We start from the raw sequence: 56504 nt of genomic DNA, 5'->3' as shown, positions 1-56504 counted from the left end.
TCCATAATCCCGCAACCGTTTATATAACGTGGTGCGGCTGATGCCCAGCATCCGGGCTGCCGTGGATTTGTTCCAGTGGTTTTTTTTCAAGGTGTCGAGGATGCGTCGTCTTTCCCGGGCATTGTCCCGGGGCGTGTGGTCCGAAAGGGGCGCTTTGCCCGAAAGAATATCCTGTGGCAGGTCTCCGGCCCGGAGCGTGGATTCCGTGCAAAGGGCGCAGGCGTGCTCCAGGGCGTGGCGCAGTTCGCGAACGTTGCCGGGCCAGGAATGGCCTTGCAGAGCGCGCAGGGCGCCGTCGTCCAGGCCGTGAACGTGTTTTTGGAACCTGTGGGAAAAGCGTTGCGCAAAGGTGTGGGCCAGGGTCGGGATGTCCTCGGTGCGTTCCCGTAACGGGGGCAGCCGCAGTTCCATGACTTTGAGCCGGTAGTAGAGATCAGCCCGAAACAGCCCCTGGCTTACACGGGCGGCAAGGTCCGTGTTTGTGGCGGCCACCACGCGAACATCGGCGCGACGCGTGCGCGATTCTCCGAGGCGCTCGTATTCCCGGCTTTCGAGAAAGCGCAGCAGATGGCGCTGTGTGCCGGGAGAAATGTCGCCGATTTCATCCAGAAACAGGGTGCCGTTTCGGGCGGTTTCGATGCGTCCCGCCCTGTGGCGTATCGCGCCGGTGAAGGCACCTCGGACATGGCCGAACAGTTCCGCATTGAGCAGATTTTCCGAGAGGGCGGCGCAGTTCACCTTGACCAGCGGACCGTGGTGCCGGGGGCTTTGCGCGTGGATGGCCTCGGCCACCAATTCCTTGCCCGTGCCGGATTCTCCGGTGATCAGTACGGTGGAGTCCACCGGACCAACCTGTTGCACGGCGTCAAAGATTCGGCGCATGGCCGGACCTGACCCCACCATGCCGTGAAACTCCCCGCGTTCGCCCAGGCGTTGTTCCAGCTGCGTGATCCGGGTGATGTCGCGCAGCACAAGCACCGCCCCCAGGTTTTGACCGGCTTCGTCCAGCAGGGGGGAGGCGTTGATCGTGACCACTCGGCCCTGTCCGCCCTCCCGTTCCCTCCGGGACAGTTCCCGTCGGTGGTCCCGCACCGGGCCGGACGTGGCCAGCACCGTGCGGGCGAGCTGGACGCAGATGCGGGCCAGGGGATGGTCCGAGGTTGTAAGGTCGCGACCCCGACGGAATCCTGGGCCGCCGGGCCACTGGAGGGCCGCCTCATTCACCCGCCGAACCTTGAGGTCGCGGTCCAGGGTGACGATGGCTTCCGAGATGCTCCGAAAGGCCGCTTTGAGGTCGCCGAGCACCCGTTCCTTTTCCTGCACCGCGCTGTGGGTTTTGGTTATGTCCTGGGCGTAGACGGCCAGGCGGTCGTACGATCCGTCGGCCCGCGCCAGAGGGTAATAGCTGATGGCAAAGCGTCGGCCCCGGTGTTCGTCCTCAAAACGCACGGCTTGTCCCGAGGCGTAGGCCTGGTCAGCCTGTTTCCGGCGGTACGCCGTGATTTCCGGGTTCATGCCCAGGTCGTCCACATTCGTATCCTTCAGCTCTGCCAGGGGCAGCCCCAGGCGGTCCGCCAAGACCTGGTTGGCATAAAGGATGGTTCCGCCCCGTCGAACCAGCAGCAGGGATTCCGTGACCGCTTCCAGCAGTCCGTGCAGGTTGTGCTCCTGCTCCTGCCGTTCTTCCAGCAGACGTTCCCGCTCGCGCAGCACCGCGGCGTGGTTTTGGGCGAGTTGCAGCAGGGGCGGCAGGGTCTCGGGCGGCGCGGGCCAGGGCAGCACATGAAACGCACCGGCCCGCATGGCCTGCTCCGTGTATTTCGTGCCGGGCGTGGCCGTGGTGAGCAGCAGAGGGACCGTGGGAAAGGCCGCGGTGAAGCGCGATATGTGTTGGAGCCGCTCCAGGGGGAGGGCAGGACAGAAGACCAGGTCCGGAGTCCGCGGGCCGCAGTGGGCCGCCGTGTCCAGCCGGGGCGCGGTCCGGACGCGCTGTCCGCATTGCGTCAGGGCGCGGGCAAGTTGCGCCCCGGTGTCGGCGTGGTAGTCGGTCAGCACAATTTGCGCGCCCATGCGTCTCCTCTTTGCCGTGCGTGTTTGTGCCTCGCAGGGCAGCGTTCGGGGGTGTGTCCGTGCCATGCGGGGGTCGGGAAAATCCTACCGTAAAGCCCGCACAAGGAAAAGCCGGGACCAGCAGGTTGTCCGAAAACGGGAAACCGCGTGGCCGCGTTGAACAATGTCAATTATTGCATGCCTGGAGTCCGCAGCAGGCGTGGGCCGCCGCACGCCTGGGCGTTTCCCGTCTTTGCACGGCGGCGGGTTGACTTTTTTATCGGGCGGCCGCGAAATATTGCCAGGTTTCGCGCCTTGGGGTAGAGCAGAACCTTTCTTCCGCAACCACAGCAAGGACGGGACACCGCCATGCATTCCACCGTGACCATTCCCATCATCAACCGGCAGCTCGGCGTCACAGAACTCACCGAACGCGAAGCCGGGCGCATCCGTACCGCCCTGGACACCCCGGACCACAGGCTCGTGGAGATCGTGGGCGCGCTCATCAATATCCACAAAAAGGATTACAACGATACCCGCGCGGTGCGGGTGAAGTTCCGCGACATGCAGGTTCGCGTGGAACGCAAGAACGGGGATTACGTCCTGGTCTGCACGGGCGTGCCGCGTGACTGCCTCTACGACGGGGAACACGTCATTGAACAGTCCGTGGAGCAGGTGTCCTCGGCCCTGCGGGACATCGTGTTTCCGCCGCCCGGGTCGGGAAGCGCCACCTCTGAGGAGCGCTCCGCCTACGTGAAGAAGTTTGTGGAGCATGCGGGATTGCTTTATCGCGGGGAACGCGGCCTGGTTGCCTTCACCTGGGGCGGACATCGCGTCTCCCGCGAGGAGTATGATTTCGCCAAGTCCGTGGCCTACTGGCTGGGGCTGTTTTTGCCGGACATGGAAAACATCACCGGTTGCGGTGAAGGCATCATGAAGGCGCCCTTCAAGGGCGTGCAGGTGGCCTACGGCAAGCAGCGGACTTTCCGGCGCTTCGGGCTTCGGGACTACATCGGATTTACCGAGCAGGGCATCCTGGCGGCCGAGGCGCCCAACGAGCTGGTGAACCGGCTGCTGGTCTTTCCTACCATTGAACAGCGCATGGAGGCGTTTATCCGCGCCTCGCACCGGGGGCGCGCCCATCCCGGCGGTCCCGGCACCATTGAGGAGATCATGACCATGCTGGCCGTGCTCTCCACGCCCGGCAACGAAAAGATTCCCTTTTCCTTCGAGCTGGTGGAGGAGTCGGGCGGCCGGTACTTCAAGCAGTTGGATGAATACCTGACCCTCTGCTTCAAGGACTCCCTGGACGGATTGTACGAGGTGTTCTGCTGCGATCCCCAGACCTACGCCCGCCACGTGGCCGAAACCACGCGCAAGCTGTCCATGCGCTACCTCTGGAACGACAATTTCTTTTTTGAGGAACGGCTCCAGCATCCCTTTGAGGTAACCTTTGAGAGCATGGAGGCGCTGGACCTCTCCCGGGACCAGGAGGCGTTCTCCCTGCTCATCAACCTGCGCCGGTTCTTTTCCGCTGTGGTGCATCTCAGCGTCAAGGATCCGGACATGCTCGACGCCTGGGGGGATGAGCGTCCGTTGATCCGCGGGGACAAGGACATCCTGCGGGCCACGGACGAACTGGTGCGCAAGCTGGAGCGGCAGGGCCGCATTCATGAGGATGTGAAATACGCCCGGCCCTACCGTGTGGAATAACGGTCCGACCGGGCGCTGACGAATCATTCTGGCGGGGCGAGGCTCCGTGTGGCGGCTGGTTCGGGATCAGCCCTGGTCCGCGAGGTGCAGCTCCATGTTCACGAGCTGGCTGTCTTCGGGATCCGTGCTGATCTCAAAGCCGAACTTGCGGGCCAGCCCCTGCATGCCCTGGTTTTCCATCATGGTTTGGCCCACCAGTTTGCTGGTACCGCGTTCGCGGGTGTAATCGATGGATTTTTTGAAGAGCATGGAACCCAGACCCATGCGCTTGAGATCCGAGCGGACCACGATGGCGAATTCCGCCTCGCTGTTGTCGGAGCGGGTGATGGTGCGCGAAACGCCGATGGTTTCAGCTTCGCCCTGTTCCTTTTGCTGCTGGGCGATGAAGGCCATTTCCCGGTCGTAGTCGATCTGGGTGAACCCGGCCAGATCCTTGTGGTCGAACTCCCGGCGCACCACGCCGAAAAAGCGCAGCCTGAGGTCGTCGTCGGACAGGCTGGCCAGGAATTCCCGGTGGGCTGGTTCGTCTTCGGGCCGGATGGGGCGGATCGTGATTTTTGTCCCGTCGTTGAGTACCACGCATTCTTCCAATTCCCGCGGATAGGGGCGGATGGCCAGTCGGCGTGCACCGTCCCCCTCGTATGGGACGATGGTGATGCGGGCCGTGAGCGCGAGCACGCCGAGTTCGTCGGCATAGAGCGGGTTGATGTCCAAACGCAGAATCTGTGGCAGGTCGATGAGCAGCTGGGAAACCTGGATCAGGGTCAGGCAGATATCGTCCAGATCCGCGGCCACCATGCCGGGCGTGCCCTTGAGCAGCCGGGAAATACGGGTTCGGGAGATCAGCTCCCGGGCCAGGCTCATGGACAGGGGTGGCAGGGCCACGGCGCGGTCCATGATGATTTCCCGCGACATGCCGCCATGCCCGAAATACATGATCGGCCCGAAGACCGGGTCCGTGCTGGAGGAGACGAACAATTCGTGGGCTCCGGGGCGGCGGCCCATTTTCTGTACGGTAAAGCCCTCGATGTAGGCGTCCGGCCGTTCTCGGGAGACTCTTCCCAGGATGTTGGCCGCGCCTTCCCAGACCTGTTCCGGGGTTTCCAGATCCAGGAGCACGCCGCCCACGTCGTAGGGCTGGGCGATCTGCGGGGAGCGCAGCTTCAGGGCCACGGGGTAGCCCAGCTCGTCCGCGGCAATGACCGCGTCGCGGGCCGAGACCGCGAGCCGGGTTTCCACCACCGGAATGCCGTAGGCCGCGAGAACATTCTTGGCTTCTGGTTCCGAGAGCGTGTCCCGGCCGTCCGCCAGTGCGTGTTCAACAATGTCCCGTGCGGCCATGGTATCCGGGAAAAAGTCCGTGGGCAGGGAGTCCGGCGTCTCCATGAGCATTTCCTGGTTGCGCCGGAATTCCACCATGTAGAGGTAGGCGCGGATGGCCTTGTCCGGGGTATCGTAGGTGGGAACACCCGCATTGCGGAAAATATCCCGCGCGCGTTCGGCCTTGCCCAGGCCGAGCCAGCAGGCAAAGACCATGCGCCGCACCCGTTTCAGGGAGTCGGCCAGCGCCTGGGCCACTTCCTCCTCGTCCAGCCCGGCAAAGGGAACATGCATGGTCAGCACCGCGTCCACGCCCTTGTCCTTGAGCAGCACGCGCACCAGGTCCGCGTATTCCTTGCCCGAGGCGTTGAAGGGGATGTCCACGGGGTTGGAGCGCGACCATTTGCCGCCCAGGATGTCGTCCACTTTGGCCTTGGTGTCGTCCGAGAGCCGTGCCAGGGAGCCGCCGCCCATGAGCAGGGCGTCCGCCGCCAGGATTCCGGCGGAAACCCCGTTGGTCACAATGGCCAGCCGGTTGCCGCGCACGGGTTTGATGTCCGCCAGAGTACGCGCCGCGTCAAACAGGCCGTCGATGGTGTCCACGCGGAGCATGCCTGCGCGCCGGAAGGCCACGTCGTAAATTTCATCGGAAAGTTTCATCCCCTCCAGGCCCACGTCCCGGCATTCGCGCAGCACGGTCTCCATGGCCTGCCCGGGCCGGATCACGAGCACGGGCTTGTTGCGCGAGGCGGCTCGCGCCGCGGACATGAAGTCCCGCGCATCGCAGACGCTTTCCACGTAGAGCAGGATGGAGCGGGTCAGCGGATCACCGGCCAGATAGTCGAGCACGTCCGAAATATTCACGTCCACGCGTGCGCCCAGGGCCACCATGTGCGAAAAGCCGATGCCCTGGCCTCTGGCCCAGTCCAGCACCGCGGTGAACAGGCTGTCGGATTGGGAGATGAATGCGGTTTTTCCGGGCGGAATCGTGGCGTGGGCGAGGCTGGCGTTGAGGTTGATGCCCGGGGCCATGAAGCCCAGGCATTTCGGGCCGAGCACGCGCATGGACGGACTTTCCGCCGCCTCCAGAATTTCGTTGCGCAGTTTCATGCGCTCGTCCATGTCCATGCCCTGGAATCCGCCGATGAGCATGACGGCGCGGGCGCCGATGGCCCGCAACTGGGCGATGATGTCCGGAGCTTCGGTCACGGGCCGCGACACAATGGCCAGGTCCGGCGCTTTGGGCAGCTTGGCAATGCCCGGATAGGTGAGCACGCCGGAGATGGCTTCGATGTTTTGGCTCACGGGCATGACCGGACCCATGAAGCCGCCGCCCATGATGTTGCGCATGATGATGTTGCCGGGATTGGTCGGTTCGTTGGTGGCGCCGATGACCGCGATGGACTTGGGGCTGAAGAGGTGTTCCAGATTGATGACGCTCATGTGCTTCCCCGTGTGGACCGAATTGTGGTTTTCAATGTTGCTATGGACGTAGCAGATTCGGGGAGGGATGGAAATTGGAATCCGGGGATGCCCTCACCCCCGGAAGGGGAAACCAAGCGTTGCCGCGCCCTTGATCGGGATATTTTTTGTGCGTTGTGGGCGTTTTCTATTGCGGAACGGGCCGTTCTTGCGGCTTAAACCCGTAACCCAGGTCCAGTACCGTGCAACTGCCGTCCGCGTTGCGGCGTATAAGCCGGCCGGAAGCAAGCCGCTGTGTCGGGAGCGCCCGGCAGTCTGCGGCCCGCCTGGTCCGGGAAGGTGATTTCGGCCTGTCCAGGGAAGGACCATCGGTGTTCCCGGGATATTGCTGCATGGTGTTCTCCAGGTGCGTTGGTGTGAGTCGCGCTCGGCATTGTCTGTGGATTGCGGGGCGGGCGTGTTGCCCGCCCCGGTTGCAGGATAAACGGATCTTAGCCCAGGGCGCGCATGACGCATCCTTCGCCGGAAAGGTCGGCCACCAGCGCGTTCAGCGCCGGAGTCCCGGCCGCATCGCTCACGCAGAGCACGATGTCGCCTCCGGAAAGGGAATAATGATCCACGGCCGGGTCGAAATAGCCCGGGGTCTGCGCATCAGAGGGCGTGTCGTCCGTGCGGTAGAGAAAGAGCTGCTGGCCGGGCACGCCGCCCATGAGCCGCATTTGGTCCGAATTATAAGCCATGATTGGTTCTCCTTGGCGTTGCGTTATTGGACGTTGCTATATGGGGATGTTGTCTTATTGGATGACCGCATCGTCGTTGCAGCGGATTTCCACCACGCCGTCCGCGTCGATCAGGCAACTGCCTGCGCAGAGCATGTGGTCCACCAGATGGGCGGCCTTTTCCGGCACCCAGTCCACAAAGGCCTTCACTTCCTGGGCTTCGGCCAGGCCCACGGCATTTTTGTGATACAAAAAGCAGCTGCGCACGCCGTCCGTGAGCGGCAGGCCCGTGTGGAACAGCCAGGTGATGCCCAGCCAGCGGCGGGACTCGGTTCCCTTGAGCCAGGCGTATTGCTCGCCCGCGTAGTCCGCGCTTTTGAACTCGCTGATGTCCAGCAACTCGTTCCACTGATGCGCCCCCACCACGGCGAAACGCTGTCCGTCGTCCGGCACGTCCCCGGCGTTGAGCGTGCCGAAGCCACGCAGGATTTTGTCCTTGGTCAGGCCCGTGCCGCCGTCCTCCAACACGTTGGTGGCCTTGGAGAGCTTGCCGATGACGAGTTCGTCGATCTTTCGGCCCAAGGCCCAGGCTCCGGCATTGGCCGCGATGAGACGTTCGTCCGTGTTGGTGCGCACTTCATCCAGCTTGTCCACGTAGTCGGCCGCGTACCAGTCTTCCAGCGTGCAGTTCACGGTGCCGCGGCTCACGTTCATCAGCGGCACGTTCCCATGGCGCGTTTTGAGTCCGGCCGCGCCCTTGCCGGATTTTTGGAATACGCAGCGCGAACCCTTGACACCGGTCTTGAGTCGCACGGTGTTGCGTAGTTTGGAGCCGCGCTGCTGGTAGGCCAGATGCACGTCCGTGCAGTATTGCGTCACGAACGCCTTGCTGATTTCCATGGTCACAATGGGTACCCTCCTGGGTCGTTTGGGTTGATGCAATGCGCCGCAAGGTGTCCCGTTGCGCATGCGGGGAGGGTTTCCGCCGTTCCTTGGCGGGCGTTGACCGCATGCCCGGGGCCGGGCGTGAACACAGCATAGCCCCGGTATGGCGCATGGGATGAAAACAGAAGGGAATCGGACTGGAAAAAGATAAAAATACCCTGTTGACAGGGGAACCGGGCAGAAAAAGAGTTATTCGATACAATCCAATCAAACCTTGTCCATGGTCATGGTTTTCATGTATCCTGCTCAAACGGGCGTGTGCGCGTTGTGCCTCACTCACCCGCGTTGCGAAGGCGATCCCAAAGACACGAACATTTTTCATATACGGGGGCACCCATGAACAAACACACCAAAGTGAAAGTGGATCCAGTGGTGCGGCGCAATACCGCCGTGCTGCTGGCCGTGGCTACCTTTCTCGGCGGATTATTCCTTGGCTTCAACATCAGCTTTTTTCTCAACGCCGAACGTCAAACCACGCATCCGGTCCCGGCCATGGAGCATGCGGCCCAGGCTCCCGCTGCCGTGGGACCGGATCTGCAACAGCTTGAAAAACAGGCCCAGGCCAATGACCAGGAGCCTCACGCCTGGTTTGACCTGGGGAATGCGTATTACGATACCGGGCAGGCCGCCAAAGCCATTGAAGCGTATCAACGGGGATTGGCCCTGGCCCCGGACCATGCGGACGTGTGGACCGACCTGGGCGTGATGTACCGGCAGACGCAACAGCCGGAAAAGGCCGTGCAAAGCTTTGACCGGGCCATCCAGGAACAGCCGGGACACCAAACCGCGCTGTTCAACAAGGGCATTGTGTTGTTTTTTGATCTGGACGACAGAGACGGGGCTGTTGCGGCCTGGGAGAGCCTTCTGCGTATCAACCCGCAGGCGCAAACACCGGACGGAAAACCATTGCGTGATCTGGTGGAGCGCATCAAAGCCGGGGAAGCAATGTAGCCGCCGGGTAGAGAAAGCGGAGTGCTTTCGGCGACGAGGAGGCCCGCACCCCCTGGATTCCTGTTTCCCGGACTCGCGTTTGCGCGCGGCCAGGGGCGAACAGCGGATCAGCGTCTGGTGGGTGGAGAGGTAAAGTAGGGCGGCAGTGCGTCGCCATGTTGCCCTAAGCTGGGAACGGTCATGGGGGAAAAAGTTTGAGGGGAATCCCTTTCCGAAGAAAGGGATTCCCCTCATGAATTGTACAAATTCGGCTGACGCTACTTGGCGTAGCCCACGGCGCGTTTTTCGCGGATCACGGTCACCCGGATCTGGCCGGGGTAGGTCATGTTGTTTTCGATTTTGTCGGCAATGTCTTTACAGAGCAGGTAGGTGCCGTCGTCTTCCACGCGGTCGGAATCGACCATGACGCGGATTTCCCGGCCCGCTTGAATGGCGTAGGCCTTGGTCACGCCCTTGAATCCGGTGGCGATGCCTTCCAGTTCTTCCAGGCGCTTGACGTAATTTTCAAGCAGTTCCTTGCGTGCTCCGGGCCGTGCGCCGGACAGCGAGTCCGCGGCCTGCACCAGGTTGGCCAGGATGGACTGCGGCGGAATGTCTTCATGGTGCGCGGCAATGGCATGCACGATGGCTTTGGATTCGCCGTGTTTTTTGGCCAGGTCCGCGCCGATGGTGGCGTGCGGTCCTTCGATTTCGTGGTCCACGGCCTTGCCGATGTCGTGCAGCAGTCCGGCGCGTTTGGCCTGTTTTTCATCCAGGCCGAGTTCCGCGGCCATGATGCCACAGAGGAAGGCCACTTCCAGGGAGTGCTGCAGCACGTTCTGGGAGAAGCTGGTGCGGTACTGGAGTTGCCCCAGCAGTTTGATCAGGTCGGGGTGGATGCCGTGCACGCCCACGTCAAAGGTGGCCTGCTCGCCGATTTCCCGCAGTTTGACTTCCAATTCCTGCTGGACCTTGTTCACGATGTCTTCGATGCGCGCCGGGTGGATGCGCCCGTCGTGGATGAGCCGCTCCAGGGCGAGCTTGGCCACTTCGCGCCGCAGCGGGCTGAACGCGGAAAGCACCACGGTTTCCGGGGTGTCGTCGATGATCAGGTCCACGCCGGTGGCGGCTTCCAGGGCGCGGATGTTGCGTCCTTCGCGGCCGATGATCCGGCCCTTCATGTCCTCGGAGGGCAGGGTCACGGCGGTGACGGTATGCTCCCCAGCATATTCGCCCGCGTAGCGTTGTAGAGCCAGGGAAAGGATTTCCTTGGCTTTTTTGTCCGAGGTTTCCTTGGCTTCCATCTCAATGGCGCGGATCATTTTTCCGGCTTCGTGCCGCGTGCGCGACTCGATTTCGGTCATGAGCCGTTCCCGGGCTTCTTCCGCGGTCAGGCCGGAGATTTCCTGGAGTTTGCGATCGTGTTCGTCCCACTGCTTGTCCAGGTCCATTTGGCGGTCTTCAAGCTCTTTTTCCAGCTTGATGAGCCGTTTTTCCATCTGGTTGACTTCCGATTCCTTGCCGGCGACCTTTTCAAGTTTGCCTTCCAGGCGTTCTTCTTTTCCTTGAAGCCGTGCTTCTTGCTTTTTCAGCTCGTTTTCACGGTTTTTGAATTCTTTTTCTTGTTCTTTTTTCTGAGCGTAAATTTCATCCTGGGCCTGAAGCCGCAACTCTTTTCGCAGGGCATCGGCTTCTTTTCGGGACTCTTCCACGATGCGTCGGGCAAGCTCGTTGGCGTCCCCCACCTTTTTCGCGGAGATATGTCTATGCAGCAGGTATCCCGTGCCACTTCCGGCCACGAGTCCCACCAGGGCAAACAGCGCTTCCAACATGGCGCACTCCTTGGTGATATGTTGACAGGTCCACACCTGATATTTCACCTCGTGCGTGGGACGCACGGGCGGTTGTCACTCGCATTCGGTGGGCGCGTGAGGAAGGGTACGGCCAAAGAGCCGCATGGCGGGATTTGGAGAGTGTTCGGCAATGCCGATTCGGGCGGGCGCTCACCTTTTTACAGGTGGCCCGCCGTTATCGTCAGAACAAAGCGGAACCCCGGGAGGCCGTGTTGCCGTCAGTTTTGAACCTGGTTTGACCAGGTGGGCTCCGCCGGCCACCATCAGGCTTCCCGACATAGCCGGGCATGCACACAGGTTGGCTCGGGCTTGGATCCCGTTTTGAGTGTATTGGCTCAAAAACCATCGGACAATCACCAACTCCCCAGGGTATTTGCCTTTTGAACCGGACTATTTGTCCGGATTATCTCTCCAAGAGCTCGCCGATTCGATCTTCCATCTGCCTTCGGGCGGCTTCGGACTCCAAAAAGTCGTCGGCCAGGCCGAGGGCCACGCACGCGAGCAGCTTATCTTTGCTGATGCTGCCACCGCTCTTGCTCAAGCTGTTCACTCGCTCTTCAAGCAGGGCCTTGGCGGCTTCGATGCGGTCCGCTTCAGCGTCGGTCCGGAACGTGACTTCCAGCCCACACAGGGAAAGGGAATAGCGCGGCATGGCACGGTCCCCTTATCCGGACTGTTCCTCGATCCGCTCCAGGAGGCGTTCGATGCGCGATTGCACCTGCCGCCTGTTGTCGGTTTCCTGCTCGACCAGTGCCGTAAGGCGTTGGTTTTCTTCCTCCAACGTCTTTATTTTGTTTAGCATCTCGTCAAACTTTGATTCCAGCCGAGCAATGATTTCCATGGTTCCGTACTATCCCGTTCTTTGTCGAAAATCAAGAGCGCGTATGGCGACGCGCGATATTGGTCTGTTTGCCTCGAGCCACGCCCAGATTGCCGTCCGGGATATTCTTCGTAATGACCGAACCTGCGGCCACCAGCGACCCTTCTCCAACGGTGACCGGAGCCACCAGAGCGGTGTTGGAGCCGATGAAGGCATTGTCTTTGATCACGGTTCGGTGTTTGTTTGTTCCGTCGTAGTTGCAGGTGATGGTACCCGCCCCCACGTTCACCCCGGAGCCGATGTCCGCATCGCCCACGTAGGTGAGGTGGTTGACCTTGGCACCGGAGCCGATGGTGGCTTTTTTCACCTCGCAGAAATTGCCCACTTTGGCGCCCGGCAGCAACTCTGCCTGGGGCCGGAGCCGGGCGTACGGGCCAACGATGCAATCCCGGCCGACACGGGCCTGCTCCAAGTGGGAAAAGGCGCGTATCAGGGCACCAGCTTCCACATGGCTGTCTTCCAGCCGGGTATTGGACTGCACTGTGGCGCCCTGGGCCACATGGGTGGACCCGTACAATTCCAGAGGACCGTGCAGCTCCGCACCGGGGTCCAGGGTCACCCGCGGGCCGATGACCGCGCTTTCCGGAGCGTGGATGATCACGCCGTTGTCCAGCCAGTCCGAAACAATGCGTTTGCGCAGGGAAAATTCCGCCTGGACCAGCTCCTTGGGCGAGTTGACGCCCATGAGGTTGGGATCGCTCCCGCAGTTGTAGCCGATGACCACGCGTCCTCGCTTGACGCCAAGGCCCACCAGATCGGTGATGTAGTATTCGCCGCTTTTATTTTCCTTGGTCAGCTCGCCGAGCAGGTCTTTGATCGCGGCCAGTCGCAACAGGTACAGGCCTGCATTGACCTCGCCGGTCATGGGACCGTGCTCCGCGATGTCGTAATCCTTGGCTTCCACAATGGCCCGCACCTGGCCTTCCTTGGTGCGGATCACGCGGCCGAAGGAGCCGGGATTTTTCAGGGTGATGGTCATGAAGGCCACGTCCGCCTGCATGTCACGGGTGGTGGCTTCCAAAAAACCTTCCAGGGGAGCGCTGCCCATGAGCGGGGTGTCGCCGTTGGCCACGAATACGTTTTCGCAGCCCATGCGTTCCAGTTCTTCAAAGGATTCCATCAGGGCATGGCCGGTACCGAGCTGATCGGCCTGGACAATGAACCCGTCGGCAAAGGCGGGGAACCGCTGGGCCACTTCGTCGCGGCCGTGGCCAACAACGGTACGCACATGGTCACCGAAAAGAGGTGTCAGTGCCTGATATACGTAGTGGAGCATGGGTTCGCCGAGGATTTCCTGGAGAACCTTGGGGCGCGGGGAATGCATGCGGGTGCCTTTTCCCGCGGCAAGAACCAGGGCCGCTGTATGGGTATCGTACACGGTTTGCGCTCCTTTGTATGTCTATCTTCCTGAAAGGGAGTAGCTTTTCCGGCCCTGCATGGCAAGTCCCCAACCGATTTGATTCATTACCGCACAAATAAACGGGCGGACCGGTTTCCCGATCCGCCCGTTGCTGACGTGATATCGTGGTTGTGCCTAGCAGGTGCCTGCCTGAGAGCCGCTTTCACGGCAGCTCATGCGGGCGATGGCCCGGCGCAGGGCCGCTTGGTTGCGTGCCCAGTCCACGTTTTCTTTGACTTTGGCCGTACGCTGTTCAGCGCGTTCACGGGCCTTGCGAGCGCGATCGATGTCGATCTCGGACGCCTTTTCCGCGACTTCGGCCAGTACTGTCATCTTATTTCCACTCACTTCGGCGAACCCGCCGGCGACAAAGACGTAATAGGACTTGCCGCCGTTTTTAAAATGCAGGTTGCCGATGCCCAGAGCGGAGAGGAAGGGAATATGGTTCGGCAGTACGCCGAACTCGCCGAGGGCACCGGGAGCGCCCACGTATTCCACGTCCTCTGACAGCACTTTCCTGTCGGGCGTGACGATTTCGAGAAGCAGGGTATTCGCCATGACCACCTCTTCTATGCGTTCTTGGCTTTTTCGACCGCCTCGTCAATGCCGCCGCACATATAGAAGGCCTGCTCGGGCAAGTCATCGAACTTGCCTTCGAGGATGTCGCGGAAGGCGCGAATGGTGTCTTCCAGCTTCACGTATTTGCCGGGAACGCCGGTGAAGGCTTCGGCAACGTGGAAGGGCTGGGACAGGAAGCGCTGGATGCGACGGGCGCGGCCCACGACGAGTTTGTCTTCGTCGGACAGCTCGTCCATACCCAGAATCGCGATGATGTCCTGGAGTTCCTTGTACTTCTGGAGCACCTGCTGCACTTCACGGGCGGTGAAGTAGTGCTCTTCACCCAGAACCAGCGGATCCAGGATGCGGGACGTGGAGTCCAGCGGGTCCACCGCGGGGTAGATGCCCAGCTCGGCGATCTGACGGGACAGAACCAGCGTACCGTCAAGGTGCGAGAAGGTCGTGGCCGGCGCGGGGTCGGTCAAGTCATCCGCGGGGACGTACACGGCCTGCACCGAGGTGATGGAACCCTTGGTGGTGGAGGTGATGCGTTCCTGCAGGGCGCCGAGGTCGGTACCCAGAGTGGGCTGGTAACCCACCGCGGAAGGCATGCGGCCCAGAAGTGCGGACACCTCGGAACCGGCCTGGGTGAAGCGGAAGATGTTGTCGATGAAGAGCAACACGTCCTGGCCTTCTTCGTCACGGAAGTATTCCGCGCAGGTCAGGCCGGTGAGGGCGACACGGGCACGGGCTCCCGGAGGCTCGTTCATCTGGCCGTACACCAACGCGGCTTTCTCCAGAATGCCGGCGTCCTTGAACTCGTGGTAGAGGTCGTTGCCCTCACGGGTACGCTCACCAACACCGGCGAACACGGACAGGCCGCCGTGCTGCTTGGCGATGTTGTTGATCATTTCCATCAGGATAACGGTCTTGCCCACACCGGCGCCGCCGAACAGACCCATTTTGCCGCCCTTGGGGAAGGGAATCAGCAGGTCCACGACCTTGATGCCGGTTTCCAGCAGTTCCACCTTGGTGGACTGCTCAGTGAAGTTCGGGGCAGCGCGGTGAATGGGGAGGCTCTTTTTCGCCTCGACCGGGCCCAGTTCGTCCACGGGACGGCCGACCACGTTGATGATGCGGCCGAGCGCCTCTTTGCCGACAGGCACGGTGATGGCCTCGCCGGTGTCGGACACTTCCATGCCGCGGACCAGACCTTCGGTGGCATCCATGGCGATGGTGCGCACCACGTTGTCGCCCAGGTGCTGGGCCACTTCGCAGATCAGCTCGGGCGCGTCCGTGTTGTTCGGGTTTTTGATTTCCAGCGCGTTCATGATGCTGGGCAGGTTGCCTTCAGGAAACTCCACGTCGACAACCGCGCCGATAACCTGCACGATTTTTCCAACGTTGCTCATTGCTCTTCCCCTTTTTATCCATTCAGCGCTTCAGCGCCGCCGACGATGTCCATCAGTTCCTTGGTAATGACCGCCTGACGCGTCTTGTTGTAAAGCAGAGTCAGGGAATCGGTCATGTCATCACAAGCCCTGGTCGCGTTGTCCATGGCCGCCATGCGTGCGGCATGTTCGGACGCGGAGGTATCGAGAAGGCCGCGGTAGACCTGAACCTTGACGAACCGCGGAAGCAGTTCGGCCAGCAGGCCTTCCACGGAAGGCTCGTAGATGAATTCCTGGGAGGCGGCGGAGCCGCTTTCCTCGGCTTCGGCCTCCTCGGGAGCGAGAGGCAGCACGGGCAGAACAACGGGCTCCTGCCGGGCCATGCTGATGAACTCGCCGTATACGAGGGTGGCTTCGTCCAGTTCGCCCTGGATGTAGGCGTCAATGAGCATGTTGCCCACTTCCATGCCCAGGGTGAAGTCAAAGGTTCCCATGGCGTCGCGGTAGCTCTTCACGATTTCGTGTTCGAGTTTTTTCGCGGCCTCGGCACCCTTTTTCCCGACGCAGTAGAATTTGACCGTTTTTCCTTCGGCCGCCTTCTCGGTGGCCAGTTTGATGGCCGCCTTGATCAGGTTGGTGTTGAAGCTGCCGCAAAGTCCGCGGTCCGAGGTCACCAATACGATTCCGGAGGTTTTGATCTCGTCGCGCACCTCAAGGAGGGGATGCACGGAGGGATCGGCCCCACCGGCCAATTCGCGCAGCATCTCATAGAACTTGGAGGCGTAGGGGCGGAACCGTTCGATCCGCTCCTGGGCCTTACGCAGCTTGGCCGAGGCCACCATGTTCATGGCCTTGGTGATCTGCTTCGTCTTTTTGATGCTTGCGATCTTGTTTTGAACATCCCTAAGTGATGCCATAGTCACCCCCCAGGGTTAAGCGCGGAAGCCTTTCTTAAACTCTTCGATGGCGTCCCCGATTTTTTTGGACAGCTCGTCGTCCAAAGCCTGCTTTTCCTTGATCTCGGCCAGGATGTCGGCCTTGGAGTTGCGCAGGAAGTCGAGCAACTCGGCCTCGAATTTACGGATGGCCTCGACGGGAACGTCGTCCATGTAGCCCTTGGCACCGGCGAAGATGGACGCGACCTGCTCCTGGGCTTCCAGGGGCTGGTACTGCGGCTGCTTGAGCAGTTCCACCATGCGGGCGCCGCGGTTCAGCTTGGCCTGGGTGGCTTTGTCCAGGTCGGAGCCGAACTGCGCGAACGCGGCCAACTCACGGTACTGGGCAAGGTCCAGACGCAAGGTACCGGCGACCTGCTTCATGGCTTTGATCTGGGCGGCACCACCCACGCGGGAGACGGACAGGCCGACGTTGATGGCGGGACGCACACCAGCGTTGAACAGGTTCGGCTCCAGGTAGATCTGACCGTCGGTGATGGAGATCACGTTGGTCGGAATGTAGGCGGACACGTCACCGGCCTGGGTCTCAATGACGGGCAGGGCGGTCAGGGAACCGGCACCGTACTTGTCGTCCATTTTGGCGGCACGTTCCAGCAGGCGGGAGTGGAGGTAGAACACGTCGCCGGGGAAGGCCTCACGTCCCGGAGGACGACGAAGCAGCAGGGACATCTGGCGATAGGCCACAGCCTGCTTGGAAAGGTCATCGTAGATGATCAGGGCGTGCTTGCCGTTGTCGCGGTAGTACTCGGCCATGGCGCAACCGGAGTACGCGGCGATGAATTGCAGCGGCGCAGGCTCGGAGGCGGTGGCGGAGATGATGGTGGTGTATTCCATGGCGCCGTACTTGCGCAGGGTGTCGGCCACCAGGGCAACGGAAGCTTTCTTCTGGCCGACGGCCACGTAGAAGCAATGCACGTCCGTGTTCTTCTGGGCGAGGATGGCGTCAACGCCGATGGCGGTCTTACCGACCTGGCGGTCACCAATGATCAGCTCGCGCTGTCCGCGTCCCACCGGGGTCATGGCGTCAACGGCCTTCAGACCGGTGTAGCAAGGCTCATGCACCGACTTACGGGGGATGATGCCGGGAGCCTTGAGTTCCACCGGGCGGGTTTCCGTGGCGTCCAAGGGTCCGAGACCGTCAATGGGCTGACCCAGCGGATCGAGCACGCGGCCCATGACCGCATCGCCAACGGGCACGGAGAAGATCTGGCCGGTCCGCTTGACCGTGTCGCCTTCCTTGATGTGCGTGTCTTCGCCGAGCAGCGCGACACCCACGTTGTCCTCTTCCAGGTTGAGCACCATACCCTTGACGCCGCCGGGGAATTCCAGCAGCTCCATGGCCATGGCGTTCTCGACGCCGTGCACGCGGGCGATACCGTCACCCACGTACAGCACGGTGCCGGTTTCGCTCATCTCGACCCGAGACTCATAATTTTGAATCTGATCTTCAATGATCTTGCTGATTTCTTCTGCTTTGATCTGCATGGCCCTACTCACCCCTTTTGATCTGTTCTTTCAAAATGTCGAGCTGAGCGCGGAGGCTCGCGTCCAGCACTTTGTCGCCAACTTTGAGCACGACGCCACCGAGAATTTGCTGATCGGCGGCGAAATCCAGATCGAGTTTCTTTCCGGTCTGCTTTTCCAGTTTTTCGGTCAGCTCCTTGCGGCGCACGTCCGAAAGCTCGAAGGCAGTGACCAGGGAGCCGGAAACGACGCCTTGGGCCTGATCGAGCATTTTCTGGTAATCGGCGGCAATGAAAGGCAGCACGTCCACCCGGTCCTTATCGGCCAGGAGTTCGCAGAAGTTCTGCATCATCGGACCGACAGACACCTTTTCCGCGATCTTTTTCAGCACTTGCTTTTTTTCTTCGGCGCTGAAGGCGGGGTTCTTGAAGAACGCGAACGCCTGGGGCGAAGCGTCGAGAACACCGGCGAGCGCGGCCAACTCCTTGCCGAACGCGTCCAGCTCTTTTTCACCGGCTTTGCTGCCCACGGCAAAGAGAGCTTTGGCGTATCTGCGAGCTACAACGTTCCCGGTCAATTGAGCACCACCTTTGTTAAGTATTCGTCCACAAGCCGTTCATGGTCGTTTTCGGAAAGCTTTTCCTTGACCATTTTTGCAGCCGCGTCCGCCACGAGGTCGGCCATTTCAGCGCGCATGGTGTCCATGGCGGCCTTGGCTTCGTTCTCGGCCGTGCGTTTGGCTTGTTCTTTCATGGCCTCGGCGTCGCGTTCGGCCTTCTCAATGATGGCGACCTTCATGGCCTCACCCTGCTTCTGGGCGTCATCAAGAATTTTTTGCTTTTCCTGGTTCAGGTTGGCAATGCCGCGTTCAACGTTCCGAAGCTGTTCCTCGGCCTGGGCTTTGCGGGTCTCGAGGTCGTCGAGTTCCGCACGGATGTCCTTCCGCCGTCCGCCGAAGAGCGCCTTCAGCTTGTCACCGGCCGCCCACCAGATGATTCCCAAAAAGATCACCAGGTTGACGACACGAAGGGCGAAGTTGCCCCAGGGGACACCGTGAGCTTCCGCATGACCTCCCTCGTGCGCGGCCTCGGCCGCTTCAGCGCCGTGGCCCGTGGCAAAGGCGATGCCTGCCAGACCCAGCACCATCGCGGCGACCAGCGCCCAGAGTGCGAACCGTCTCAATTTCAAAACGAACCCCTCCTTACCGATCAGTTATGCTTGGCCAAGAATCTTGTTCGTGGCCTTCTGCGCGTAGCCGTCCACATCCTTTTTCAACGCATCCATGGCGCTCTTGACCTCGGACTCGATCTGAGCCTCGGCCTCGCGCAGCGTAGTGGCGGCCTGCTGGCCGGCGGCGGACATGAGTTCCTGCTCTTTGGAAGTGCCTTCCTCCTTGAGCCGGGTACGAACCTCGACGCCTTCCTTTCGGGCGGCATCCAGGGCGGCCTCGTAGTCCTTGAGCTTGGTGTCGGCATCGGACGTGAACTGCTCGATACCTCCCATCTGCTCGGCCATCAGTTCCTTGCGTTTTTGGATGATACCGCGGATGGGCTTGATCAGCGCCCAGTTCAGCAGCACCACGAGCAACAGGAAGTTGATGAATTGGATGTAGATTGAATTATCCGGTATAACCATACGCTCTCCCCCGACTGAGGTTGTGAAATTTGGGTCAAAGTGCTTGCGCTTTATCTCACTTTACCAGTCCTGTCAAAGGCTTTTTGTGTTAAGCCTTTGGTGTCGAACGGCTCAAATAGCCGAAAATAATTGATTTAATTATTGGGAGGGAACAGGGAGGGTCAGCTCTCCGAGCCGGAGGGCAGGGCGTCCTGCGAGCCCATGGTCAGCTTGCCTTCCAGCACAGCGCCTTCGTCCATGATCAGCACCGGCGTGCGGATATCTCCTTTCATATCGGCACTTTTCTTCAAGGCGACCTTCTGGCGCGCCTCCACTTCCCCTGTGAGCCGCCCGGAAAGCACCAGCTGGCCGACCCGGATGGTGCCTTCCACCACCGCGTCCTTGCCGATGACCAGGGTGCCGTCGGAGTCCACCTCGCCGGTGAAGCTGCCGTCGATGCGTACAGAGCCTTGAAAGTTCAGTTTTCCGTGATAGTTGGTACCCGCACCAAGAAAGGCGTTGATTTCGTCCTTTGCCATTGCTTTTCCTCCTCTCGTCCACCGGTCGCGTCAGACCTGTTTGAACAAAAACTTGCGCATGGAAACATTGAGCACAAGCCCCACCAGACTGAAGTTCACCAGGGTAGCGCTGCCGCCATAACTCAAGAATGGCAGGGGGATGCCCACCACCGGCAGGACGCCAAGAACCATACCCATATTTATAAGGATTTGCCAGAAAAAATAGAAGAACACTCCTGCCGCAAGATAACTGCCGAAAAGATCTTTGGCCTCACGGGCCACTTGTGCAATTTGGTACAAGAAGGCGCAGAACAGGGTCAGCAGGGCCATGCTGCCAACGAACCCCCATTCTTCCGCAAACACGGCCAGAGCGAAGTCCGTGTGTTTTTCGGGCAGGAATCGGTAATGGCTCTGGGTGCCGCCCAAAAAGCCCTTGCCCCATATTTCGCCCGAGCCTACGGCGATTTCCGACTGGAGCTTGTGGTAGCCCGCGCCCTTGGGATCGCTCTCCGGGTTCAGAAAGGAAATGATGCGCCGTTTTTGATAGTCATGCAGGGCAAACCAGCCCAGGGGGAGCAGCGCAGGCACGGCGACCACGGCCGTGCGCAATACCCGGGAGGTAAGGCCGCGGTAGAGAATCATGCCGCCGAGAATGAGCAGCACGGAAAGGCCCGAACCCAGGTCCGGCTGCATGGCCACGAGCAGGGCCGGCAGCGAACAGATGCCCAGCACCAGAAACAGCGGCAGAAAATCCAATTTGCCCGTATCCCGGGAGAGCAGACGCGCCCCCAGGACCAACACGCTGATCTTGGCCAGTTCGCTGGGTTGGAAGTGCATGAACCCCAGGTCCAGCCAGCGGCGCGCCCCATAGATGGTCTTGCCCACGAAGAACACCGACACCAGCAGGATCACCGTGACCCAAAATAGAGGCCAGGCCGCGGTTTTGAGATGCCGGTAGTCCACGAGCATGAACACGGCCATGCAGGGCAGACCCATGAGTCCCCAGATGAGTTGTTTTTGAAAATAGGGATCTACGTTCAGCCCCTCTTCCATGCGGAATCCGCTGGCCGAGTACAGGTTCAGCACGCCGAGGAAGAAGAGTACGGCCGTGATGCCCACAAGGGGCCAATTGATGGAGAGCAGCATCTTGCGTTCCATGGCACCCTACCGATGTCCGCGCTTGGCGCGGGGAAACAGGTAATCCAGACAGGCCTTGACCACCGGACCGGCACCCGAGGATCCGTGCAGGCCATGCTCCACCATGACCACCACGGCGTAGCGCCGCCCGTCCCGTTCGCCGAATCCGGCCATCCAGGCGTGGTCGCGCAGCCGGTAGGGGATTTCATGATCCTTCATGGCCTTGAGTTCGTCCGTGAGCCGGGTGACCTGCGCCGTGCCGGTTTTGGCTCCCACGGTCACGCCGGGCGTGCGGGCGCGCCAGCAGGTGCCGGAGGGGTCCACCACGGTATGCACCATGGCGCTTTTGATCAGCATGCGTTGATATTCGTCCAGGGGGACATCGCTTTGCACCTCGGGTGGTGCGTCGGCCAGCAGTTGCGGTTTGAGCAGCTTGCCGCCGTTGATCAGGGCGGAAATGTAGCGCGCCACCTGAAGCGGGGTGACCAGCGTATAGCCCTGGCCGATGGAAAAGTTTAAATCCTCGCCTTTTTGCCAGCGTTCGCCAAAGGTTTTTTCCTTCCATTCCCGGGTGGGGATGTTGCCGCCCTTTTCATGGGGCAGGTCAATGCCCGTGGGCTTGCCAAACCCCGCGGCAAACGAGAATTTGCTGATGCGGTCCACGCCCAGCTTCATGCCCAGGCGGTAAAAATAGACGTCGCAGGACTCCACCAGGGCGCGGCGCAGGTTCACGTTGCCGTGTCCGCCGCGTCGCCAGCAGCGAAAGGTGTGGCTGCCGAGTTTCAGATACCCGGGACAAAAGACCGTTTCCGAGGGATTGAGCATGTTTTCGTGCAGGCCGCATCCGGCCATGACCAGCTTGAACACCGAACCCGGCGGGTAGGCGGACTGTGTGACCCGGTTGAGCAGGGGGTGCATGGGGTCATCGGAAAGGGCGCGCCATTCCTTGGTACTGATGCCGCCGGTAAAATGGTTCGCGTCAAAAGTGGGCGCACTGACCAGGGCCATGATCTGGCCGGTGTCGGAATCCATGACCACCACCACGCCTTCCTTGCCTTGCATGGCGTCGTGCACGAGCTGCTGCAGACCCAGGTCGATGGACAGGGTCACATCCTGCCCGGCCTCGGGGGGCTGGGTGTTCACCTCGGCCATGCGGCGGCCGGTCACGTCCACTTCGAATTCGCGTACGCCCTTGACCCCGCGCAACTGCGGTTCCAAGACCTGTTCCAGCCCGAGCTTGCCCACGTGGTCGCCCAGGGAAAGCCCGGGATCGGCTTCCAATTCGTTTTCATTGGCCTCGGCCACGTAGCCGAGCACATGGCAAAACAGTTCCCCAAAGGCATAGTTGCGGCGGGAGCGGACCAGGATTTCCAGCCCGGGCCAGCGGAGTTTGTTGGCCTCCACAGCGGCCACTTGTTCAAAGCTCAAATCCTGGCTGATGATCAGCGGCTCGAATGGTTTGACCTTGCCCCGGCCGCGGAGGTAGACGCGCTCCACCTTTTTCCGGTCCAGGTCCAGCCAGCGGCTGACCATGTCCAGAGTGGCTTCCACGTCCTGGCATTCCTCGCGCACGATGCCCAGGGCATAGGCGGGTTCGTTGGTGGCCAGCAGCTCCCCGTCTCGCGCCCGGATGAGTCCGCGCGGAGCGTAGACGTGTTCCTGGCGGAGCTGGTTGGCCCGCGCCTTGCGGGCAAACTCCCGGCCCTCATGCACCTGAAGGTACCAGAACCGGAGCGTGAACAGGCCGAACAGCAGCAGGACAAGCAGTTGCAGCAGCAATTGCCCGTGACGGGGTGGTTCCTTGTCCTGGGGGCTAAGCAGTCCGCTCATCTTCCTTCAATCGCTCCGGGAAAATTTTATGGATGATGTACCAAAGAGGCGGGAACAAGGCGGCCTGGGCCACGGATTCCCAGAGGGCGTGTTCCCAGGTGAAGCCCATTCCTTCCAACTGGGTCAGGGAATAGGTCAGGCTGAAGTGCAGCAGGCCGAGAAACACGGCCAACACCCCGACCAGTGCGCCGCTGCGTGGATCGAAGAAACGGCGGCCCAGCTCAAAAACAAGCAGGATCAGGCCGTACCAGGCCAGCCCGTATCCGAACCCGAGGCCACCCATGCCGTCCTGGAGCAGCACGGCAAAGCCCACCAGCCAGGCCGAGCTTCGCCACCAGTTTTCTTCCTGCAGGCTGACCACCACGCCCGGAACAATGAAATCCAGGCCAGGGAAAAAATATTGCAGCCAGACCGCCACCAGGCAGTAGAGCAGCCACCAGATCAGGCCGAGCATCTCAATGCCCTCCGGTGGCCTTGACCGCCGGACGCATGAGCAACGCCTCTTCCAGTTCGCGCACATCCACCAGCGGACGGGCCGAGACATCCAGGAACAGGGAAAGTTCGGAGCGGTCCACGCGGGTGATCACGGCCACGGGCAGGCCTTTGGGGAAGATGCCGTCCATGCCCGAGGTGACCAGCAGTTCGCCGGGCTGCAGTTCCGCGTTGATGTTCATATACCGGATGGCCAGCTCCTTGCCCGGGCCGCGGCCGAAGGCCACGCCCTTGGTGCGGTGTTCCTGGCCCACCACGGCCACGGCGCTGTTCACGTCCGTGAGCAGAAGCACCTGCGAAATGGAAACGCCGCTTTCCATGACGCGGCCCACCACGCCCCGGGTGGTGACCAGGGGCATGTCGTCGGCAACGCCGCTGAACATGCCTTTGTCCACCAGGATGCTTTCCAGGGCGGCGGCCGGTCCCATTCGTTGCGCCACAACGCGCACGCCTTCCGTGGTCCAGCCTTTGGGGGGGTGGAAGCGCAGCAGCCGTTCCAACCGTCGTGTTGCCGCGGCCTGTTCGCGCAGGGCGACGTTTTCCAGGGCGATGCGGTCCAGCTCTTGGCGCAGGCGTTCGTTTTCCCTCTCCACGCCCACAAGAAAGGCATACTGATGCCAGGCGTCGGAGGTTTTGTCCGCGATCCAGCGGCCCGGCTGCAAGGCCCAGCCCGTTACCTCCAGTCCGGTCACTGACGTGAGTGCGTCAAGATGCCCGGTCCGCAGGTTCCAGGTGTAGAGGGCCAGGTAGAGAAACAACCCGGCCAGGGCGATGACGGCGAGCCGGCGCGGCCTCACGGGCTAGTCCGAGCAAATTTCGCGGTAGAGGTCGATATTGTCCAGGGCGCGGCCCGATCCGAGCACCACGGCCGTGAGCGGATCATCCACCACGGTAATGGGCAGCTGGGTTTCGTGTTGGAGCAGGGCGTCCAGGCCGTTGAGCAGAGCGCCGCCGCCCGTGAGCACGATGCCCCGGTCCACGATGTCCGCAGCCAGTTCCGGCGGGGTCTGTTCCAGGGCGATGCGCACTCCCTGCACAATGCCATCCACCTGTTCGGCAATGGCCTCGCGTACTTCCTCATCGTTGACGGTGCGGTTTTGGGGGATGCCCGTGACCAGATCGCGTCCCTTGATTTCCATTTCGCGTTCGCCGTCCACGGGGTAGGCCGAGCCGACGGTCATCTTGATTTCCTCGGCCGTGGATTCTCCGATGAGCATGTTGTACTTGCGTTTGACGTACTGCATGATGGCTTCGTCCATCTTGTCGCCGCCGATGCGTACGCTTTTGGCATAGACGATGCCGGAAAGGGAGATGACCGCGATTTCCGTGGTGCCGCCGCCGATGTCCACCACCATATTGGAGGTGGGTTCGGTGATGGGCAGGTCCGCGCCAATGGCCGCGGCCATGGGTTCCTCAATGAGGTAGACCTCGCGGGCGCCGGCGGACTGCGCGGATTCGCGCACGGCCCGTTTTTCCACCTGGGTGATGCCCGTGGGTACGCAGATCATGATCCGGGGGCGCACCAGACGGCGGGAGTTGTGGACTTTGGCGATGAAGTGGCGCAACATGGCTTCAGTGACTTCAAAGTCCGCAATGACGCCGTCCTTCATGGGCCGGATGGCCACGATGTTGCCGGGAGTGCGGCCGAGCATTTTTTTGGCTTCGGCACCCACGGCCAGGACGGTCTTGCCTCCGCGTGAGTCTTTTTTCACGGCAACCACGGAAGGTTCGGAGAGCAACACTCCCTTGCCTTTCACATACACCAGCGTATTGGCCGTCCCCAGGTCGATGGCGAGATCCGTTGAAAACGAGCCTACAAATTTGTCGAAAACTTTCATTCGATGTGCTTCCCCTGCGAGGTGAACGGATGGTATCGCCCTGGCTGGACATGCGCTTCGGCGCCTGCCACAAGCGATGATGCAATTGACCTAACAGAAGAAACCTTGGGGGGCAACAGCCCGCCGCATTCACCGCCATGAATCAGCATACCCCGTATCTCGCTCTTTCCGCGTATCTGCGCGCCCGATTCGGGGAACGCGTGCAAAAGATTCCGCTGGACGCGGGCTTTTTTTGTCCCAACCGGGACGGCACGCTTTCCCGCACGGGCTGTACGTTTTGCAACGCCCGGGGGTCCGGTTCCGGGCTGCTGGCCCAGGGCATGGATCTGGCCGACCAGTGGGAACATTGGCGCGCCCGTCTGGGCAAGCGATACAAGGCCCGGCTCTTTCTTGCGTATCTGCAATCCTTTTCCAATACCTACGGACCGTTGGAGAAGCTGCAAAACAGTCTTGACCAGATTCGCGATCTGCCCGGACGGGTGGGGCTGTGCATCGGCACACGGCCGGACTGTCTGGACGCGGCCAAGTTGGATCTGCTGGCGCAGGTGGAGGGGGAAACCTGGCTGGATCTGGGCTTGCAGAGCAGCAACGACCACACCCTGCAACGCATCAACCGGGGGCATGATGCGGCCTGCTTTGCCGCAGCCGCTGAAGCGGCCGCACAGCGCGGACTGAAGGTCTGCGCGCATCTCATCGGTGGGTTGCCCGGGGAAGGGCCGGAGGATTTTTTACGCAGCGTCCGGTTCCTCGACGCCCTGCCCGTGGCCGGGGTCAAGTTCCACAATTTGTACGTCTGCCGCAACACGCCCCTGGAACGGGAGCTGGCAGGCGGCGGATTGGAATTGTGGGATAAGCGGACCTATGTGCAGAGCGTGTGCCGCGCTTTGGGGCTGCTTCGGCCCGACATCGTGATTCACCGGCTCAACGGCGATCCCGCGCCCGGGGAGCTGGTTGCTCCGGCCTGGGCCGCGGACAAGCAGACCCTGCGCAACGAGATCCACGACGAACTGGAGCGGCTCGGACTGCGCCAGGGCGGCGGAGCGTAGCAGCCCGGTGGCGGCCGGTCTTCGGGCGGTGTTGGTTTTTGCAACGTCTAGCTAGGCGGTGCCGGACGGGGGTTCCCCCTGGTCTTCGGCGGGAGCCAGCTCAAAAAGCAGATTGTCCAGCGTCCCCACCAGCTGCACCATGCGGGGCTTGGTGATGAAGGCATCGGCCCCCACCTCGCGGCATTTCACGGCCATTTGCTCATTGATCAGGGAACTGAAGATGATCACCGGGGTCTGCCCGTAGAAGGGATCTTCCTTGATGCGTCGGCAGAGGGTCAGACCGTCCAGCTGGGGCATTTCAATGTCCGTGATGATCAGGTTCACCATGTCGCCTACCGGGATGTTTTGCTCCTCGGCCTGCTTTTTCTTGGCGTTCAGGTACTCGCTGGCGGCAAGGCCGTTTTCAAAGGGCTGGACGTCCGTGTACCCGGATTGCTGGAGAATGGTCAGGATGGTGTGCCGGATGAACGGGGAATCCTCGGCAAGCACCACGTGTTTTCCCGAGCGCATTTCCGGGGTGGCCTCCTCGGGCAGGGCCATTTGCGAGTCCGAATCCAGCTTGGTTTCCGGGAAGAAGTTGGCCACCAGGTATTCAAAGTCCACCAGGAGCACGTCTTTGTCGCCCACATGCACGGACCCGGTGAAGTGCGACGAGAACTGGTTCATATACCCGTCCAGCGGGTCGATTTTGTCCCAGCCGATGCGGTGGATGCGGTTCACGCCATCGGTGAGAAAACTGCATGTCAGGTCGTTGAATTCCGTGACCAGGGCGATGGGCCGTTCCACGTCGTCGCGGTGGCGTACGTTCAGGGCCGCGTAGAGGTCGATGAACGGGAGGGTTTTTTCGCGCCAGAGCAACACGCCGGGCATGGCCGGGTCCGCGTCGGGCGTCCGGGTGAAGCGCTCCTCCTCAAAGGAGATGATTTGTAAAATTTTGGAAACATTGATCCCATAGCTCTGCCCGCCAAGGAAAAACTCCAAAATTTCAACTTCGTTGGTGCCGCTTTCCAGCAAAATGCCCTGGGCGTCCCTGGTATTGTCCATAGTGCTCCTCTCTCGTGCCTGGGATGGTCCTCTACATCACTGTATAGCTTGTCGTGGATTTTCTGGCAACGCCCGGCAACGCTTGTTGCGTTATCTTTGCGCGGTTTTCATTTGGAGGGTTTGGAACGGGCGGTGCAACATCTTGAAACCGATTGGAAATTCGCTTTTCCGATGCGACTTTCCGGGCTTGATGCGCGGGGGGGGATTGGCTACACTCCCGCAAACCCCGACACCGGAGGACAGGATGAGCGACGAAAAAACGTGCAAGGATTATTTAAAGGGCATGCCCTTGCCGGAAGTGGACTTCAAAACCTTTTTGATGTCGTTGTCCTCCTCGGCATTGGTGGCCCTGGGGGAAACCGAGGACCCGGGTACCGGACGGACGGAATACATGCCGCATATCGCCAAGCATACCATCGACATCATCGCCATGCTGCAACAGAAGTTCGAACAGGGGCTGACCGACGAGGAAAGCCGTCTCCTGTGCGAAATGCTGTATAACCTGCGCATGAAATACGTGAACAAGTCCAAGTAGCGGAGCATTGAAATGAGCAATCGGATTCCCGTGGGATTGGTGGGCGTCACCGGCTACACGGGCATGGAATTGGCCCGGATTCTGGCCGGGCATCCCGGCCTGGAACTCGTCAGCGTCACGTCCCGCAAGGAAGCGGGCAAGCGGCTGGAGGATATCTATCCGTTCCTGCGCGGCACCGGACCGGGCGCCCTGGAAATCAGCCTGCCCAGCCCCCGGGAACTGGCCTCCCGCTGCCGACTCGTCTTTCTGGCCGTGCCACATAAGACAGCCATGGAAATGGCCGACGCCCTGCTCTGCGAAAACGTCAAGGTCGTGGACCTCTCCGCGGACTTCCGCATCAATGACAAGGCCGTGTATGAACAGTGGTACGCCACGGAGCACACCCGCGCCCACCGCCTGGAAGAGGCCGTGTACGGCCTGCCCGAGCTGTACCGCGAGGAAATCGTTTCAGCGGATCTGGTGGCCAACCCCGGCTGCTACCCCACGTCGGCCATCCTCGGTCTCTGCCCGGTATTGGCCCGGGGATTGGTGGAAACGGACGGGATCGTCATTGATTCCAAATCCGGCACCTCGGGGGCGGGACGCAAGGCCAAGGTCGGCTCCCTGTTTTGCGAGGTGCACGACTCGTTCCGCGCCTATGGCCTGGGAACGCACCGCCACACCCCGGAGATCGAACAGGAATTGTCCAAGGCGGCGGGGGCGTCGCTGACCGTGTCCTTTAACACGCACTTGCTGCCCATCGACCGGGGGATTTTGAGCACCATCTATACCCGGCTGCGCCCGGGGACGGATCTGGAGACGGTACGCGCCGCCTATGGTGAACAATATCACGGTGAACCCTGGGTGCGTGTGCTGCCTGAGGGAACCCTGCCCGAAACCCGCTGGGTGCGCGGCACGAATTTCTGCGACATCGGCGTGGTGCTGGATTCCCGAACCAATCGGCTGATCATTCTGGCCGCCATCGACAACCTGTGCCGGGGAGCGTCCGGGCAGGCCGTGGTCAACGCCAACCTGATGCTCGGGCTGGAACCGGCCGCCGGACTGCAGGCTGCCCCGCTCATGCCCTAGCAGAACGCTCGGCATGGTCCCTCCATCCTGCCGCGGGGATGGAGCCGGACCCCTGCGCCGTGTTGCGGCGCGTTGGCCCGGATGATTGCCGCGCTTTGCGCTGCACGTTGCTGAAGCGGTTCGCGTGAGGGATTCGTTGAACATCAAAACAAAGGGAGGCCGGGACCAATGGAGTTGACTGCCAATGATTTCAATGACCTGCGCCGCTATATTTATGAGCTGTGCGGGTTGCACATCCCGGATACCAAAGAATATTTGATCACCCAGCGGTTGGGATCGCTCCTGGCCGCCACCGGGGCGGAATCCTGGCGCGAATTCTACGAGTTCTTGCTGCGCGACGGCACGTCCAAACTGCGCAACGACATCATCTCCGCCATCACTACCAATGAAACCAGCTTCTTCCGCGACCAGCACCCCTTTGAGTCCTTTCGGGAGCACATTCTTCCGGAACTGTGCAAAACAGTGATCAAGCGGCAGTTGCGCGGAGACAAGCGGCCCGTGCGGATTTGGTCCGCTGCCGCGTCCACGGGGCAGGAGCCGCTGACCCTGGCCATGATCATCCGCGAACATCTGGAACGGAATCCTGGAAACGGGCTGCGCGCCGAGGATTTTTCCATCCTGGCCACGGACATTTCCGCCCGGGCGTTGGCCCGCGCCATCACCGGGGAATATTCCGAATTCGAACTTTCCCGCGGTCTGCCGGAGAATTTTCGGAAATACTTCACCCCCCGGGCCGGTCGCTTCAAGGCAGCCCCGGAGTTGCAGCAGATGGTGGAGTTCCGGCAGTTCAATCTGCTTGCCGACTATTCCGATTTGGGCAGCTTTGAAACGGTCTTTTGTCGTAACGTACTGATTTATTTCGACCAGGAAACCAAGCGCACCATTGTAACGCGGTTCCGCGACGTGTTGCGTCCCCGGGGACATCTGGTGCTCGGTTCCACTGAGAGCGTGTACGGCCTTTCCGACGATTTCGAGCAGCTTCGGCTGGGCAAGGCGATTCTGTATCGCTTGCGCCAGGCCGAACCCGCCCTGGGCTGATCTCGGGCATCCTGTTTTTGTTTTCCGGGATCGCACCAGCGAGCCGCCGGTTTTGTCCCTCCTCCCCTGCATGCCTCTTTGGTGAATGGTTCGTGGTCCGTAGCCGGCTACGAACATCCGATCCCGCCGTGTTTTTCCTTTTCTGCTTATGCATCTTCCCGGAATATTGCGGGAAAAAATGTCACGCAATCGGCACGATTTCAGCCGGGGTTTGCGGCATGGTCCCGAATACGCCACTGTGGACCGAAACATTTCGTTACGGCCCAGCGCCGGGATGTTCCGGCCATGGCGTCATCTGCAACCCGGTCCGGGGAGGTCCGTTCATGAGCAAGGTACGTGTCCTGTTCATTTGCAACCACAACAGCGCCCGCAGCCAGATGGCCGAGGCGCTGCTGCAACGTTTCGGCGGCGAGGAATTCGAGGTGGAGAGCGCGGGGTTGGAACCTACGCAGATCAATCCCTTGGTGGTGGAGGTCATGCAGGAGGAAGGCATTGACCTGTCCGAAAAGCGTACCCAATCCGTGTTTGATCTGTTTCGCGCCGGGCGGCTCTATGATTATGTGATCACGGTGTGCGATGACGAGCAGGAAAAGAAGTGTCCGGTTTTCCCGGGCGTGGCCAATCGTTGGCACTGGCCGTTTCCCGATCCGGCCAAGGTGACCGGGTCGCATGAGGAAAAACTCGCCCAGGTGCGCGCCATTCGCGAGAGCATCAAGGAGCGGGTCCGCAATCCCTTTACCGGATCGTTTCGGACGGACAGCCCGTTTTCGGAGTAGGCATGCAAGAGTCGGTTCGTATTTTATTTCTCTGCACGGGTAACTCCTGCCGCAGCCAGATGGCCGAGGGATTTGCCAGGGCGTTGCGGCCGGAATTGACCGCTTTTTCCGCCGGAGTGGTGGCGCGCGGGCTGGATCCACTGGCCGTTGAGGTCATGGCCGAGGCGGGCGTGGATATCTCGGGCCAAACCTCTAAGCGACTGGAGGAGCTGTCCGAAGAGACGTTTGATTATGTGGTCACGCTCTGCGGACACGCCAAGGAGCACTGTCCTTTTTTCCCGGGCAGGACCAGGCGCGTACACAAGGGGTTTGACGATCCACCGGAACTGGCCCGCTCCGCCGCAGACCGGGCGGAAACCATGCAGGTCTATCGCCGGGTTCGGGATGAAATTCGGGATTGGGTCATGGGCCTGCCCGGGAATCTGGACGACGAGGCGGGCCAGGCATAGAGCCTGCCCGCAGAAAAGCGCGTATCCGGCTCAGGCCACGGCGAGCCAGTCCCGGCCCAGGTTGTAGCGACGGGAGCGCAGGAACGCGCCGATATCTTCCCGCGCCCCGCGGGAAGCCACATAGGACAGCAGAAAACGGCGTCCCGGCGGCGGCACTTCGTCCCGGTGGCGAACCGGTCGCCCCTGGATCACCTGACCCACCTTGCGCGGATCAAGGTCGTAATACTCAGTGATTTCAATGCCATATTCCGAAAGCATCTCGGCCCGTTTGCGCGTTGGCCGACCCGCTCCCAGCACGCCCACCCGCGGATGGTCGGGGTTATGTTGCGCCAGCCAGCGCGCCAGGTACTTGGCTTTGACGCGGTAGAACGCGGCCGGGTCGTAGCGTGGGTCGGTGCGTGTCAGGCGGGACGGAGGGTCATTCCAGACCAGCAGCTCCGCATCCACCTTTTCCATGAGCACCCCCCGGTCCATGAGCCGGAGCAGGAATTCATAGTCCTCGGGAAAGTCGCCGTCCCGGAATCCGCCGTGCTCCAGAAAGAGTTCCCGCCGGAACATGACGGAAGGAAACGCGAACGGGGATTCCACAAAACGGTTCAGGGAAATGGCCTCGCTGGTCACCAACCGGTTGGTCCAATCCACATATAGGGCGTAGCCCCGGGCGGCATCGCGGTCGCCGCCAAAGCGGACGCGGCTCCCCACCAAGCCCAGTTTGGGCCGTGTGGCCAGCCAGCTGACCTGGGAGGCCAGGCGTTCGGGCAGGGCGAGGTCATCCGCGTCCATGCGGGCCACGAACCTGCCGCGGGATTTTTCCAGGGCGGTGTTCGCGGCCACGGCCACGCCCCCATGACGGATGCGAAACGGCCGCACACGGGCATCGCGCCGGGCGTACTCCCGGAGCACGTTCGAGGTGTTGTCCTTGGAACCGTCGTCCACGGCCACGATCTCGAAATCGGTCCAGGTCTGGGCCAGCAGGCTGTCCAGGCAGGCGGGCAGGGTGCTTTCCGCATTCCAGCAGGGCATGGCCACCGAGACCAGGGGCGTTGATGTTTTTCGGCGCTGATGCAGCATCCAGCCCGTCTAATATGCTCCCTGCCCCGGGTCAATGTGATTCGGAGCAGGCCGGGGGCAAGGATCATTCCGCTGCGATGCGGGGAAGACCGGGAAACAGGCTGCTGGTATTGCAGCCCGATCCCCGGAAGATGGTGCGTCTATTGTTCCGCGACTTCGGGCTGATCCGTGCGCAGCAGATTGAGCGCGCCCTGGTCGTGGATGAACATGTTGTATCCCGAGAGGATGATTTCGCTCACGGTCTGGGAAAAGTCCGAAGGCCTGCCGAATTTGCCGGAATGGACCGGCTCGGGGCGGAAGGTCTTCTGAAATGCCAGGGCGTTGGTGCTCTTGTCCCGAATGCTGTAGGTCACGGCGTATTCCCAATCCACAGAATATCCCAGGTCGTCGATGACGAAATCCGTAACCTCGCCTTCCACGGCGTAGGGCGCGTCCTCCGTGAGGGCGATGCCTGTCTTTTCCAGTTCCAGTGCTGTGGCGCGCCGCACCAGTTGGGCCACATCCGTACTGATGTAGATGTTGCCCAGGGCGGTATTGTGAATCTGATTCTTTTCGGAAACCTCGCCACGTTCAAAGGGGGCGTAGGTGAACTCGTCAATGGAGGCTTTTCCCTGGCAGCGCACGATGTTTTGCGGCTCGTAGGAGTTGACCGGAAGTGTTCCGGCACAGCCGGAAACGAGAAAAACAGCCAGACACATCAGCAGCAAACAAATCTTCTTCATAGTTCCATCTCAGTTTCGTTGTCAGTTCGTGTCGCGTGAAGTCAGGTTCCACAGTGTGCCGCAATCGTACACAAAATCCTTGAAGGGGCGCTTTTTTGGCACAAAAGGGAAGGAAAGGCAATACGGCATGCCGTGACGGAACCGAGGGACCGATTGCCGTGGGCGCTCATCCCTTCTCATGCATGATTCTGAATATTTCCCAATGAAAAGAGCCTGTTCAGCCATTTGCGCTTCGTGAGGGCCGGATTGGTTGTTCAGACAGTATCGGCATTTTTTTGTCAGGATAACGGGTGGTTGATGGCGTTTTTAAAGTGAAACGCCGTTAATTGCAAAAAGGGGGTTGCGGCCTTTGTCTGCTTGTCATACAATCACTCAATCATTCAATCACTCAGTCCAACGAAGTGAGGATGGAGCATGCTGGTTTTGCCGAAACGTTTTCGACCCCGTCACGGGGCATGGAGGCACGGAGCCTTGGCGGTCAAGGTCTTCGAGGACTGCGTCGCGGCCCTCCAAGGTGCGGCAAGGTCCGTGGGTGAAGCCCGCGTTGTCCGTGATTCGGCGAACTGTTTATCTTAACCGACTTTCCGAGCGCCGGAAGGTCAATTTTTTGGAGAACGGCATGGAGGCAGTCGAGATCAATGTGTTGTGGTGCAAGGGCTGCGGCGTATGCGTGGCGTTTTGCCCCAAGAAGGCTCTCTCGCTTGTCGGGGAAAAGGCTCAGGTGGACCCCGAACTGTGCATCGGTTGCGGGATGTGTGAGCTGTACTGTCCCGACCTCGCCATTGTGGTCAACAAGCCGGTCAAAGGGACCGGAAAAGTGACGGAGGAGGCCCGGTCATGAGTGGGGCTCAGCAGGACGTCCGATTTGTTCAGGGCAACGAGGCCTGCGTTCGCGGCGCGTTGTATGCCGGAGTTCGGTTTTTCGCGGGGTATCCCATCACCCCGTCCACGGAAGTGGCCGAGCATCTGGCGGAAAATTTGCCCAAGGTAGGCGGCACCTTCGTGCAGATGGAAGATGAAATTGCTTCCATGTGCGCGGTGTGCGGCGCCTCCCTGGCCGGGGCCAAGGCCATGACCGCCACGAGCGGACCCGGCTTTTCATTGAAACAAGAGGCCATCGGCTACGCGGCCATGGCCGAGATTCCCTGCGTTGTGGTGGATGTGCAGCGCGCCGGTCCGTCCACGGGTCTGGCCACCAAGGTGGCTCAGGCGGATGTGAACCAGGCCCGCTGGGGCACCCACGGGGAACATTCCATCGTGACCCTGACCGCCTCCACAGTGCAGGACATGTTTGCCGTCACCGTTGAAGCGTTCAACATTGCGGAGGCCTACCGCACTCCCGTCATCCTGCTCTTCGACGAGGTCATGGGGCACATGCGTGAGCGTCTGGTGATCCCCCCGGCAGGCGAACTGCCCGTCACCGAGCGTTTGCGCACGGCCGTCAAGCCCGGCGTCAACTATCACCCCTACCTGCCCCGGGAAGACGGCCGTCTGCCCATGTCCGACTACGGCGATATTCATCGCTACCACGTCACGGGCTTGTATCACGACATCTGGGGCTTTCCTACGGAGCAGCCCGAGCAGGTCAACAAGCTGGTGCACCACCTGGTGGACAAGATTGAAGGCCGGGTCAACGAGCTGGCGCGTTGGAAGGAATTCTACATGGAAGACGCCGAGAGCGTGCTCATTTCCTACGGCTCCGCAGCCCGCAGCGCCCGCCATCTGGTGGAGACCAGACGGCAAAAGGGACACCGCGTCGGCCTGCTGGAGCTGCAGACCATCTGGCCGTTCCCCAAGGAATTGGTGCGCGAGAAGACCGCCAACGCCAAGAGCGTCTTTGTAGTGGAAATGAACATGGGACAGGTCATGGCGCAAGTGAAGCAGGCCGTGGACAACCCCGACCATGTCTATCTTGTGAACCGAGTTGACGGAACGCTCGTGACACCGACGGACATCGGCAACGTCATGCGCGTGATTGAAGGGAAGGGGGTGTAACATGGCTTTTCGAGATCTCATCCGCGAGCGCTTTTTTCCGCACATCTGGTGCCCGGGCTGCGGCCACGGCACCGTGCTGAACAGCCTGCTGCACGTGGTGGATAAGCTGGGACTGGACCCGACCTCCATGTGCATGGTTTCGGGCATCGGCTGCTCCGCCCGCATTTCCGGCTATGTGGATTTCCACACCATGCACACCATGCATGGCCGCGCCCTGCCTTGCGCCACGGGCATCAAAATGACCAAGCCCGAGCTGAACGTGGTCGTGCCCATGGGCGACGGCGACGCCATGGCCATCGGCGGCAACCACTTTATCCACGCCTGCCGACGCAATATCGATATGACCGCCATCGTGCTGAATAACCGCATCTACGGCATGACCGGCGGACAGTATTCCCCGCTTTCCGGCCGGGGCGTGTTGGCCACCACCGCGCCCTACCGCAGCATTGACGACGATTTCGATGCCGTTGAGCTGGCCAGGGGCGCCGGAGCCACATTCGTGGCCCGCACCACCGCCTTCCATGTCAAGGAACTGAGCAAGATCCTGACCAAGGCCATTGAGCACAAGGGATTCTCCGTAGTGGAAGTCATGGTGCAATGCCCCACGTACTTCGGCCGGAAGAACAAGATGGGCGGCGCCGTGCAGCTGCTGGAATACTACCGCGACAACACCGCTCCCCTGGGTTCCAAAAAGCTGGAGGAAAATCAAAATCTGATTCCTCGCGGCGTGTTTGTGGAACGCGAGCGGCCCGAGTACTGCGAAGAGTACCAGAACGTCATCGCTCTGGCGGAAGGCAAGGAGTAAAACCTCATGGAAAGGTATCGTTTTCTGTTGTCCGGTTCCGGCGGGCAGGGCGTCATCACCATGGCCATCCTGCTGGCGGAGACCGCTGCCCTGGAGGAGAACCTCACCGCGGTGCAGTCCCAGTCCTACGGCCCGGAGGCCCGCGGCGGGGCAACGCGTTCCGACGTGATTATTTCCGATTCGGAAATTTTCTTCCCCAAGGTGTTGCAGCCCAATATCCTGGTGGCCCTCACCGAGGAAGCGTCCAATAAATATCTGCCCCTGATTCGTCCGGGCGGACTGTGCTTATATGACTGTGATCTGGTACAACCGAATCCCCGTGTGGATGCGGAACAGATCGGCATTCCCATGTATAAAAATGTGCTGGCCCGGCTGGGCAAGGCCGTGGCCTTCAACATCTGTGTGCTTGGGGCATTGACCACACTCACGGGGATCGTCAAATTGTCCTCGTTGGAGCGGGTGGTGGAGCGTCGCTTCGCCAAGGCGCATTTTGCGTCCAACCAGGAAGCCTTGCGGCTCGGCGAGGAATTGGCCCAGCCCTATATGGCGCAGGTGTAAACCAAGGCAGGGACGGCAGGACCGCACGTCGTCCCTCGGTACGGTCGTCCCCGCGCAGCGGCGCGGGGCGGCCAAAGCACAGGAGTTTTCATGAACATTCACGAGTATCAGGCCAAGGGACTGTTGGCGGAATATGGCGTTCCAGTCCCGGTGGGGGGCGTGGCCGCCACGCCCGCCGAGGCGCGCAAGGTGGGCGAAGGCCTGCCCGGACCCATCCGGGTGGTCAAGGCCCAGATCCATGCGGGCGGCCGCGGCAAGGGCGGCGGCGTCAAGGTCTGCAAGACCTTGGACGAGGTCGAGACCGCTGCGGAGCAGATCATCGGCATGCAGCTGGTGACGCACCAGACCGGGCCGGAAGGCAAAAAGGTCAACAACGTCTGGGTGGAGCAGGGAACGGCCATTGCGCAGGAATTGTACCTGGCCGTGGTGCTGGATCGCGGGGCCGAGTGCCTCACGGTCATGGCCTCCCCGGATGGCGGCATGGACATTGAAGAGGTTGCGGAAACGCACCCCGAGCGAATTTTCACCACCCGTCTGGACGGTGGGCATCACATTTGGCCGTACCAGGCCCGACAGTTGCTGTTCGGGTGCGGTCTCACCCCGCAGCAGGTTGGCAAGGGTGTCTCCTTCATCACCAATCTGCTGCGGCTTTGTGTGGAAAAGGACGCCACCCAGGTGGAGATCAACCCCCTGGCCGTGACCGAGGAAGGCGACCTCATCGCGCTGGACGCCAAGATGAACTTCGATGAGAGCGCCCTGAAGCGCCACCCGGAGATCAAGGCCATGGAGGATCCCGAGGAAGAGGATCCCCTGGAGCGCAAGGCCGCGGAGCTGGGCGTCAACTACGTCAAGCTGGACGGCTATGTGGGGACCATGGTCAACGGTGCGGGCCTGGCCATGGCCACCATGGACGCCGTAAAGCAGGCCGGAGCCGAACCCGCCAACTTCCTGGACGCGGGCGGCGGCGCCAACGTGGAAATGGTTTCCAAGGGCTTTGAGGTCATGCTTTCCGATCCCAATGTCCGCGGTATTCTGATCAATATCTTCGGCGGCATTCTTCGCTGCGACATCGTGGCCGAGGGTGTGGTCCAGGCCGCGAAAAAACTGAATCTGACCCTGCCCGTGGTGGTGCGCATGGAAGGCACCAACGTGGAAGAGGGACGGCGTATCCTCAAGGAATGCGGCATGAACTTCACTTCGGCCGACTCCATGACCGAAGCGGCCCGCTGCATCGCCGAACTGACCCGGGAGGCCCGCTCATGAGTATTCTCGTCAATGAAAACACCCGTGTGATCGTTCAGGGGCTGACCGGCCGCGAAGGAAGTTTCCACGGCCAGAAAATGCTGGACTACGGCACCAACATCGTGGCCGGAGTCACTCCGGGCAAGGGCGGCCAGGAAGCCCTGGGCCTGCCCGTGTACAACACCATGAAGGAAGCCGTGGACGCCACGGGCGCGGACACCAGCATCATCTTCGTCCCGGCGGGCGCGTCCGCTGATTCCGCCTGCGAAGCCGCCGAGGCGGGCATCAAGCTCGTCATCCTCATCACCGAACACATTCCCGTGCTGGACATGGTCCGCTGCAAGGCCTTTCTCAAGGAACGCGGCACCATGCTCATCGGGCCGAACTGCCCCGGCGTGATCAGCCCCGGCAAATGCAAGATCGGCATTATGCCGGACTACATCCATCGTCCCGGCACCGTGGGCCTGATCAGCCGTTCCGGCACCCTCACCTATGAAGCCGTGCACCAGCTCACCAGCGCGGGCCTGGGCCAGAGCACCTGCATCGGCATCGGCGGCGACCCGGTCCCGGGCCTGAAGTTCATCGACCTGCTGGAAATGTTCCGCAACGACCCGGACACCGAGGCCGTGTGCATGCTGGGCGAAATCGGCGGCGACAACGAGGAAAAGGCCGCGGCCTACATCAAGGAAACCAACTATCCCAAGCCGGTGTTCGGTTTTATTGCCGGACTCACTGCCCCTGCGGGCAAGCGCATGGGACACGCGGGCGCCATCATCAGCGGTTCCAAGGGACGCGGCGAGGACAAGATCGCGGCTTTGGAAGACGCGGGCGTCACCGTGGTCAAGGAACTGGGCAGCCTGGGCCGCACCGTGGCCGAAGCGCTCGGTAAATAGATTCGACCATCAGCGCCGCATCTGCGGTGCTGTGGCCGGGGACCGGACGGGCTCCCCAGCGTGTGGATAGACGCGCCATCCCCCCGTCCGGTCTTCCCGGCCATATTGCGGAGCCGTTGCGCCTTCTTGGGTCTACGGAGGGGGATGCCTGCGTTTTGTGCAGGCTTGTGAAGAGTGTAACTTGCTGATTTTTCGATTTAAAATCAGCCAAACGCGGCGAAGGGTTTGAGGCCGCGGTGTACGCATAACCCGGGATCACCGGGCCGGTCGGCAAGGCGAAGTTCGTCCTGCACTGGTTTGACCGGTCTCTGCCGTGATCGTTCGCGTGGCCGTGACCGCTCGACGGTAATGGAGGAAGTGCGGACTTGGAGACAGGACCGGCCCGGTGACGGAGTGATCCGTCGAGATGGTCGCCGATGCGGTCCCGGAGGGTACGGGGGATACGGCATCGGCAGGGGGCGGTCCAAGAGGTGTCCGCACGGGCAACGCAAGTTGTGTGGAGACTACTTGTATTCTGAGGGAGGATCCCTTGACGAAGAAACAGTTTATCAGTCTCGGGCTTGCCGTATTAGGCATGCTCTCCATGATTTTCGTCACACCGGAAATCGAAGGACTCGGGTACCAGGGCAAGGTGGCCCTGGGAGTCGGAATTTTTGCGGTCATCGTCTGGATGACCCAGGCGCTCGACGATGCACAAAGCGGTTTTTGCATTGTCGGCTTTTTGGTGCTTTTCGGGGCAGCCAGCCTGAAGCAGGCCTTGTCGGGCTATGCCAGCGGCGGCGTTTGGATCGTGACTCTGGGCATGATCATGGCGGCCTGCATGGGGGAGAGCGGCATCTCGCGCCGCATCGCCCTGCTGACCATCAGCAAGCTGGGTAAAACCGCCACGGGCCTGTACTGGGCCATGGCGGTGATCTGTCTGATCATGACGTTCTTTATTCCCTCGCTGGCGGCCAAGACGCTGCTGGTGCTGCCCATCATCACCCAGATGGGCATCGCGTTTGGCGCGGAAAAGGGCCAGAGCAGCATGGTCAAGGGCTTGATCTTTGTCGTGACCATCACGGGTACCATGTTCTGCATCGCGGTGCTCACCTCGCATGCGGCCAACCCCATCACCGTGAGCCTGCTTGAGGACGCCACCGGCACCCTGGTCACCTGGGGCGAGTGGTTCAAGATCGGTGCGCCGCCGGCGATCGTCTGCGGTTTCCTGGCCGTGCCCATCATCATCAAGCTGTTCCCCCCGGACGTGAAGGACGTGTCCGCTGGCCGCGCATTGGTGAACCGTGAGCTGGCCGAACTCGGACCCGCGACCTTCAAGGAAAAGTATACCCTGATCGTGTTCCTGGCCACGTTGGGCCTGTGGGCCACGAGTTCCATCCACCACCTTTCCACCACGCTGGTGGCTCTCATGTCCGTGCTGGCCATGATCCTGCCCGGACCCCAGCAGATCATGAACTGGAAAAAGGCCCAGACCAAGGTGCCTTGGAACATCTTCATCGTGTATGGTGCCGGTCTTTCCATGGGCGCGGTGCTGGTGAGCAGCGGCGCGGCCTCCTGGCTGGCGTCCACGTTCTTCTCGCCTCTGGCCGAGCTGGATCTCAAGTTGCAGGTGGTCATCTTCATCTGGATTCTGCTCTGCCTGCAGGTACTCTTTACCGGCGGCGGACCCAAGACCACGGCCCTGACGCCCGTGATCATCGCCCACACCCTGACCGTGGCGGCTCTGCCCCAGTTCGCGGGCATGAACGTGGCCCCCTTCGTCATTCTCGTGGGCATGAACGTGGTGCACCAGTACTTGCTGCCGGTGTCCAACCTGCCCAACATCATCGGACTGGCCACCGAGGAGATCACCACCCACGAGCTGATCAAGGTGGGTGCGATCATGAGCATCTTCGGCGCAACCTTCATGTCCATCATGGTCTACACCTACTGGTCGTGGATCGGACTGTTCAATTAACGGACCGGGCCGGGATCGAGCGGTCCCGGCCCGTCACACGGAAATGCGGCGCAAAATCAAGAGAACGGCACAGGATGACGACCGCATGACCATGAGCGCCCTGGTGCGCGAAAGGAGCTGACATGTCGTACGTAACCAAATTAACAAGCGCCCACAGGAGCTTTCTCGAAGATCTGTTCAAGGAGAACGTGAGCTTCGACAAACCTTCGTTGCGGGTCTATTCTTCCGACGCCAGCAACATGAAGGGCGAGGTGCTCGCCATGGTGCGGCCCACCTGTGTGGAGCAGGTGCGGGAGTTCATGCGCTGGGCCGATGCCGAAAAAGTTGTCGTGCATCCCCGTGGTCGCGGAACCAGCCTCTCGGGCGGTTGTGTTCCCACGCTGCCCGGTATTGTCGTTTCCATGCTCGGCATGGACCGTATTTTGGATATTTCCGATACAGATTTCGTGGCTACGGTGGAGCCTGGTGTTGGAACCACCCTGTTGCAGGCCGAGTGTGAAAAACGCGGCATGTTTTATCCGCCGGACCCGGCCAGCAGCAAAGCCACCAGCATCGGCGGCAACGTGGTCACCTGCGCGGGTGGCCTGCGCGCCGTCAAGTACGGCGTCACCCGCGACTATGTGCTCGGCTGCGACGTGGTTATTCCCGGCGGCAAGCTGCTCCAGTTGGGCGGCCGCACCCAAAAGGACGTCATCGGCCTGGACATGACCCGGTTTATGGTCGGTTCCGAGGGAACCCTCGGCCTGCTCACCAAGCTGCATCTCAAGCTGCTTCCCAAGCCCGATGCCTCGGCCTCCCTGCTGGTGGGCTACTCCAGCTTGGACGCGGCCCTCAATTCCATGGGTAAGGTCTTTGCGGCGGGCATTCTGCCTTCGGCCGTGGAGTTCATGAACGAGACCGTGCTGGATATCCTCAAGCAGACCGGTGAGTATCCCTGGCCGGATTCGGTCAATTCTCTGCTGCTCTTCCAGGTGGACGGCTCCGAGCAGACCGTTCCGTTGGAGATCGCCCGTCTTTCCAAGCAGATCGACGACGCGCTGTGGCGCATGCAGGGCGTGGGCAAGGAAGAGGAAGACGCGCTTTGGGGCTACCGTCGCCGCGTTTCCGCCGCTTCCTACGTGCTCGGCCCGGACCGCATCGGCGGGGACATGGCCGTACCGCGTGGACAAATTCTGAACGCGGTGCGCCGGTTTGAATCCCTGGCAGAAAAGAACGGCAAGCGTCTCATCGCCTTTGGTCATGCCGGGGACGGCAACATCCACGCCAACCTGCACTACGATGCCTCAGACGCGGACGATGCCGAACGCACCCAAAAGACCCACCATGAGATGGACGCGGCCGTGCTGGAATTCGGCGGCAGTATTTCCGGCGAACACGGCGGCGGCTGTCTCAAGGATGTGGGACGCCAGCTCGGCAAGGATGAGCATGAAATGATGCGCCAGGTGCGCGGCCTGTTTGACCCGAACGGAATCCTCAACCCGAAAAAGGGGTATTAAGGTGAAACGCGGATGTACACAGTGCGGGGAATGCCTCAGGGTTTGCCCGGTGTACCAACAGTTTTCGCGCGAGGAATACGCCCCCAAGGGCAAGCGCCTGCTGCTGGAACCTTTGCACGAGGAATTCGCCCCGGCCCACGATCAGGATCCGGAACTGGATTGGGAACACATTAAGGAATTGGCGCGGCTCTGCGCTGGATGCGGCAAATGCCAGCAGGCTTGCGCCCGCAAGCTGTCCACCGCGGACCTGCTCTCGGACGTGCGCGCCCAGCACCCGGACTGGACCCAGCACTTTTGGTCCCTGTGGATCAAGCACATGGGACCCATGTGGCCTTCGCTGGGCATGCTTGCCTCGCTGGTGCCAGGGTGGGTCGCGCCCAAGGGACTGCGTCCTTCGCTGGATTCGGCCAAGGCCATGGTCAATAAGCACCGGGCCAAGCCCTGGGTGCACATTGCCAAAGGTCCGGAAGCCAAGGTGGACACCGACACTCCCGTGGTGATCTTCCAGGGCTGCACGGCCAAGAACATCCGGCCCCAGTGGACCCAAAAGGCCCGCGAACTGCTTCGCGCCTGGGGCTACGTGGTCAAGGACGACTCCGGATTCAACTGTTGCGGCGGCACCATGCATACGGCTGGTCTGTACGACACCATGCATGAAATGCAGCAAAAGAACATCGACTACTGGCGGTCCCTGGGACGACCGCGCATCGCGGTGTTCTGCGCCTCCTGCCACCATGCCCTGGCCGCTTATGCCGAGAGTCCGCTCCAGGGGGAAGAGGCCGAGCAGTGGAAAGCGTGCCTCACGCCGCTGAGCGCCCTGCTCAAAGATGCCCGGTGGAGCAACACCGAGGCCAAGCCTGAGCTGTACGGCTACCATCAGCCCTGTCACTGGGGCGAGGACCGGGATATGCCGTTCCTGCGGGAAATTCTGCCCGGACTGGTCAAGGGAAGCGGTTCCTGCTGCGGCATGGGCGGCATCCTGCAGATCACCAATCCGGAATTATCCCGCAACATGGCCGACACCTGCATGCAGGGTTTTCCCCGCCAGGCCCGGAACATCCTCACCGGATGCAGCGGCTGTACCATTCAGCTCACTGCGGCCGCGCCCGAGGGCATCACCGTGCATCACTGGCTGGATGTGGTGGAACTTTCCTGAACAAAGTAACCCCGGGCAACGTGTTCCCTCCCCTCCCATCACACGTTGTTCGGACCCGGGACGCTCGCGTCAGGCCAAAACGCGGGCGTTTCCGGGGCGTGTCCGACACCCTCCGGATGCATACCCGCATGGCGGGCCTGTTCGTGTGCAGCGACGGGCCTGCCTTCTTTTTTTTTGCGGCGTTTGGGCGTAGGACACAAATGAGCCGGCCCCGGAACCTTTCGATTCCGGGGCCGGGTATATTATGAAAGTCCGCGTCGGCCCGTCAGGTGGCCTCGGCGTTCCTTGGCGATGGACGTTCGGCGGAATTACTGCAATTGGCTCATGGCCGCGAACAGGGCGACCGAAGCCGCGACCCAGAACACGGTCTTTACCGCACCGGCGAACCGGGACTGCAGCAGGCGGTTGGAAAACCGCTCGTTTTGCCAAACTTGGCCCGAGCCTTCGGGACGAATGATGTAGCGTACCATTTCCATGGTGCATCCCTCCATGTTGCGGGGGCTGGATGGGGCGGAGTCATTTCCGCACCGCGTTCACGAGTTCTTCATGCGCTGAGCAATGCGAAAAATCCAATCACATTTTTTATCGTTTGCCGTTCAGTTTCCCTGATTGCTGGTGGGACGCGAAAAAAATCGCTGATAACGCCGTGCTTTTTTTGGGAGATCACATTGAATGGCAGCGGGAAACAACGTACAGCTTGTGCATGGAACTCTACCAGCTTCGTACTTTTTTGGCCGTGGCCGAGGAAAAACACCTCACCCGCGCTTCGGAACGGCTGTTCGTAAGCCAGCCCGCGGTGAGCGCGCACATCAAGGCCTTGGAAAAGGAACTTGGCGTGAAGCTGTTCAAGCGCACGGCCAAGGGCATGGAGCTGACCCGCGAGGGACAGGCCTTGAAGCCCAAGGCCGAGGCCGTGCTTGTGGCGGCGCGGGATCTGGTCTACCTGGCCCGGGCCATGGGCGACGAGCTGGTGGGCAATTTCCGGCTCGGGCTGAACACGGATGCGGAGTTTTTGCGTCTCAACGCGCTGTTGTCCTGCATGATGGGCAAGCATCCCCGCGTGGCCGTGACCCTGCTGCACTCCACCTCCTCGCGCATTGCCGAGCAGGTGGCCGCAGGCAATTGGGATGCGGGATTTGTGTTTACTCCGCCGTCGGATCCGGAACTGGCGGCCATGCCGTTATTCGGATTCCGGTTGTATGTGGCCGGCAGCGCGGCCTTTCGCACCGACCTGGAAGACGCGACCTGGCCGGACCTGGCGCGCCTGCCCTGGATTTGGACCACGGCCAACTGTCCGTATCATCGTTTGGTGCGGACGTTGTTCGAGCGGCACAATATTTCCCCCAGCCAGGTCATTGAAGCAGACAGCGAAGCCGTGGTGCGCTCGTTGGTCAGCGCGGGCAAGGGCGTGGCCCTGCTGCGCGAGGATGAGGTCCGCACCCTGGGGGCGTTGGATGATCTGGCGGTCTGGCCCGGGGAGCATTTCGACGTGCAGGCGTACTTTGTGTACCAGCTGGCCCGGGAAAAGGATCCCCTGATCCAGGCCGTGCGGCATTGCGTGGCGGATATGTGGCGCGATGCCGGAGTGCTGGATGCGCCAGGGCAATGAGCTGATTCCGGGAACCGACCGTTGCATCATATAATATAGTTCCTGGGAAGATGAAATAATGTCCGCTGGGACGGGAGCAAGGCAGCAACGCGCGGGAATGACCACCCGGGGCTGAAAAAAAAGGCAGGACCGCCTTCCGGGTGCGTACCCTGGCGAATCCCTGCGTGGAAAACGTCAGGCCCGGAAAACGGTCCCATGAGCCGTGGGGAGAAGAGGCTGCGGCGGGTTAACGCAGTTGGCTGATCCCCACGGAAAAGAGCACGGCCATGCCCATCCAGAAAGCCGTTTTGAAGAGTTCCGCGCCCCGGCGAGCACGAGCGCCGGAAAAAGAGGGCATGGCGGGCCATGGAGTCTGGTCCGAAGGTTCCATGGTCAACAGGTATCCGATGAAGTGGCGTACATTGTTTTGCATGGCGGCTTCTCCAAAACGTTGCGGTGTATGATGAAGGCAACATACACCTGAAAATGCGAAAAGCGCCATTCGCTTTGTCCGAAGTGAGCCTTCGGATTTCTTGATTGAGCTTTGGGGCGTTTGACCGTAAGAAAAGGGCCGTGGAACTCTACCATTTGAAAACATTTCTGGCCGTGGCCGAAGAAGGGCGATTGTCCCGCGCTTCGGAGCGGCTGTTCATCAGCCAGCCTTCGGTAAGCGCCCATGTCAAGGCGCTGGAAGAGGAGCTGGGCCTTGGGCTGTTTCGTCGCAGTTCCAAGGGCATGCGCCTGACTCCGGAGGGGGAAGTGCTTCTTGAGCATGCGCGGGAGGCGTTGAACGCGGTGCAGCGCATCACGGTCAAGGCCCGGTCGCTGCGGCAGGACGTGCGCGGCAAGCTGCGCGTGGCCTTGAACACGGATTCTTCGTTCCTGCGCGTGAGCCGGCTGGCCGCGCTCATGGGCGAACGCCATCCCCAGGTGGAATTGGGGCTGACCCTCAGCGTGAGCGGACGCATTGTGGAATCCCTGCGCGCCGGGGAAGTGGACGCGGGGTTCGTGTTTCAGGAAAATGACCCGGAAGATTTTGAATTTTTACGGCTTTGTTCGTTCCGGTTGCTGATTATGGGACCGGCGGCCTGGCGTGAACGCATTGAAAACGCGGATTGGGAGGATCTGGCGCGCCTGCCCTGGATTTGGACTCCGCCGCCCTGCCTTTGCTATCAGCTTGGGGAGGATATGTTCAAGCGCCGCAAGCTGAGCCTGACCAAAACCATTGAGGCGGACAACGAGCAGGTGGTCAACGATTTGATCATGGCGGGCAAGGGGGTCTCCCTGGTGCGCGAGGACGAGGCTCTGGCGGCCGAGGCCGCGGGAACCATGGTCCGCTGGGAGGGAGGCTGTGTTCCGCAATACGCCTATCTGGTCTACTCCCATTCCCGCGCCGACGATGCCCTGCTTCTGGCGCTGCGTTCGGTTGTTGCCGAAATCTGGCAGGACGCGGACGTTCCGGTGCCGTGCGGTGCGGTTTGCGCCAGTCCTTGCGCGGATGATCCGGCCTGAGGACCGGTTGTCCGAAGCGTTTTGTCCCGTGGTCTGACGCTGTTCTTTTGTTTTGTGCCGCATGCCGGGGCGTGGAAGTCGAGCCGCAATGCCCGCACTGGTCCCGAATCCTGGGTAATGCCGCGGTTCTTGCCTTCCGAAGGCGTTTCCCTTACACCATTGCCAATATTCTTTGATGGAGAACACGCATGAAAATTCTCGTGGTCGGCTCCGGCGGGCGTGAACACGCCCTCTGCTGGAAGCTGCGGCAAAGTCCCCGGGTGACCGAACTCTACGCGGCCCCGGGCAATGGCGGCACCGCCGCCGAAGGCGTCAATGTTCCGATTCAGGATGACGACATCCCCGGGCTGATCGCCTTTGCCAAGGAAAAACATATTGATCTGGTGGTGGCCGGGCCGGAACTGCCCCTGGTGCTCGGGCTATCGGACGCCCTGGCCCGGGAAGGGATCCCCTGCTTCGGACCCAATGCCTACGCCGCCAATCTGGAAGGCTCCAAGGCCTTTTCCAAACTCGTGATGCACGAGGCCGGAGTCCCCACCGCGCCGTTCCGCATCTTTGACGAATTTGAGCTGGCGCGGGATTTTGTGCGCGAGAAGGGCGCGCCCATCGTGGTTAAGGCCGACGGACTGGCCGCGGGCAAAGGAGTTGTGGTGGCCCGCACCGTGGAAGAGGCCGAGGAAGCCTTGGACATGATGATGAACCGCAAGGCCTTTGGCTCGGCCGGGGACCGCGTCGTGGTGGAGGAGACCCTCCAGGGCGAGGAAGCCTCCTTCCTGGCCTTTTGCGACGGAGAGCACTACGCGGTGCTGCCCTCCTCCCAGGACCACAAGGCCGTGGGCGAGGGGGACACCGGTCCCAACACCGGGGGCATGGGAGCCTACAGCCCCGCGCCCATCCTGCCGCGTGAACGTTTTGAGGAGACCGCCGAGCAGGTCATCCGCCCCATTCTTCGGCATATGGCCGAGAAGGGCCAGCCCTACAAGGGCGTGCTCTACGCCGGGTTGATGTACACTGCGGACGGATTGGGCGTGCTGGAATACAACGTGCGCTTCGGCGATCCCGAATGCCAGCCTTTGCTGGCCCGGTTGGATGGCGATTTGCTCGAAATCATGTTGGCCTGTGTGGAGGGACGCCTGCCCGAGGTGGCGGTCAAGGCCCGGCCCGAAGCGGCCCTGGGCGTGGTCATGGCGGCCGAGGGCTATCCACAGAGCTACCCCAAGGGCATGGAAATTTCCGGCATTGCCGATGCCGAATCTCTGCCCGGCGTGAAGGTCTTTCAGGCCGGAACCGCGCCCACCGAGGACGGGGGCGTGGTCACCTCGGGCGGACGCGTTCTCTGTGTCACGGCCCTGGGAGACGGACTGGCCGAGGCCAAGGAGCGCGCCTACCTCGCCGTGAACAAGGTCCATTTTGAAAACAGCTATTTTCGCAGGGACATCGGTGACAAAGGATTGCAGCGCCTGGGTTGATCCCAAGGCCGCGCCGTTGACGCCACACGTACCAAGCATCCCGTATCGGGAGGAGGAATCATGCCGCAGGTCGCCATCTTCATGGGCAGTGCATCGGATGAGGAAAAAATGCGCCCCTGTGCCGAGGTGCTCGAAAGCCTTGGCGTGGACTACCGGTTTACCATCACTTCCGCCCACCGCACGCCGGAACGCACGGCCCGCCTTGTGAGCGAACTGGAAGCGGACGGCTGCCAGGTCTTTATTTGCGGGGCCGGACTGGCCGCGCATCTGGCCGGAGCCGTGGCCGCGAAAACCACCCGGCCGGTGCTGGGCGTGCCGCTGAACGCATCGCCCCTGGGCGGTATGGATGCGCTCCTGGCCACCGTGCAGATGCCGCCGGGTTTTCCCGTGGGAACGCTGGCTCTGGACAAAGTGGGTGCGCGCAATGCCGCCTGGCTGGCCGCGCAGATTCTGGCGCTGCACGATTCCGAATTGGCGGGGCGCATTCAGGAAAAGCGCCGGGGCTTTGTGGACGGCGTGGAACGCGCCGCCGCAGACCTGGAGGGGTAGACGGCATGCTCGCGGACCGGCGGGGACGACGCATCAGCTATCTTCGGATATCGGTCACGGACCGCTGTAATCTGCGGTGCCGCTACTGTACCAGCGGGGTGAAGCGGTTCATCCCGCACGACGACATCCTGCGCTATGAAGAGTTGCAGGGGGTCATTGATTCGGCCCTGGCCCTGGGCGTGTCCAAGGTCCGGCTCACGGGCGGGGAGCCGTTCGTGCGTCTGGGATTTCCGGATTTCGTCAAGGGCATCCTGGAGCGGCATCCCGGGGTGGATCTGCGCATCACCACCAACGGCACCCTGGTGGGACCGCATTTGGAGTCCCTGTATCAGGCCGGGTTGCGGCGCTTGAACATTTCCCTGGATACCCTGGATCGGCAGCGCTTTGCGGACATTACGGGCCGCGATTCGTTCCCGGAGGTGTGGGCCGCCATCCAGCAGGCCATGGACCTGGGTTTTGGCGTGAAGATCAACGCCGTGGGCATGCGCGGGGTGAACGATGAGGAGTTGCCCGATTTTTTGGAACTGGCGCGCACCTACCCCATTGACGTGCGGTACATCGAGTTCATGCCCATGGGCGGCTGCGGGCGCTGGGGCGAGGATGCGGTCTGGAGTTCCGAAGAAATATTGGAGCGTGCCGGTTCCCTGGTCACGCTACAGGAGGAGCCGGGGTCCAGTCCCACCCGTGGACCGGCCCGGTTGTTCCGCATCGCCGGGGGCAAGGGGCGGCTCGGGCTGATCTCTCCGCTTTCCGGGCATATCTGTGCGGCGTGCAATCGGCTGCGCCTCACCTCGGACGGACGGCTGCGCACCTGTTTGTTTTCGGATAAGGAGTACCGCTTGCGACCCATTCTCCGGCATCCCCGCCTGGGGTTGCGCTACGCCGCCGAGGTGGTGCGCCGCGCCACCCTGGATAAACCTCTGGGCGAGGAACTGCTCCGCGCTCGGCGTGCCGAAAACGATCTGGTCTGCTCCAAGGGCATGCTCTCCATCGGGGGATGACCCGCAACCGTTGGCCAGGCTTTTCCACGGCCGCCCATGGCAGGCTGTTCTAAAACGCACGATGCTGCGTTGCTTCCAGAATATCGGATTGTCACCATCAAATCCCCGCGTGCAGGAATTTCGCGTCGGCCTTGCTGTTGTTCGTCCCTGCACACGCACATTGTTGAGCAGCCCGTGGTGTTGATCATCGCAACGACCGGATAACCAACGCGGATCAATCGCGTTGGGCGTGTGCTGTTTTCGCTTTGGTCGCGGCGCGCAGACGTCTGCCGCGTCGTACTTCCGCAGTATTTCATGCTTTTTTGGTCTGGTATTGGGGCGTAATCCATGTTTTTTTTTGTCGCTTCGACAGTTCGTTCAAAAAAGAACAAAAGACACTGTGACATCTCAGTAAGCGATCTGTAGTAGTCTCATACTGTTTTGAAATGCTGTCCCGGTTGTCTTTTCTTTTAAGGAAACACAATGGGGAAATGCTGAGTCGCATTGTTTCCTGCTGCTACAAAACCCGGTTCATTTTTCGATTTCTTTCTTGTGAGTTATTTTTAAGCACACGTTTTTGGCTCTTTTCCTTGTGCAATACGTTGTGATGCGTTATTGCTAAAACGATACGTGCAGATTTCGTTTGACCGTCCGTGTTCGGCTGCGTTACTAGCCGGGCAACACTGTATCATAACATAGTATTCAGGAGGCAAAATGGAAGATCACCTGAAAGAAGCATTGGAAATCGTCCGAGCACAGGCGAGTGTCCGCACCATGACGGAAGAGGAAATCACGTCCATGGTCCAGAACCTTTCCACCGGCATCAAGGCCATTATGGAGGGGGGCGACATTCCAGGCACCGAGCAACAGGAAGCTCCTGTGGATCCCAAAAAGGCCATCCGCGAAAAGAGCATCATCTGTCTTGAGTCCGGCAAGCCGTTCAAGGTGCTCACCAAGCGGCACCTGGCCAAATACGGTCTGACCCCGGACGAGTACCGCGAGAAGTGGGGCTACCCCAAGAATACGCCCCTGGTCTGCAAGAGCCTGCAGCGCGAGCGTCGCAAGAAGATGAAGGAAATGAAGCTCTGGGAGCGCCGCACCAAAAAGTAAGGTCCGCTCTGATCCGGGGGTCGGAGTGGTCCCCCCCCGAACCGGAACGGCGGGGCGGGGCGGTTCGCCGTCTCGCCCCTTTTTGTTTTGTCCGCTGGCAACGCTCTGCGGACTGTTGTTCTCAATGTGGTGCATTCCATATTTTTTTTTGCTACATTGGGTTCTCCTTTGCCAACCGCGCACCTGGGCCGCGTGCCCCGTGCCCAATATGAAGGAGTCAGAACATGACCAAGAGCTTCCATTGCGTTGTCACCGGAAAGGTCAAGGGCGGAAATTTCCAGTCCTGGGTGATGGATACGGCCACCAACATGGGGTTGACCGGCTGGGTCCGTTACCTCTCGGACGACAAGGCCGAGATCCTTCTGCAGGGGGAGATGGCCCAGGCCATGCGCTTCAAGCGGAAGATGCGTGACGAGGCTCCCCTGCCGGAAGTGCAGGATATCGAGCACGAGATCATCGAGCACGACAAGAGTTACGACGGATTTGAGATGCGTGGCTGATTCCGCCTCTGGGCAGACAACCCGTTGCAAAACGTATATGATGGTTCCTGGTGGGTCTTCCGCCGGGAACCTTTTTGCTGCCCGGAAGGCCGCCTTTTTCATGAATCCCTACCCGAGAAGCGAGGCCGCCTATGGAGTTCTCCGTTCTTTTGACCGCTTTCGGCCTGACCCTGTTTGCGGGCTTATGCACCGGCATCGGCTCGGCTCTGGCTTTTTTTGCCAAGCGCACCAACACGTCCTTTCTTTCCCTGTCCCTGGGGTTTTCCGCCGGGGTCATGCTGTATGTTTCCTTTGTGGAGATATTTTTCAAGGCCAAGGATGCCCTGGTCGCGTCCATGGGCGAGCAGACAGGCACCTGGTTCACGGTGGCCAGTTTTTTTGGCGGCATTGCCGTGGCCGCCATCATCGACCGGCTTGTGCCTTCCTCCGAGGGAAACCCGCACGAAATGCAGCGCATCGAGGACATGACCCCCGAGGAGCGGAACAAGGCCAAACAGGATCCAAGCCGTCTGCTGCGCATGGGGACGTTTACGGCCCTGGCGATTGCCATTCATAATTTTCCTGAAGGGCTGGCAACCTTTACGGCCACGCTGGCGGATCCGTCCCTGGGGCTGGCCATTGCCGTGGCCGTGGCCATTCACAATGTTCCCGAGGGAATCGCGGTTTCCGTACCCGTGTATTACGCCACAGGGAGCAAGGCCAAGGCCTTCACGTATTCCTTTCTTTCCGGCCTGGCCGAACCCCTGGGCGCGGCCATTGGCTGGCTGCTGTTGATGCCGTTTTTTTCGGACACGCTCTTCGGCGTGCTCTTTGCCGGAGTGGCTGGGATCATGGTCTTTATTTCCCTTGATGAACTGCTCCCCGCGGCCGAGGAATACGGTGAGCACCATTTGACCATTTATGGACTCATTGCAGGCATGGCGGTCATGGCGTTGAGTCTGTTGTTGTTTTTGTAAATCTGCTGCGCTTGGTGCCGGTCCTTTCCAATTCCGTCCATGTGGGGCGGCGTGGTTGGGCCTGATCATTTTCTGCGGCGCTTTTTTTCGGCTTTTTTTGGGACGGCATTTTTGCCGTCCCTTTTTTTTGCATAGTTGCGACTGCCCCCGGCTTGGCTGCCGGGAACAAGAGGTGCTTTGTGCGGTTGGTTTTCTGGCCTGCCGGGTTTCTGGCACGGGCTTTGCCTTTCCGTTGGCAGGGAGCACGCGTCCGCCCGACTCCAGAGAGAGCCTCGCATTGGGGATGATTGACGCAACAGGTTGGTGTTCCTTGCTTTTAATATTTTTTCAGAGAAGTGTGTCGCCGAAATTGGTTTGATGGATGTTTTCAATTTTGTAAAAAAATGGAGAGATGGATACGCTAAAAGTAACAAAAAAGTATTATTTGCTTGTTCAAAACACGAAAACTTGAAAACAAAAATACAAATTTGACATTCTTCAAGGAGGGAGCCTGAGATGAGTCCCGTGGACAACGCCTTTATCCTGATTTGCGCGGCCCTGGTGTTCTTCATGACGCCTGGACTGGCCCTGTTTTACGGGGGGCTGGTCCGGTCCAAAAACGTCCTTTCCACGGTCATGCACAGCTTTTTCATGATGGGCTTGGCCTCGGTGCTCTGGGCCGTGGTGGGCTATTCCCTGTCCTTTGGCTCGGACGTGGGCGGCTTCATCGGCGGGCTGGACTACCTCTTTCTGAACAACGTGGGCATCGGACCCATGGAGGCGGGCGGCAACCTCTCGCATCTGGCCTTCATGATCTTCCAGTGCATGTTCGCCATCATCACCCCTGCGCTCATTTCCGGTGCATATGCCGAGCGGATTACGTTTGGCGGCTACGTGCTTTTTTCCTCCCTGTGGTTGCTGTGCGTGTATGCGCCCATGTGTCACATGGTCTGGGGCGGTGGTCTGCTGGGGCAGATGGGAGCCTTGGACTTTGCGGGCGGCGCCGTGGTGCACATGAGTTCCGGGGCAGCGGCCCTGGTCTGCGCCTTGATGCTCGGCAAGCGGCGCGGCTACGGGCGTGAAGCCTATATCCCCCACAATCTGCCCATGACCGTGCTGGGCGCAGGCGTGCTCTGGTTCGGCTGGTTCGGGTTCAACGCCGGATCCGCCCTGGCCGCGGACGGTATCGCGGTGAACGCATTCGTGACCACGCACATGGCCACGGCCGCGGCCGTGGTGACCTGGATCGCCGCGGAATGGCTGCACAGCGGACGGCCCACCACCCTGGGCGCGGCCTCGGGCGCGGTGGCCGGGCTTGTGGCCATCACTCCGGCCGCGGGGTTTGTGGAACCCTGGGCCGCGCTGATCATCGGCGGCGTGGGCGGCGTGCTCTGCTACGGGGGCATTATGTTGAAAAACCGTTTCGGCTATGATGACGCGCTTGACGTTGTGGGCATCCACGGCCTGGGCGGCACCTGGGGCGCTCTGGCCACGGGCCTGTTTGCCTCCGGTATCGTGGAGTTTGACGGCGTACCGCAGTTGGGCCTCTTCTATGGCAATCCGGAGCAACTTTGGATACAGTTTTTGTCCGTGGTGATCACCTGGGGCTTTTGCCTGGCGGCCAGTGCGGTGCTCTTCAAGATCGTTGACGTTCTTGTGGGCATGCGCGCCGACGACGAGCAGGAGGTCAAGGGATTGGACGTGACCCTGCATTCGGAAACCGGGTATCAGCTCTGATCCGATCCGCGGCCACGCCGCCGCACGTGAGCACGTCAAACAGGGGAATGCCGGAAACGCGCCAAACACGGCGCGGGTCCGGTCGTTCCGACAAGGAGCCTTGCAATGAAGAAAGTGGAAATCATCACCAGGACGTTCAAACTCGACGAAGTCAAGGAAGCCCTGGCCGATCTCGGCATCAAGGGCATGACCGTCACCGAGGTGAAGGGATTCGGCCGTCAGGGAGGACACAAAGAGGTCTACCGCGGCGCGGAATACCAGGTGGACTTCGTGTCCAAAGTCAAAATCGAAGTCGTTGTTCAGGATGAGACCGTAGCCCAGGTGGTGGCCGCGGCCACGGAAGCGGCCCAGACCGGCCAGGTGGGCGACGGCAAAATTTTCGTCCTGCCCGTGGACGAAGTGGTGCGCATCCGGACCGGCGAAACCGGGGACGGCGCGGTGTAGCACGATGAAAACGGCAGCTGCGGCTCCCGGCTCTGCGCTTCGTGTCTGCGGGCGCGATACTCCCGGGACCGCTGTTGCCGTTTTTTCGGCGTGCGTTGCTTTCGGCACCATGCCGCTGGTGCCCTGGGGTGGAAGAGACTTGTCAGCGATCAATGCCTTATCGAAAAGTTGCCGCAACATCGGTCCCGGCCGGGGAATGATCAGGTGAACAACAACCCTTTGTCCGCGCATGAGCTGGGCCGCCGCCGGGAAGAACTGGCGACCACGGCCCGGCAGCACGGCGTGGAAACGGTTCCGGCGCAGACCACCGCGCTCATGGATCGGTATTTTCGCGACCGGCTGAGCGAGATTCTGCAACGCAACGCCGGGTTGCGCGAGGTGCCGTTTTCTTTGGTGGCTGTGGGCGGGTATGGGCGCAGTGAATTGTGTCCGGCCTCGGACGTGGACGTGCTGTTGCTCTTCCGGCGGCAGATTCCGGACGCGGCCACCGAGCTTTCCGCCGGGTTGTTTCATCCGCTGTGGGATCTGGGCCTGGACCTGGGCCACGGGGTGCGGAACATCAAGGATTGCCTTTCCCTGGCGCGCGAGGATTTTCAGGTGCTGTCCTCACTGCTGGATGTGCGCCATGTGGCCGGTGATCCGGCCGTGACGCGGCGTTTTCGCGGCTCGTTCCCCCGGGTTGCGCGCAGCAGAAGCCGGGCGTTTGCCGCCTGGGTCGCGGAGCGGAACGTGGACCGGGAGGCACGCTATGGCGATTCCAGCGCTCTGCTGGAACCAAATTTGAAGAACGGCCTGGGCGCTCTGCGGGACGCGCACCAGATCGGCTGGTGCTCCGTGCTGCTCGAGGTGCAGGGCAAGTGGGTCAACCCGCTTTCCCGCGAGGAACGGCAAGGCCTGATCAATGACGCGGCCTTTGTGCTCCAGGCGCGCACCGCTCTGCATCTGGCCACGGGGCGACGCACCGATACATTGTTCTTTGATCTGCAACCTCAAGTATCGGACCTGCGCGGATTTTCCCATCCGGAACAGGAACCGTTTGAACGCGCCCTGGGGGTGGAACGGTTTCTCTCGGATCTGCACCGCTGCATGGGTCGAATCAAAACCCTGCGCCAGGCGTTTTTCCGGGAATGCTTTCCCCCGCGTTTTCGGCGTGTGCGGCATGTTTCGCTGTCCTCGGCCACCGAACTGGTGGAGGCGCCCCAGGGGTTGCGCCTGGAACAGGCCGAAGGGCATGTGCCGGATCCCCGGGCGGGAATGGCCCTGTTTGTTCACGCCGCACGAACCGGCCAGCCCCTGGCCCTGGAGACGCTGCGCATGGTGCGCGGCCATGCGCCGGACTGGGCCGCGGCCCTGGCGGATCGGCCCGAGACCCTGCAATCCCTGCTCGACCTGTTCCGTTTGCCCCATGGGGGCGAGGCCTCGGCCATGATGCTGGAAACCGGCTTTCTGGCCGCATTGATTCCCGAGTTCGGCGAGGTCCAGGATCTGGTGCAGTTCGACGACTACCACGTGCATCCTGTGGGACCGCACACTCTGGCCACCATGGAAAATCTGGGCACGCTCCTGGCCGGAGGTGAGGACTACCCCGCATCCCTGGCGCGGGAACTCGCCCGGCCCGATTTGCTGCTGTTGGCCGGATTGTTCCATGATTTGGGCAAGGGGCATCAGGGACACAGCGTCAAGGGTGCGGAGATCGCCCGGACCGTGTTGGAACGCTATGGGCTGCCCGCGTCAGATGTGGAGCAGGTCGCCTTTTTGGTGCGGCACCATCTGTTGCTGCCCAAAACCGCCATGCGTAAGGATTTGTCCGACGAGGCCGTGGTGGGCCAGGTGGCCGGTATCGCCGGGACCATGGAACGGCTCGTTATGCTGCATCTGTTGTCCATGGCGGATAGTATGGCCACCGGGCCGCGGGCCTGGAGTTCCTGGACGGAAACCCTGTTTTCCGAACTGTTTCTCAAGGCGCGGAACCTGCTCAGCCATGGTCCGCTGTCCGCGCCGGCATCCACGGCGCAGCTGCTGGAGGCGAAAGAGGCCGTGCGCTCCATTGCCGAGCGTTTTCTGCCCGAATCGTTCGTTGCCCGGCATTTGGAGGCGGTTTCTCCACGTGCGTTCCAAGCCTTGGCGCCCGAGGCATTGGCCCGGCATCTGGAGCTTATGCACCGGTTTGCCGAGGCACCGGACCGCCATGTGTTTTTGGAAGCGCGCCGGGCCGACGTACCCGATGCCTTTGAAGTGACCGTGGCCTCGAAAAATCGGCCCGGTCGGTTCGCACGGCTTACGGGATGCCTGACCATGCACCGTTTGGACATCCTCTCAGCGGACGTGTTCACCTGGGGCCGTGGCATGGTGGTGGACGTGTTCCGCGTCAGCCCGCCCAAGGACAGACTCTTTCCGGATTCCACCTGGGAACGTCTGGTGCAGACAATGCGCGGCGCCCTGTCCGGCGAGATTTCCCCGGCCCGGGAGTTGGAACAAATGCGGCGTTCGCCCCTGCACCAACCCCGCTCCGCCCCGCCATTGCCGCCCGATATTAAGCTCGATGACGAAGCCAGTGATTTTTACACCATCATCGAGGTGGCCGCGCCTGACCGTCTGGGACTGCTGCACGACATCGCCTGCGTCCTGGAACGGCTCGACATCGAAGTGCATCTGGCAAAAATCACGACCAAATCCGGCCGTATCGCGGATATTTTTTATGTTCGCGGTACGCACGGCATGCGCATCAACGGCCCGGAGCAGGAAACCGCGCTCAGGCAAGGCCTCCTGCCCGTCCTGAGCTGACGCACCCTATCTCTGCT

55 protein-coding genes and 1 other RNA gene (1 of these 56 running past the window's edge) are annotated in these 56504 nt (G+C 61.2%); 28 read left to right on the top strand and 28 right to left on the bottom strand.

Annotated features, from left to right (window positions below; all coding sequences use genetic code 11):
* Window positions 1-2070, bottom strand: the 5' portion of a protein-coding gene (locus tag B5D49_RS10850; protein ID WP_159447205.1) for a sigma 54-interacting transcriptional regulator. The gene continues 12 nt to the left of window position 1, outside the view; only the first 2070 of its 2082 coding nucleotides appear in the window; the start codon lies at window positions 2068-2070; its stop codon lies off the left edge, out of view.
* A gap of 348 nt (window positions 2071-2418) precedes the next feature.
* On the opposite strand from B5D49_RS10850, the gene B5D49_RS10845 reads away from it, so the two are divergent.
* Window positions 2419-3762, top strand: coding sequence for a pyrimidine/purine nucleotide monophosphate nucleosidase domain-containing protein (locus B5D49_RS10845; RefSeq protein ID WP_078717723.1), 1344 nt, complete (start codon window positions 2419-2421; stop codon window positions 3760-3762).
* Between the two features lie 66 nt (window positions 3763-3828).
* Here the strand turns inward: B5D49_RS10845 and B5D49_RS10840 are convergent, their stop codons facing one another.
* The 3 genes from B5D49_RS10840 to B5D49_RS10830 form a co-directional block, all read right to left on the bottom strand.
* Window positions 3829-6525, bottom strand: coding sequence for a bifunctional acetate--CoA ligase family protein/GNAT family N-acetyltransferase (locus tag B5D49_RS10840; protein ID WP_078717722.1), 2697 nt, complete (start codon window positions 6523-6525; stop codon window positions 3829-3831).
* Between the two features lie 470 nt (window positions 6526-6995).
* Window positions 6996-7244: a hypothetical protein gene (locus B5D49_RS10835; protein WP_078717721.1), complete on the bottom strand. Its 249-nt coding sequence runs from the start codon at window positions 7242-7244 to the stop codon at window positions 6996-6998.
* A 54-nt stretch (window positions 7245-7298) separates the two neighbouring features.
* Entirely contained in the window at window positions 7299-8123 is an 825-nt protein-coding gene (locus B5D49_RS10830; RefSeq protein ID WP_234990704.1) for a phage capsid protein, read from the bottom strand.
* A 381-nt stretch (window positions 8124-8504) separates the two neighbouring features.
* On the opposite strand from B5D49_RS10830, the gene B5D49_RS10825 reads away from it, so the two are divergent.
* Entirely contained in the window at window positions 8505-9119 is a 615-nt protein-coding gene (locus B5D49_RS10825; protein ID WP_078717719.1) for a tetratricopeptide repeat protein, read from the top strand.
* Window positions 9120-9376: 257 nt separating this feature from the next.
* Here B5D49_RS10825 and rny read toward each other — a convergent pair whose 3' ends face one another.
* From rny to B5D49_RS10740, 18 genes are all read right to left on the bottom strand, one after another.
* Window positions 9377-10930 (bottom strand): ribonuclease Y, encoded by a 1554-nt coding sequence (rny, locus tag B5D49_RS10820; protein WP_078717718.1) that lies wholly within the window; start codon window positions 10928-10930, stop codon window positions 9377-9379.
* A 213-nt stretch (window positions 10931-11143) separates the two neighbouring features.
* Window positions 11144-11325, bottom strand: a non-coding RNA gene (gene ssrS / locus B5D49_RS10815) — 6S RNA.
* 29 nt (window positions 11326-11354) lie between these two features.
* Window positions 11355-11603 carry a cell division protein ZapA gene (locus B5D49_RS10810; RefSeq protein ID WP_078717717.1) on the bottom strand — a complete coding sequence of 83 codons (249 nt, stop codon included), beginning with the start codon at window positions 11601-11603 and terminating at the stop codon, window positions 11355-11357.
* A 12-nt stretch (window positions 11604-11615) separates the two neighbouring features.
* Window positions 11616-11792: a hypothetical protein gene (locus tag B5D49_RS14970; RefSeq protein WP_200806797.1), complete on the bottom strand. Its 177-nt coding sequence runs from the start codon at window positions 11790-11792 to the stop codon at window positions 11616-11618.
* 31 nt (window positions 11793-11823) lie between these two features.
* Window positions 11824-13209, bottom strand: a complete 1386-nt coding sequence (gene glmU / locus B5D49_RS10805) for a bifunctional UDP-N-acetylglucosamine diphosphorylase/glucosamine-1-phosphate N-acetyltransferase GlmU (protein ID WP_078717716.1) — start codon at window positions 13207-13209, stop codon at window positions 11824-11826.
* A 156-nt stretch (window positions 13210-13365) separates the two neighbouring features.
* A complete protein-coding gene (locus tag B5D49_RS10800) occupies window positions 13366-13788 on the bottom strand; it encodes a F0F1 ATP synthase subunit epsilon (RefSeq protein WP_078717715.1) in 423 nt (140 codons plus the stop codon).
* 11 nt (window positions 13789-13799) lie between these two features.
* Window positions 13800-15200, bottom strand: a complete 1401-nt coding sequence (gene atpD / locus B5D49_RS10795; RefSeq protein WP_078717714.1) for a F0F1 ATP synthase subunit beta — start codon at window positions 15198-15200, stop codon at window positions 13800-13802.
* A gap of 14 nt (window positions 15201-15214) precedes the next feature.
* Window positions 15215-16096, bottom strand: a complete 882-nt coding sequence (locus B5D49_RS10790) for a F0F1 ATP synthase subunit gamma (protein ID WP_078717713.1) — start codon at window positions 16094-16096, stop codon at window positions 15215-15217.
* Window positions 16097-16111: 15 nt separating this feature from the next.
* A complete protein-coding gene (gene atpA / locus B5D49_RS10785; protein ID WP_078717712.1) occupies window positions 16112-17620 on the bottom strand; it encodes a F0F1 ATP synthase subunit alpha in 1509 nt (502 codons plus the stop codon).
* 4 nt (window positions 17621-17624) lie between these two features.
* Window positions 17625-18176 (bottom strand): F0F1 ATP synthase subunit delta, encoded by a 552-nt coding sequence (locus B5D49_RS10780; RefSeq protein WP_078717711.1) that lies wholly within the window; start codon window positions 18174-18176, stop codon window positions 17625-17627.
* A complete protein-coding gene (locus B5D49_RS10775) occupies window positions 18173-18781 on the bottom strand; it encodes a F0F1 ATP synthase subunit B family protein (protein ID WP_407670530.1) in 609 nt (202 codons plus the stop codon). The genes B5D49_RS10780 and B5D49_RS10775 overlap by 4 nt, the downstream gene beginning before the upstream one ends.
* Window positions 18782-18811: 30 nt before the next feature.
* Entirely contained in the window at window positions 18812-19234 is a 423-nt protein-coding gene (locus tag B5D49_RS10770) for an ATP synthase F0 subunit B (protein ID WP_078717710.1), read from the bottom strand.
* A gap of 161 nt (window positions 19235-19395) precedes the next feature.
* Window positions 19396-19752, bottom strand: coding sequence for a bactofilin family protein (locus B5D49_RS10765; RefSeq protein ID WP_078717709.1), 357 nt, complete (start codon window positions 19750-19752; stop codon window positions 19396-19398).
* A 30-nt stretch (window positions 19753-19782) separates the two neighbouring features.
* Window positions 19783-20889, bottom strand: coding sequence for a rod shape-determining protein RodA (gene rodA, locus B5D49_RS10760; protein WP_078717708.1), 1107 nt, complete (start codon window positions 20887-20889; stop codon window positions 19783-19785).
* Between the two features lie 6 nt (window positions 20890-20895).
* Complete coding sequence (gene mrdA, locus B5D49_RS10755; protein ID WP_078717707.1) at window positions 20896-22698, bottom strand: penicillin-binding protein 2; 1803 nt, start codon at window positions 22696-22698, stop codon at window positions 20896-20898.
* Window positions 22682-23152, bottom strand: coding sequence for a hypothetical protein (locus B5D49_RS10750; protein WP_078717706.1), 471 nt, complete (start codon window positions 23150-23152; stop codon window positions 22682-22684). Before B5D49_RS10750 ends, mrdA begins: the two co-directional genes overlap by 17 nt.
* 1 nt (window position 23153) lies before the next feature.
* Complete coding sequence (gene mreC, locus B5D49_RS10745; protein ID WP_078717705.1) at window positions 23154-23987, bottom strand: rod shape-determining protein MreC; 834 nt, start codon at window positions 23985-23987, stop codon at window positions 23154-23156.
* Window positions 23988-23990: 3 nt separating this feature from the next.
* On the bottom strand, window positions 23991-25028 hold the full coding sequence (locus tag B5D49_RS10740; RefSeq protein WP_078717704.1) for a rod shape-determining protein: 1038 nt from the start codon (window positions 25026-25028) through the stop codon (window positions 23991-23993).
* A 137-nt stretch (window positions 25029-25165) separates the two neighbouring features.
* On the opposite strand from B5D49_RS10740, the gene B5D49_RS10735 reads away from it, so the two are divergent.
* Window positions 25166-26074, top strand: coding sequence for a tRNA modification radical SAM protein MnmL/YtqA (locus B5D49_RS10735; RefSeq protein ID WP_078717703.1), 909 nt, complete (start codon window positions 25166-25168; stop codon window positions 26072-26074).
* 51 nt (window positions 26075-26125) lie between these two features.
* Here B5D49_RS10735 and B5D49_RS10730 read toward each other — a convergent pair whose 3' ends face one another.
* Window positions 26126-27118, bottom strand: coding sequence for a chemotaxis protein CheV (locus tag B5D49_RS10730; protein WP_078717702.1), 993 nt, complete (start codon window positions 27116-27118; stop codon window positions 26126-26128).
* A gap of 244 nt (window positions 27119-27362) precedes the next feature.
* Between B5D49_RS10730 and B5D49_RS10725 the strand changes: the two genes are divergently transcribed.
* From B5D49_RS10725 to B5D49_RS10705, 5 genes are all read left to right on the top strand, one after another.
* On the top strand, window positions 27363-27653 hold the full coding sequence (locus B5D49_RS10725) for a DUF1844 domain-containing protein (RefSeq protein WP_078717701.1): 291 nt from the start codon (window positions 27363-27365) through the stop codon (window positions 27651-27653).
* A 12-nt stretch (window positions 27654-27665) separates the two neighbouring features.
* Window positions 27666-28721: an N-acetyl-gamma-glutamyl-phosphate reductase gene (gene argC / locus B5D49_RS10720; protein WP_078717700.1), complete on the top strand. Its 1056-nt coding sequence runs from the start codon at window positions 27666-27668 to the stop codon at window positions 28719-28721.
* A 168-nt stretch (window positions 28722-28889) separates the two neighbouring features.
* Window positions 28890-29759: a CheR family methyltransferase gene (locus tag B5D49_RS10715; protein WP_078717699.1), complete on the top strand. Its 870-nt coding sequence runs from the start codon at window positions 28890-28892 to the stop codon at window positions 29757-29759.
* A gap of 323 nt (window positions 29760-30082) precedes the next feature.
* A complete protein-coding gene (locus B5D49_RS10710; protein WP_078717698.1) occupies window positions 30083-30535 on the top strand; it encodes an arsenate reductase ArsC in 453 nt (150 codons plus the stop codon).
* 2 nt (window positions 30536-30537) lie between these two features.
* Window positions 30538-30984: an arsenate reductase ArsC gene (locus B5D49_RS10705; RefSeq protein ID WP_078717697.1), complete on the top strand. Its 447-nt coding sequence runs from the start codon at window positions 30538-30540 to the stop codon at window positions 30982-30984.
* A 30-nt stretch (window positions 30985-31014) separates the two neighbouring features.
* Here B5D49_RS10705 and B5D49_RS10700 read toward each other — a convergent pair whose 3' ends face one another.
* Both B5D49_RS10700 and B5D49_RS10695 read right to left on the bottom strand, forming a co-directional pair.
* Window positions 31015-32055: a glycosyltransferase gene (locus B5D49_RS10700; protein ID WP_078717696.1), complete on the bottom strand. Its 1041-nt coding sequence runs from the start codon at window positions 32053-32055 to the stop codon at window positions 31015-31017.
* A gap of 140 nt (window positions 32056-32195) precedes the next feature.
* Window positions 32196-32777 (bottom strand): hypothetical protein, encoded by a 582-nt coding sequence (locus B5D49_RS10695; RefSeq protein ID WP_078717695.1) that lies wholly within the window; start codon window positions 32775-32777, stop codon window positions 32196-32198.
* A 619-nt stretch (window positions 32778-33396) separates the two neighbouring features.
* Between B5D49_RS10695 and B5D49_RS10690 the strand changes: the two genes are divergently transcribed.
* The 9 genes from B5D49_RS10690 (at window position 33397) to B5D49_RS10650 (ending at window position 42879) form a co-directional block, all read left to right on the top strand.
* Window positions 33397-33618 carry an indolepyruvate ferredoxin oxidoreductase subunit alpha gene (locus B5D49_RS10690; protein WP_078717741.1) on the top strand — a complete coding sequence of 74 codons (222 nt, stop codon included), beginning with the start codon at window positions 33397-33399 and terminating at the stop codon, window positions 33616-33618.
* Window positions 33615-34772: a 2-oxoacid:acceptor oxidoreductase subunit alpha gene (locus tag B5D49_RS10685; protein ID WP_078717694.1), complete on the top strand. Its 1158-nt coding sequence runs from the start codon at window positions 33615-33617 to the stop codon at window positions 34770-34772. The genes B5D49_RS10690 and B5D49_RS10685 overlap by 4 nt, the downstream gene beginning before the upstream one ends.
* Window position 34773: 1 nt before the next feature.
* Window positions 34774-35577 carry a 2-oxoacid:ferredoxin oxidoreductase subunit beta gene (locus tag B5D49_RS10680; protein ID WP_078717693.1) on the top strand — a complete coding sequence of 268 codons (804 nt, stop codon included), beginning with the start codon at window positions 34774-34776 and terminating at the stop codon, window positions 35575-35577.
* A 6-nt stretch (window positions 35578-35583) separates the two neighbouring features.
* The gene (locus tag B5D49_RS10675) at window positions 35584-36135 is read left to right on the top strand and encodes a 2-oxoacid:acceptor oxidoreductase family protein (RefSeq protein ID WP_078717692.1); all 552 of its coding nucleotides are present in this window, start codon (window positions 35584-35586) and stop codon (window positions 36133-36135) included.
* Window positions 36136-36225: 90 nt separating this feature from the next.
* Window positions 36226-37398, top strand: coding sequence for an ADP-forming succinate--CoA ligase subunit beta (gene sucC, locus B5D49_RS10670; RefSeq protein WP_078717691.1), 1173 nt, complete (start codon window positions 36226-36228; stop codon window positions 37396-37398).
* Window positions 37395-38270 carry a succinate--CoA ligase subunit alpha gene (gene sucD / locus B5D49_RS10665; RefSeq protein WP_078717690.1) on the top strand — a complete coding sequence of 292 codons (876 nt, stop codon included), beginning with the start codon at window positions 37395-37397 and terminating at the stop codon, window positions 38268-38270. Before sucC ends, sucD begins: the two co-directional genes overlap by 4 nt.
* Window positions 38271-38799: 529 nt before the next feature.
* A complete protein-coding gene (locus B5D49_RS10660; RefSeq protein WP_078717689.1) occupies window positions 38800-40227 on the top strand; it encodes an SLC13 family permease in 1428 nt (475 codons plus the stop codon).
* A 122-nt stretch (window positions 40228-40349) separates the two neighbouring features.
* The gene (locus B5D49_RS10655; RefSeq protein ID WP_078717688.1) at window positions 40350-41723 is read left to right on the top strand and encodes an FAD-binding oxidoreductase; all 1374 of its coding nucleotides are present in this window, start codon (window positions 40350-40352) and stop codon (window positions 41721-41723) included.
* Between the two features lies 1 nt (window position 41724).
* On the top strand, window positions 41725-42879 hold the full coding sequence (locus B5D49_RS10650; protein ID WP_078717687.1) for a heterodisulfide reductase-related iron-sulfur binding cluster: 1155 nt from the start codon (window positions 41725-41727) through the stop codon (window positions 42877-42879).
* 308 nt (window positions 42880-43187) lie between these two features.
* On the opposite strand, the gene B5D49_RS14880 is transcribed toward B5D49_RS10650, so the two are convergent.
* The gene (locus B5D49_RS14880; RefSeq protein WP_159447204.1) at window positions 43188-43355 is read right to left on the bottom strand and encodes a hypothetical protein; all 168 of its coding nucleotides are present in this window, start codon (window positions 43353-43355) and stop codon (window positions 43188-43190) included.
* Between the two features lie 170 nt (window positions 43356-43525).
* On the opposite strand from B5D49_RS14880, the gene B5D49_RS10645 reads away from it, so the two are divergent.
* Window positions 43526-44488: a LysR family transcriptional regulator gene (locus B5D49_RS10645; protein WP_159447203.1), complete on the top strand. Its 963-nt coding sequence runs from the start codon at window positions 43526-43528 to the stop codon at window positions 44486-44488.
* Window positions 44489-44714: 226 nt separating this feature from the next.
* Here the strand turns inward: B5D49_RS10645 and B5D49_RS10640 are convergent, their stop codons facing one another.
* On the bottom strand, window positions 44715-44900 hold the full coding sequence (locus tag B5D49_RS10640) for a hypothetical protein (protein WP_078717685.1): 186 nt from the start codon (window positions 44898-44900) through the stop codon (window positions 44715-44717).
* A gap of 140 nt (window positions 44901-45040) precedes the next feature.
* Between B5D49_RS10640 and B5D49_RS10635 the strand changes: the two genes are divergently transcribed.
* From B5D49_RS10635 to zupT, 7 genes are all read left to right on the top strand, one after another.
* On the top strand, window positions 45041-45979 hold the full coding sequence (locus B5D49_RS10635) for a LysR family transcriptional regulator (protein WP_159447202.1): 939 nt from the start codon (window positions 45041-45043) through the stop codon (window positions 45977-45979).
* 188 nt (window positions 45980-46167) lie between these two features.
* Window positions 46168-47448, top strand: a complete 1281-nt coding sequence (purD, locus tag B5D49_RS10630; protein ID WP_078717683.1) for a phosphoribosylamine--glycine ligase — start codon at window positions 46168-46170, stop codon at window positions 47446-47448.
* 60 nt (window positions 47449-47508) lie between these two features.
* A complete protein-coding gene (gene purE / locus B5D49_RS10625) occupies window positions 47509-47997 on the top strand; it encodes a 5-(carboxyamino)imidazole ribonucleotide mutase (RefSeq protein ID WP_078717682.1) in 489 nt (162 codons plus the stop codon).
* A gap of 5 nt (window positions 47998-48002) precedes the next feature.
* Window positions 48003-48998 carry a GTP 3',8-cyclase MoaA gene (gene moaA / locus B5D49_RS10620; protein WP_078717681.1) on the top strand — a complete coding sequence of 332 codons (996 nt, stop codon included), beginning with the start codon at window positions 48003-48005 and terminating at the stop codon, window positions 48996-48998.
* Window positions 48999-49691: 693 nt separating this feature from the next.
* The gene (locus tag B5D49_RS10615) at window positions 49692-50087 is read left to right on the top strand and encodes a Ros/MucR family transcriptional regulator (protein ID WP_078717680.1); all 396 of its coding nucleotides are present in this window, start codon (window positions 49692-49694) and stop codon (window positions 50085-50087) included.
* A gap of 224 nt (window positions 50088-50311) precedes the next feature.
* A complete protein-coding gene (locus B5D49_RS10610) occupies window positions 50312-50587 on the top strand; it encodes an acylphosphatase (RefSeq protein WP_078717679.1) in 276 nt (91 codons plus the stop codon).
* A gap of 131 nt (window positions 50588-50718) precedes the next feature.
* A complete protein-coding gene (zupT, locus tag B5D49_RS10605; protein WP_078717678.1) occupies window positions 50719-51543 on the top strand; it encodes a zinc transporter ZupT in 825 nt (274 codons plus the stop codon).
* 65 nt (window positions 51544-51608) lie between these two features.
* Here zupT and B5D49_RS14760 read toward each other — a convergent pair whose 3' ends face one another.
* Window positions 51609-52055 carry a hypothetical protein gene (locus tag B5D49_RS14760; protein ID WP_144019433.1) on the bottom strand — a complete coding sequence of 149 codons (447 nt, stop codon included), beginning with the start codon at window positions 52053-52055 and terminating at the stop codon, window positions 51609-51611.
* Here B5D49_RS14760 and B5D49_RS10600 point away from each other — a divergent pair.
* The 3 genes from B5D49_RS10600 (at window position 52039) to glnD (ending at window position 56487) form a co-directional block, all read left to right on the top strand.
* Window positions 52039-53259 carry an ammonium transporter gene (locus B5D49_RS10600; protein WP_078717677.1) on the top strand — a complete coding sequence of 407 codons (1221 nt, stop codon included), beginning with the start codon at window positions 52039-52041 and terminating at the stop codon, window positions 53257-53259. The genes B5D49_RS14760 and B5D49_RS10600 overlap by 17 nt on opposite strands.
* A gap of 105 nt (window positions 53260-53364) precedes the next feature.
* Window positions 53365-53703, top strand: coding sequence for a P-II family nitrogen regulator (locus B5D49_RS10595; protein WP_078717676.1), 339 nt, complete (start codon window positions 53365-53367; stop codon window positions 53701-53703).
* 204 nt (window positions 53704-53907) lie between these two features.
* Window positions 53908-56487: a [protein-PII] uridylyltransferase gene (glnD, locus tag B5D49_RS10590; RefSeq protein ID WP_159447201.1), complete on the top strand. Its 2580-nt coding sequence runs from the start codon at window positions 53908-53910 to the stop codon at window positions 56485-56487.
* Window positions 56488-56504 lie beyond the last annotated feature (17 nt).

Origin of the sequence: Paucidesulfovibrio gracilis DSM 16080 (assembly GCF_900167125.1) — a bacterium.
Lineage (GTDB): Bacteria > Desulfobacterota > Desulfovibrionia > Desulfovibrionales > Desulfovibrionaceae > Paucidesulfovibrio > Paucidesulfovibrio gracilis.
The sequence above is the reverse complement of the archived record's forward strand: the minus strand, read 5'-3'. Positions and strand labels throughout refer to the sequence as shown.

Coding starts and splice junctions, on each gene's coding strand:
- B5D49_RS10845 (WP_078717723.1), top strand. CDS start 2,419: ATGCATTCCACCGTGACCATTCCCATCATCAACCGGCAGCTCGGCGTC.
- B5D49_RS10840 (WP_078717722.1), bottom strand. CDS start 6,525: ATGAGCGTCATCAATCTGGAACACCTCTTCAGCCCCAAGTCCATCGCG.
- B5D49_RS10835 (WP_078717721.1), bottom strand. CDS start 7,244: ATGGCTTATAATTCGGACCAAATGCGGCTCATGGGCGGCGTGCCCGGC.
- B5D49_RS10830 (WP_234990704.1), bottom strand. CDS start 8,123: ATGGAAATCAGCAAGGCGTTCGTGACGCAATACTGCACGGACGTGCAT.
- B5D49_RS10825 (WP_078717719.1), top strand. CDS start 8,505: ATGAACAAACACACCAAAGTGAAAGTGGATCCAGTGGTGCGGCGCAAT.
- rny (WP_078717718.1), bottom strand. CDS start 10,930: ATGTTGGAAGCGCTGTTTGCCCTGGTGGGACTCGTGGCCGGAAGTGGC.
- B5D49_RS10810 (WP_078717717.1), bottom strand. CDS start 11,603: ATGCCGCGCTATTCCCTTTCCCTGTGTGGGCTGGAAGTCACGTTCCGG.
- B5D49_RS14970 (WP_200806797.1), bottom strand. CDS start 11,792: ATGGAAATCATTGCTCGGCTGGAATCAAAGTTTGACGAGATGCTAAAC.
- B5D49_RS10800 (WP_078717715.1), bottom strand. CDS start 13,788: ATGGCGAATACCCTGCTTCTCGAAATCGTCACGCCCGACAGGAAAGTG.
- atpD (WP_078717714.1), bottom strand. CDS start 15,200: ATGAGCAACGTTGGAAAAATCGTGCAGGTTATCGGCGCGGTTGTCGAC.
- B5D49_RS10790 (WP_078717713.1), bottom strand. CDS start 16,096: ATGGCATCACTTAGGGATGTTCAAAACAAGATCGCAAGCATCAAAAAG.
- atpA (WP_078717712.1), bottom strand. CDS start 17,620: ATGCAGATCAAAGCAGAAGAAATCAGCAAGATCATTGAAGATCAGATT.
- B5D49_RS10770 (WP_078717710.1), bottom strand. CDS start 19,234: ATGGTTATACCGGATAATTCAATCTACATCCAATTCATCAACTTCCTG.
- B5D49_RS10765 (WP_078717709.1), bottom strand. CDS start 19,752: ATGGCAAAGGACGAAATCAACGCCTTTCTTGGTGCGGGTACCAACTAT.
- rodA (WP_078717708.1), bottom strand. CDS start 20,889: ATGGAACGCAAGATGCTGCTCTCCATCAATTGGCCCCTTGTGGGCATC.
- mrdA (WP_078717707.1), bottom strand. CDS start 22,698: ATGAGCGGACTGCTTAGCCCCCAGGACAAGGAACCACCCCGTCACGGG.
- B5D49_RS10750 (WP_078717706.1), bottom strand. CDS start 23,152: ATGCTCGGCCTGATCTGGTGGCTGCTCTACTGCCTGGTGGCGGTCTGG.
- B5D49_RS10740 (WP_078717704.1), bottom strand. CDS start 25,028: ATGAAAGTTTTCGACAAATTTGTAGGCTCGTTTTCAACGGATCTCGCC.
- B5D49_RS10735 (WP_078717703.1), top strand. CDS start 25,166: ATGAATCAGCATACCCCGTATCTCGCTCTTTCCGCGTATCTGCGCGCC.
- B5D49_RS10730 (WP_078717702.1), bottom strand. CDS start 27,118: ATGGACAATACCAGGGACGCCCAGGGCATTTTGCTGGAAAGCGGCACC.
- B5D49_RS10725 (WP_078717701.1), top strand. CDS start 27,363: ATGAGCGACGAAAAAACGTGCAAGGATTATTTAAAGGGCATGCCCTTG.
- argC (WP_078717700.1), top strand. CDS start 27,666: ATGAGCAATCGGATTCCCGTGGGATTGGTGGGCGTCACCGGCTACACG.
- B5D49_RS10715 (WP_078717699.1), top strand. CDS start 28,890: ATGGAGTTGACTGCCAATGATTTCAATGACCTGCGCCGCTATATTTAT.
- B5D49_RS10710 (WP_078717698.1), top strand. CDS start 30,083: ATGAGCAAGGTACGTGTCCTGTTCATTTGCAACCACAACAGCGCCCGC.
- B5D49_RS10705 (WP_078717697.1), top strand. CDS start 30,538: ATGCAAGAGTCGGTTCGTATTTTATTTCTCTGCACGGGTAACTCCTGC.
- B5D49_RS10700 (WP_078717696.1), bottom strand. CDS start 32,055: ATGCTGCATCAGCGCCGAAAAACATCAACGCCCCTGGTCTCGGTGGCC.
- B5D49_RS10695 (WP_078717695.1), bottom strand. CDS start 32,777: ATGAAGAAGATTTGTTTGCTGCTGATGTGTCTGGCTGTTTTTCTCGTT.
- B5D49_RS10690 (WP_078717741.1), top strand. CDS start 33,397: ATGGAGGCAGTCGAGATCAATGTGTTGTGGTGCAAGGGCTGCGGCGTA.
- B5D49_RS10685 (WP_078717694.1), top strand. CDS start 33,615: ATGAGTGGGGCTCAGCAGGACGTCCGATTTGTTCAGGGCAACGAGGCC.
- B5D49_RS10680 (WP_078717693.1), top strand. CDS start 34,774: ATGGCTTTTCGAGATCTCATCCGCGAGCGCTTTTTTCCGCACATCTGG.
- B5D49_RS10675 (WP_078717692.1), top strand. CDS start 35,584: ATGGAAAGGTATCGTTTTCTGTTGTCCGGTTCCGGCGGGCAGGGCGTC.
- sucC (WP_078717691.1), top strand. CDS start 36,226: ATGAACATTCACGAGTATCAGGCCAAGGGACTGTTGGCGGAATATGGC.
- sucD (WP_078717690.1), top strand. CDS start 37,395: ATGAGTATTCTCGTCAATGAAAACACCCGTGTGATCGTTCAGGGGCTG.
- B5D49_RS10655 (WP_078717688.1), top strand. CDS start 40,350: ATGTCGTACGTAACCAAATTAACAAGCGCCCACAGGAGCTTTCTCGAA.
- B5D49_RS14880 (WP_159447204.1), bottom strand. CDS start 43,355: ATGGAAATGGTACGCTACATCATTCGTCCCGAAGGCTCGGGCCAAGTT.
- B5D49_RS10640 (WP_078717685.1), bottom strand. CDS start 44,900: ATGCAAAACAATGTACGCCACTTCATCGGATACCTGTTGACCATGGAA.
- purD (WP_078717683.1), top strand. CDS start 46,168: ATGAAAATTCTCGTGGTCGGCTCCGGCGGGCGTGAACACGCCCTCTGC.
- purE (WP_078717682.1), top strand. CDS start 47,509: ATGCCGCAGGTCGCCATCTTCATGGGCAGTGCATCGGATGAGGAAAAA.
- moaA (WP_078717681.1), top strand. CDS start 48,003: ATGCTCGCGGACCGGCGGGGACGACGCATCAGCTATCTTCGGATATCG.
- B5D49_RS10615 (WP_078717680.1), top strand. CDS start 49,692: ATGGAAGATCACCTGAAAGAAGCATTGGAAATCGTCCGAGCACAGGCG.
- B5D49_RS10610 (WP_078717679.1), top strand. CDS start 50,312: ATGACCAAGAGCTTCCATTGCGTTGTCACCGGAAAGGTCAAGGGCGGA.
- zupT (WP_078717678.1), top strand. CDS start 50,719: ATGGAGTTCTCCGTTCTTTTGACCGCTTTCGGCCTGACCCTGTTTGCG.
- B5D49_RS10600 (WP_078717677.1), top strand. CDS start 52,039: ATGAGTCCCGTGGACAACGCCTTTATCCTGATTTGCGCGGCCCTGGTG.
- B5D49_RS10595 (WP_078717676.1), top strand. CDS start 53,365: ATGAAGAAAGTGGAAATCATCACCAGGACGTTCAAACTCGACGAAGTC.